The sequence below is a fragment of the Permianibacter fluminis genome, from assembly GCF_013179735.1.
Lineage (GTDB): Bacteria > Pseudomonadota > Gammaproteobacteria > Enterobacterales > Permianibacteraceae > Permianibacter > Permianibacter fluminis.
In genome coordinates this window covers 978,281-1,033,484 of the sequence record NZ_JABMEG010000001.1, presented here as the reverse complement: position 1 = coordinate 1,033,484, position 55,204 = coordinate 978,281, and the positions used below count along the sequence as shown (strand labels likewise).

Genomic DNA, 55,204 nt, shown 5'->3' with positions numbered 1-55,204 from the left:
GTCAGGCTCAGCCGGATTTCGACTTTGTCACCACCGAGGGCATTGAAATTCATTGCTGTCAGGTCAGCTGCATCTACCGCAGAGGCCAACAACGCCAGCAGCGCGCCCACGGGCGTCATTGCGAACATGTAATTCTGATTCCGCTTCATGATCATGACTCCTGCGCGCCCCTTTACTCGCCCAGATTCAAATAAGTTTCCCGCTTGACCCAGCAACCGGTGCCGTCGGGAATGCGTTCTTCCAAAGTCACCCGGTCTTCAGCGACCTTGAGGACTTTGCCGTGATTGATGCCGAGATAACTGCCGACGCCAACCCGGTACACTACGCCGGCATTGGCGCCAGCCGAGCCACGGATGATGGCTTCAAACTTGTTGGGCGTGCCGAGCACACCAACCATGCGCAGCGTCTCCAGCGTGTAGCGCTCCAGATCTTCCTTGCGCCGGTTCGGGTCCGGCAAGGCATCTTCCGGGCAACCTTCGACAATTTCGGCAAGCTGGGCGATCTGACCAATCTGGAAGGCCGCAAATGGGCTGCGCATGTCAGCCGCACCATAGCGAAACTCTTCCTGCGGCTTCAGCTCGGGCATCGGCGGAATCGCTCCCGGCGGTTTCGCCTTGACCGACTGCACCCACTGTTTCAAATCACTGTTACTGTCGCCACCGCACCCGGCCAGCACCAGCGCCGCCATGACGACAAGCGAGAAAGCACGCTTCATTTGCCTTCCTCCGCTTCATAGCGATAGGTCTTGGCGACCACGCTCAGTGTCAAGCTGTCCGAGCTTTCGATATCACCTGGTTTGGCCGATGTTTTCAACGTAAAGTCATGAATCGTAACGATACGCGGTAGCGCTGATACCTTGCTGATGAACTCGCCAATCTGGTGATAGCCGCCTTTTACTGAAATCTCGATCGGCGTCTCGATATAAAACTCACGCTTTACATCCGCATTTTTTTCCAATTTTTCCGATGACAATCCCGAACCAGAAGCGGCATAGGAAATTTCATCAACCAGTCCCGGCACTTCGGTGCTCTTCGGCAATTGCCGCAACAGGTCCTTGAACGCCTCCTGCATTTGCTGCATCTGTTGCCGGTACGCACCCAAGTTGGCGGCCTTGCGCTGCTTCTCTTCAAACTCAGAACGCTTGGTAGCTTCCTGTTTGCGCGCGGCGTCCAGCTGGTCCCACTGGTCAGAAGTGAACAAGTACAAAGCCAAACCAACGACCACCAGACAGGCAATCGTAATCAAAAAGCCTTTGGCCAGAGTCGGAGCATTACCGAGGTTGTTGAAATCAATTTTTTGTAGGTCGCGAAAGTCCAGCTTCATTTCGAGCCTCCTTTCTTATTGTCTTTCTTGGCGTCCTTTTTCTTGCTGTCTTTTTTATCCTTGGCGTCTTTCTTGCCTTTTGCTTTCGGATCTTCCTTTGGCTCTGGCGGCTTGACGCCTTTCTGGATCGCGTACATCAGGAAGTCGCTGGACGGGGTCGCCGATTTCTTATCGGCGGCGATGTTGTCCAGATCCGGATTGCCGATCCACTGCGAGCTTTCGATATTGCGCATGAACGCCGCAACGCGCGGGCTCGACTCAGTTTTGCCCTTGACCGTCAGCTTGTTGTCTTTACGGACCAGCTCGGTCAGGAAAATCCCTTCTGGCAACAAACGCGGCAGTTCGTCAAACAGATGCACATTCAGGGGCCGGCTTTGCTGCAGCTCCTGGATGATGCCCATGCGCTGTTCGAGATCGGCACGCTGCTTTTCCAGCAGGTTAATCTCTTCGATTTCCTTGTCGACCACCTTGATTTCACTTTCAAGGTAGGTGTTGCGCAATTCCTGATCACTGATCATGCCGGCATAGGTCAGGTGAACGACCCCCATCAGCAAGGCAGTCAGGATCATCGACAGCACCAACATGCTGTAGAACTGACGGGCACGTTCCCGCCGTTCTTCGGCACGCCAGGGTAAGAGGTTTATCTTGGCCATCAGTCAAAGCTCCGCAGGGCCAGACCACAGCTGATCATCAGCGCTGGCGCATCCGATGCCAGTTGTTGCGCATTGACGCGCGAGGAAATCGACATGTCGGCAAACGGGTTGGCCAGACTGGTCGAGGTACCGAGCCGCTCCTGCACCAGCTCATCGAGACCTTCGATGGCGGCGCAACCACCAGCCAGCACAATATGGTCGACTTCACCGTATTGGCTGGCGGCATAGAAGAACTGCAGCGACCGGCTGATCTGCTGGATGATCGATTCTTTGAACGGCGCCAGTACTTCGCCCTCGTAATCGTCCGGCAGGCCGCCTTGCTTCTTGGCCATGCCAGCTTCTTCGAACGACAGACCGTAGCGACGCTGGATTTCTTCAGTCAGCTGGGTGCCGCCGAACACCTGTTCGCGGGTGTAGATGGTCTTGAAATTGCGCATGACCGACAGCGCCGTCATCGTGGCGCCCATGTCGACCACGGCAATGACCCGATCTTCACCGCGATTCGGCAGTTGATTGGCAATGAGCTGGAAAGCCCGCTCCATCGAAAACGACTCGACATCGACGACTTTGGCCCGCAGCCCGGCGATTTCCAGCGCTTCGACCCGGGTATCGACGTTTTCCGACCGCGAAGCCGCGACCAGCACGTCGAGCTTGTCCGGGGCTTTCTCGGATTCGCCCAGAACCGAGAAGTCGAGCGCAACTTCCTCAAGCGGGTACGGGATATATTGGTCGGCGTCGAGCTGGATCTGGCTTTCGATGTCGTCTTCCGACAGGCCCTTGTCCAGCTGGATGATCTTGGTGATGACCGCAGAGCCAGCGACCGCAACGGCCACATGTTTGCAGCTGGAGCCGGCGCGCGCGACCACCCGGCGGATGGCCTCGCCAACCGCAGCGGTGTCTTTGATGTCCCGCTCGACCACGGCATCGGGCGGCAAGGGCTCGACGGCATAGCTCTCAACCCGGTAGCGATTGCCAACCCGGCCGAGCTCGAGCAGCTTGCAGGACGTGGAACTGATATCCAGTCCTATCAAGGGGACTTTCTTCTTCCCGAAGAGCTGCGCCAGCATAGTTTTTCCTTTTCAGGGTGCGCGTTTACGAAAACTATATACGTTTTAACATGAAATAATAGACCTAACTATGCGCTAAATCACCTTTTTTTGGTTTTTCTGTCCGGTAAAACCCGGGGAACCGATATACTGTGTTGCCCGTCCCAGTCAGGCACTAAATAGCCGGTTTTTCGTCCATGCCCCTACCATCCCTGCCCCCTTTGCCCCGTTGGCTGCGTCTTGGCCTGTCGCTGATCGCGCTGGCCGTTTGCCTGCCCGTGCTGGCGGTTCTGGCGGTCTACCTGCAGGTAGCACCGCAGTTGCCGCAGGCCGCCGAGCTGCGCGAAATGCGCCTGACCACGCCGATGCAGGTCTATACCCGCGACGGCAAGCTGATGGCAGTGTTCGGCGACAAGCGCCGGATCCCGGTGCGTTATGAGCAGATTCCGCCGCTGGTGGTAAACGCCTTTATTGCAGTCGAGGATCAGCGATTTTTCCAGCACGGCGGCGTCGATATGTGGGGCTTGCTGCGGATCGCGGTCAGCAACCTGACCAACGATCGGGCCGAAGGGGCGTCCACCATCACCATGCAGGTGGCCCGCAATTATTTCCTCAGTCGCGAACGGACGTTGGCGCGCAAGTTCACAGAAATCTTCCTTGCCCTGCGAATCGAAGACGAATTCGACAAGCAGGCCATCATGGAGATGTACCTCAACAAGATTCACTTCAGCCACAAGGCCTATGGCGTGGCGGCAGCGGCTCAGGTTTATTACGGCAAAACGCTGGATCAGTTGGAGCTGCATGAAATCGCCGTGCTAGCCGGCATTCCGAAGGGCGAGTCCGACTACAACCCCATTAGCAACCCGAAAAAGGCCACCGCACGACGCAACCACGTGCTGAACCGGATGCGGGCCGAGAACTTCATCAACGAAGAACAGCTGCAGCAGGCGCTGGCAGTGCCGGTGGTCTCGAGTTACCACGGACCGAGAGTGGAGCTGGAAGCGCCGTATCTGGCCGAGATGGTCCGCCAGAGTGTGGTCCAGCAACTCGGCGAGCAGAAGGCCTACGAAGATGGCGTCAAGGTCTGGACCACGGCGCCGGCCGACGTCCAGCTGGCGGCCAATGCGGCGTTGCTGAACGGCTTGCGCGACTATGACCGCCGCCATGGCTATCGCGGTCCTGAGCAACATTGGCCGGCCGCCGAGCTGGCCGAACGCGACACCGTGCTGACCCGACTGGCCAAACTGCCGGTGCTGGCCAACGAGCCGGTGGCGGTCGTCACCCAGCTAACCGAACAAGACGCCAAAATGCTGCTGGCAGACGGCAGTGAAGCCAGCCTCGCCTTGGCCGACATGGCTTGGGCGCGGCAGTACATCGATGAGAACCGGATGGGGCCGGCGCTGAAGTCGGTCAAGGATGTGCTCGATGTCGGCGATGTCATTCGCATCGAACAATTGCCTGCCAGCGAGGACAAGCCCGCGCGCTGGGCGCTCGGTCAGGTCCCGAAAGTGGGTGGCGCACTGATCGCGCTGGCGCCGAAAACCGGCGCCGTGCTGGCGCTGGTTGGCGGCCTCGACTTTGAAATCAGCCAGTTCAATCGGGTCACTCAGGCCCGGCGGCAACCGGGCTCGAACCTGAAGCCATTTGTCTATTCGGCCGCGCTCGACAACGGTTTCTCACCCGCTACCATCATCAACGACGCACCGATCATCAACGAAGACAACGGCGAAGACGAAACTTGGCGACCGGAAAACGATGCTGGCCGTTATCTCGGTCCGATCCGGCTGCGCGTCGCGCTGACTCGGTCGACCAACTCGGTCTCGATTCGGTTGTTCCAGGCGCTGGGCCCTGACACGGTCATTGCGCATCTGAAGAAATTTGGTTTCCCGGAAGCGCAGCTGCCGCCGTACCCGGCGCTGGCACTCGGTGGCGCCTCGGAAATCACGCCGTGGGAATTGGTGCGCGGTTACGCCATTTTGGCCAACGGCGGCCTGCGCGTGGAACCGTGGTTCATCAGCCGGGTGGAAGATGGCGCCGGCAATACCTTACGCGAGGTGCTGCCACCGGCCGGTGAGCGTGTGCTTGATGTCCGCAATGCCTACCTGATGACCGACATCATGAAAGACGTCATCCATCGCGGTACCGCCTTGCCGACCCTGGTCGCCAACAAATCACCGCTGCTGTTGAGGACTGATCTGGCCGGCAAGACCGGCACCACCAACGAGTCACGCGAAGCCTGGTTCTCCGGCTACAACCCGGACATCGTCGCCAGCGCCTATGTCGGTTTTGATGATCACAGCAAAGCACTGGGCCGCATCGAATACGGTGGCAAGGCCGCGCTGCCGATTTGGCAGCAATTCATGGAAACGGTGCTGGTCAATCTGCCGATTGCCGCCGACTTGCCGCCGCCCGGTATTGTCGCCGCGCGTATCGATGCCGAAACCGGTCTGCTCGCCGCCAGTACCAGCAAAACCGCGGTCCAGGAACTGTTCATGGCCGAACACGCACCAACCGAAACCGCGCCGGCCAATGCCGATGAAAACCCGGACGTGTTCAACAATCCGAACGAGCCCGATCAGCCAGCAAGCACCGGTGACGAAGCACTGTTCTGAGCTGTCATTGCATTCGGTACCGTCAACGCGCGACCGTGTTTGACACCAACAAAAAGGCCCGCAGTGCGGGCCTTTTTGTTTCAGCATCGTGATATCGCCGTCGTCAGCTCAGCATCACTCGCCGCGCCATCACGGCTGCGGCGGATAGTGTTCCGGATACGGCAACTGGGCGACACCAGTGCGCACCGCCGCCGCGGCAACCGCTGGCGCAACCCGATCACGCAGGCGCGAATCCATCGGTTTCGGAATGATGTATTCCGGACCGAACTTCAATGATTTCAGATCCGGATAGGCAGCCAGCACTTCCGCCGGCACCGGCTCTTTCGCGATCGAGGCGATGGCATCCACCGCGGCGATCAACATTTCCTGATTGATGCGACGGGCGCGGACATCGAGCGCGCCACGGAAAATGTACGGGAAGCCGAGCACGTTATTGACCTGGTTCGGATAATCCGAACGGCCGGTCGCCATCATCACATCCGGACGTGCCGCCTTGGCGACATCCGGACGAATTTCCGGATCCGGATTCGACAACGCAAACACCAGCGGATTTGGCGCCATTTTTTTAATCATGTCACCGGTCACCAGATCCGGACCCGAGACGCCGATAAAAACGTCGGCATCGGTCAGCGCATCTTCCAGCGTGCGCTTGTCGGTGTTGTTGGCGAACATGAATTTGTAGGCGTTCAAATCTTTGCGGCCGGCGTGAACCACGCCTTGCCGATCGACCATGAAAATGTTCTCGCGGCGGGCGCCCATGCTGACCAACAGGCGCATCGAGGCAATGCCGGCTGCGCCGGCGCCGAGGCAGACGATTTTCACTTCTTCGATTTTTTTCTTGCCGATTTCCAGCGCATTGCGCAGTCCGGCGGCGATCACCACCGCAGTGCCGTGCTGATCGTCATGGAACACCGGAATATCAAGCCGCTCGATCAGCGCTTCTTCCACTTCAAAACACTGCGGCGCTTTGATGTCTTCCAGATTGATGCCACCAAAGGTCGGCGAAATGCGGACCACGGTTTCGATAAGAGTCTGGGCGCTTTCGGCATTGATTTCGATATCGAACACGTCGATGTCGGCAAACTTCTTGAACAGAACCGCCTTGCCTTCCATGACTGGTTTGCCCGCCAGCGCACCGACATCACCGAGGCCGAGCACAGCCGAACCGTCAGTGATCACGGCAACCAGATTGCCTTTGGCGGTGTAGCGATAGGCAGCGGCCGGATCCTTGGCAATTTCGCGTACCGGCTCGGCAACACCCGGGGTGTAGGCGAGCGACAAATCGTTTACGTTTTCGGTCGGTTTGGTGATCGCGATGGCGAGTTTGCCTGGCCGTGGCTCCTCGTGATAACGCAGGGCCGCGCGCCGCTTCTCTTCTTGCATGATTATGTAAGTCCTTGAAAAAAAAGAGAGGATAAAATTTTTTTAGTGGGCCAAGTGTAACGTTTTTACGGCGTCGGCACAGTAATGGACCAACCAGTTATAAGCGACGGTCATGAACAGCAATGCGCCGAAGTCGGCCGCTGCATTCAGCGGGACAAGACCACATCCAGTGCTTGCGGATGACGCAGATCGAGATGGGCTTTGCCATCACGCCAATTGAGCATGCCGCGTACCGCGAGCGACTCGCCGATCGCCGGCAGCTGCCATTGACCGGCAAACCGCGGCGCATTTTCAGCCCGGACATGCACCAGCACGCGCCGGTCCAGTTCCACGGTAATGGCACCGCCGCGCTTGTGGTAAGCCGTCACCCGACCTTGCAGCAAGTGATACGCCGCGGCGCCCGCACGCAGCGACGCCACCGGCTGCACCTGAAATTCCGGCAGCGCCCAGATGCCGCGTTTGGCCGTTCGCGCCGTGGCTTCATAGCGCTGATAGCAGCGCCACAGGCTGTCGTTGGGCGGAAAGATATAGACGTGCGCCAAGCCTTGTTCGAGCTGGGTCTGGCCGACATCGAGCCCATCGGCGCGGATCAGCTGCGCCAGCGTGCGGCCGTGGACATCGTATTTCTCGTGGTCGGTCAGCAGGCTGACCTGGCTGTGCTTCGGCAGCAGCCACTGCAGTTTTTTCTTGGCTTCGAGCGCCAGCGCGGTGCTGCGTTCGGGATGGTCGCGATCGAGCTCGAGGGCGCCGAAGGCCAGCAGACGAACCCGGCGACCGTCCTGCAGCCGCACGGTATCGCCGTCGCTGACGGCGGCAATGGTGACCAACTCTGGCACACCCGGCAGCCGGCACAGCGGTTCCGGCGCGGCGGCGTCGACCCGCGCTGCCGCAAGCAGCAGCCCGCAGAAAATCCGCGCAAGCCATAGCGATTTCCGAGCCCATCCGGTGCCAGGCGGAAAAAGAAAAAAGGCGCTTTTCAGCGCCTTTTTGTTCCGAAACATCAGCATTACTTGGTCGGACGGGCCGCGCCAAAACGCTTGCGGAAACGGTCAACACGACCACCGCTGTCAACAATCTTGTGCTTGCCGGTGTAGAACGGGTGGCAGGCCGAGCAGACGTCGAGGTTCAGATCGCGACCAGCGGTCGAACGGACTTTGATCACGTTGCCGCAGGAGCAGGTGGCGGTGATTTCCGCGTACTTCGGGTGAATGCCTTCTTGCATGATGTTTCTCCGCATGCCGCCGCCCAACCTGCCGGGATCTGCCATCAGATCCCAGGCGCCCTTGCTGCTGGATCAGGTAAACCTGACCGGGCTGGGTACCGCACGCCTGTAAAAGGGAGGCGGATCATACCCGCGCGCCGGTAACGCTGCAACGATCGAAATTTGACCAGATTTCAGGTGGCCACGTCGTCCGCCCGCGGCAGGAACACCTCGGCCAGCATGCAGCGGGCGCTGCCGCCGCCGACCGCCTCGATGGTCGGAATCGCCACCGGCAACAAGCGGCCATGCCGGCCGAGGCGCTCGCGCTGGGCTGCGCTGAGGTGATCGAACGCCGTCTGCGACAGCACCAGCAAGCGCTCACCGGCGCGGCTTTGCAGCTGCAGCAGGTTGGCGCAAAAGCCCTGCTCGGTCTGGTCCAAGCTGAGCTCGACAAGCTCGCGACCCGATTCGGTCAGCGCCGCCAACACCGCCGCCCGTTCGGCCCGGTTGGGCAGCGCCTCCGGGCAAATCAGCGCAAAACGCTCGCCAATGCTGAGCATGACATTGCTGTGGTAGAACGGCCGGCCGCTGCTGGCGCGGGTATCGAACAGCACCGGCTGGTAACCCAGCTCAGCGGCATGAACCTGCACCAGCTCGCTGTCGCAGCGCTCGGAGCGCGCGGCAAACAGCCGCCGGCTGAGGTGATCAAACACCAGCGCACCGGTGCCCTCCAGCGCCTGACCCGGCGCCGCCGCCAGCTGCGTCGTGCGCTGCACCCGAAAGCCGGCTTCCTGCAGCAAGGCGGTCAGCGCTTGCGGCCGCACTTCTGCCTGTCGGTTGGCGGTCCGCATGGGATACAGCTGCAGCCGACCGTCCGGCCAGGTCGAGAACCAGTTATTGGGGAAGACCGCATCCGGCAGCGGCGGCGTGTCCAGGCCTTTGCCAAGCAGCAGCACCTGCACGCCGGCAGCGCGCAAGCTCGCGACCATTGCGGCCGCTTCCGCCAGCGCCCGCTCACGCACCGCCGCGGCGTTGCGATCCCGATGCTGGAAATCGTTGTCGCGGGCAGTCTGCTCGTTAAAAGCAAAATCATCAGGCGGTACCATGACCACCGTATCAGTTATATGCGGGCGCATGACTTTCCAGAGCGGAATTGGCTGGATGAAACCGGGTGGTGGCCATGGTAAAGCCGGCGTGCCGCGGAAAAAATAGCGCGCCGAAATAACTGGGACGAGCGCTTCAAGTACCAATGTACTAGACTTGGCGCTGGTCTCCCTCCGCCCGGTGGACTGATTTCGCCATGGACCTGTTGTGCAGGCGGTGGCGGCCATTGTGGCTGCTGCTGCCCTTGTCATTGTCGCTGCCACCATTGGCGTTCGTCGCCAGTGCCGCCGAGCCATTGGCCGCCGATGATCTGTTCGCACTTGATCTGGACAGCCTGCGCAACGTCAAAATCGTCACCGCCGCCCGGCGCGAACAAAGCCTCGACGAAGCGCCCGGCTCCCTCACCGTGTTCACCCGGGAAGAAATCCAGTCACTCGGCGTTCGCACGCTCGACGAGTTACTCAACTTTGTTCCGGGCATGCGCACCTACAACTTCGTCGGCCCGGACACCTCCGGCAAAACCGTCATCGAAACCCGCGGCGTTTACGAACCCTACGGCCACATGATCCTGCTACTGCTCGACGGCCAGCGCTTGTCGGCGGCCTACAACGGCAATTTCACCGGCGCCAATCGCTGGCTGTCACTGACGCCGATCGAACGGGTTGAAATCATTCGCGGTCCCGGCTCGGCGCTGTACGGCGGCAATGCCATGCTGGCGGTGATCAACCTGATCACCGCGCACGACACGCCACGGCAAACCGCGCTGATCGAAACCGGCGATTTCGATCACGTCCGCACCGCCGTGCAAACTGGCGCCGGCGCGCTCAGCGAACCACATTGGCGGGCGTGGCTGGAATGGCAGCGCGATCACGGCGACGACTACGACGACGCGTTTGATCCGCTCGGCAGCCAAAGCGGCACCCGCGATCCGCATCGCGGCCGCGACGCGCTGTTGTCCGCCGGCAATGACGCGGTGGAATTGCAATTGCGCCATCACTGGCGTCGCAGCGACGATTTTTATCTGCTGGGCCACATGGCCAACGGCATCAATTACAGCGAAACCGAACAGAACAACGCTCGCTTGTCCTGGCAGCTGCACAGCGGCAATCAGGACTGGACCTTGGCGGCCGCCTGGCTGCAAGCAAGCTGGGACGGTTTGACCGAATTGGCACCGCAAGGCGTGCCGCCGTTTTTTGCCGCAGATTTTATCGGCGGTCCGGCGCTGAAACATGAAGAATGGCAATTCGCCGCCGACGCCATCTGGTCAATCGACGCCGACAACATCGTCAATTACGGGCTGGCCTATGAAGACGCCAGCATTCCGCGCTCCGCCGCTTACGGCAATTACGATACCCGCAGCTTCGTTTATCTCGGCGACGTCGTCTTGCAGGACGACGATGCTCATCGCATTGTCAGCGACACCGATCGGCAATTGCGCGGCGGCTACGTGCAGTGGGATCACCGCTTCGATGCCGATTGGCGCGGCGTGCTCGGCGTGCGGGTCGACGATTACCATCCGGGCGAGCGTGCGGTGACGCCGCGGGCGACGCTGCTCTGGCGGCGTGATCGGCACAACCAGTTGGAGTTGCAATACGCCGAAGCCTATCGGCCGCCGTCGCAAGCCGATCAATTTATCCAGGAAACACCGGTCGTCGCCGCCAGCACCGTGATCGAACCCATGGAATCGCAAACGCTGGAAGCAAGCTGGCAGTATCGTGAAGAAAACTGGGACAGCAACCTGACGCTGTACGCGCTGAACATTGACAACCTGATCGGCCGCATTCCGCAAAGCGATGGCCGGGTCCGGGTGGGCAACAGCGGTGAACTGCACACCCGCGGCATCGAATGGAATTATTCCCGGCAAATGCGTGACGATTGGCTGCTGCGCCTCAACGTCAGCCACGTTTTCGCCGCCGAAACCCGTGGCGCGCCGCCCGATGTCGCGCTCAGTGAAAATTTCGCCAGCCGAGACGTGCTGAGTTTCAGCAGCCACTGGCAAGTCGAGCAATTGCGAATCGACCTGCTGGGCCAGTGGGCGCGTGCCGTCGCTGCACTTGATGACAATCGGGACTATGGTCAGTGGCATCTGCAGCTGCGCTATCCGCTCGCGGCGCAATGGGAGCTGTATGGCGGCGTCCGCAATATCGGCGATCAGGATGTGCTGGCCGCCGAACCGGGCCGCGGTTTAGGTACTGACAGCAATGGCGAGGTGGTGCGGGAATTGCCACAGCGTGGGCGGCAGTGGTTGATTGGTTTGCGCTGGCGATTTGGCAGCGAATCATCGCCGGCCGCCGAATAATCCGGACTCAGCGCAACAGGTCAGCACCGTCCCATCTTCACTCTGGTAACGCGCTGCTGTGATCTTCGCTACTGCGCTTCGGTCTTTTCGGCACCGCAACGCACACAGCGCAGCAACGTTACCAGCTTGCCCTGTTTGACATCGAAACCGGTGTTCTTGACTGGCTGCCATTTGTGAAAGCCTTCCCGGCACAGCGGGCTGATGCCTTTCTGCCGCGCTTTGCGCGCTTTCTGCAAGGACACCACATTGCTCATCGGCTTGCCTCGGTTACCGCGCGGACGAGCGGCGCTTAACTCGCGGCCATCAAACTGGCCAGCGAGGCTTTGTCCGGCAAGACAAACTGACGCTTGGCTTGTTCGCTGTCGAGGGTGTCGGCGTGGTAGTACTTCAACAGCAGGCCGCGGGCATCGGTCAGCAGATCCGGATTGCCGGCGATGAATGCCTGCCAATTCGCTTGCCGCTGCACGCCTTGCCGCGCTGCCATCACCGCCAGCAATGCGTAGGTGATCGTGGTGTGGAATTTCTCACTGGCGCCGAGCGAACTGGCGTAGCGCTGAATGGCGCTGGCGAAATGGCGCTGCGCCAGAATCACCGACTCCCGCTCCAGAAACAGAAATGCGGCGCGCAGATGGCCGACATGACTGAAAAAGTCTTTCGGCAGGACGGCCGTTTCAAACTGGCGCAAAAATTCGCTGTCGGTCAGCGCCAGCTGGGTGGCAAGTTGCTCTGGGTTCATGGCTCTCGGTCTTTTGTTGTTGTAGTAAATGCTGTTAAGTCGATTCAGGCAAATAAATTAGGGCCAGCGAATTTCAGCACGCGAGACTCAACCCTCACGTTCACCAGCGGCGGCACGGTCAGTTATCGGCACTGACCGTGCGGCCCTGGGCCCATTGCCGCAACGCTTCGATATGTTCCGCCATAACCACTGACAAGGGCTGTGTGGTGGTTAACGCTTCCAGCACGCCTTGCTGCTGCAACGGCTTGCCATCGGCATGGGCCCGGTACAAACCGGCAACCACCGCTTGTTCGATCTCCGCACCAGAGAAGCCATCGCTGGCGGCCGCCAGTTCCGGCAACTGGAACGCTTCTGGATTGCAGCCGCGTTTGCGCAGGTGAATGCGGAAAATGTCTTCGCGGATGGCCGGCGTTGGCAGATCGACAAAGAAGATTTCGTCAAAGCGGCCTTTGCGGATCAGTTCCGGCGGCAGTTGCTCGATGGCATTGGCAGTGGCGACGACAAAGACCGGACTGCGCCGCTCCGCCAACCAGGTCAGCAGCGTGCCGAGCACGCGACGCGAGGTGCCACCGTCGCTGTCGTCGGTCGCCAGCCCTTTTTCCATTTCATCGAACCAGAGCACGCAGGGCGCGACCGCTTCGGCCATCTTCAGTGCCTCGCGCAGATTGCGTTCGGTTTCACCGTGGTATTTGTTGTAAAGCGTGCCAAAATCCACCCGCAGCAGCGGCAGACCAAGCAACCCGGCGCTGGCTTTCGCGGCCAGACTTTTGCCGCCACCCTGGACGCCGACCAGTAGCACGCCTTTCGGCGGTTCCAGACCTTTTGGTGGCTCGCCAGTGAAAAACACTTCCCGCTCGCTGAGCCAACGTTTGAACTGGCGCAGACCGCCGACTTCGGCAAATTTTGCCGTCTCGTATTCGAACGAGACCACGCCGTTCATGTCGAGCAACTCGAATTTGGCGCGGTTGATTTCCGGCAGTTCGTCTTCGCTGATGGCGCCGTCATCGTAAATGACATTGCGAATCAACCGGCGGGCATCGTTGTGGGTCAGGCCGCTGAGCAACCGGGTCAGGCGATCGAGAATGTCGCGATCACTGCGGACTTTCTGGCCGTGCTCACTGCTGTAGCGACGCGCCTCCTCGGCGATCATTTCGCGCAGTTCGGTGCTCGATGGCAAGCTCAATTCCAGCCGCGCCGACAAGCGCTTCAGCTCATCCGGCAAGGCCACGGCATGCGAGACAAAGACCAGCGTGCGACCGAGCTGTTCATGCGCCAGCGCGATTTCCTTGATCAAGCGGATATGGGTCGGATCATCGAGGTAAGGATGAAAATCAAACAGCACGTAACAGCCGGGATGGCGGCTGCTACGGATGTGCTCGAGCAATTGCCGAGGCGAATTGGCCTCGCTGTGGCTGCTGTCGAGCGACAGATCGTGACGGGCCAGACCCGCCACCACGCTCCAGCTGAAAAACGGTTTCGGCTGCTGTTTCAGTGCCTGCCGCAGCAAATCGACCGCGCGTTGCTCCTCGCGCGTTTCCAGCACGATGAGCGGCGTCTGGCAACGCAATAGCAAACTCAGATCATGCAGATCGCGGGATTCGGTCATGGCAGTGGCGGTTACCGGCGCAGCGCGGCGTCAGGGCCATTGGCACCGGACCACCGGGAGCAAAAGAAAAGGGGCCGCTATTCTGCCTGCGGCCCCCTTTTCTCACCAGTGCGGCGATCACCCGTCCGGTTATCACCGCACTTACGTACCGGCACGCCGATCAGCCGCAGCCAATTCGGCGCTAACGCCGCCGGTTTATTTCAGTGCCAGGATGAACTTGATCATCGTCTGTACTTCGGCATCCGGCACCCGGCCCTTGTGCGGCGGCATCGGGATCTGGCCCCAGGTGCCGGCACCACCGTTCAGCACTTTTTGCACCAGCATCGCTTCGGCTTTGGCATCACCGCGGTATTTCTCGGCGACCTTTTTGTAGGCCGGGCCGACCAGTTGGCTGTCGATGGCGTGGCAGGCAACGCAGGCGTGTTTTTTCAGCAGATCTTCGGCCGGGCTGGCAGCGGCGGTACCGGCCAGCAGCACGGATCCGACCAGCGCGGTCAGCGCTGCAGCATTCGATTTCAGTGAAACAAGCTTCATGACGGACTCCAGCGGACAAACCGGTGACGGCAGCGTCGACCGGCAGGTTAGGGATGGGGGGGCAAAAACCTGTGCGCGGCAAGTGTAGCCGTTTGCAGAACGATCGTTTTGGCCTTTGCTGCGGCGAATTGACGCAGGTCAAGCAGGCAAGGGCCCGGCAATTCCGTATCATGCCGGTCTCGCCCCGCTGCCTGAAGCCTGCCTCATGTCCGCCGCCACCGCCGAACGCCAGTTCACGCCGCTCGACCGGCTCTGCGCCAGTGCCGATCACCTGCTGCGCACCCTGCTGGCGCCGGCACCAGCTGCCCGCGCCAATCCGGCCAGCCAGATCACCGATTCCAGCACGCTGACCGACAGTGAACGCCAGCATGCCGCCGGCCTGATGCGGGTCAACCACGTCGGCGAGGTCTGCGCCCAGGCCCTGTATCTCGGTCAGGCGCTGACGGCGCGCGATGCCAATCTGCGCTGCCATTTGCTGGCGGCGGCCAAGGACGAAGCCGACCATCTGGCCTGGTGTGCCGATCGGGTTCGCCAGCTCGACAGCCACCTGTCATGGCTCAATCCGGTCTGGTTTGCCGGCGCCTATGCACTGGGCGCGGCGGCCGGACTGGCCGGCGACGGCTGGAATCTCGGCTTTGTCGTCGAAACCGAACGGCAGGTCGAAGCGCATCTGGATGGGCACCTGTCCGATCCGGACCATAGCCTGCCGGCGGCCGATCACGGCAGCCGCGCCATCGTCGAGCAAATGAAGCGCGACGAAGTGGCCCATGCCGACGCCGCGCTGGCCCTCGGTGCCCGCGAACTGCCAGCCGCCATCAAACTCGCCATGCAAGCCGCTGCCAAAGTGATGACCCGCACCGCCTACCGGATTTGAGCCGAGCCGATCCGCCACGGCAAACAAAACCGGCCGGGACACTCGCGACCCGAACCCGCACGCCGTTGTCGTGAGCCGACCGAGGCTCGGGTATGATGGCCCGCCTGTTGCCAGCCCATTGTTACTACCGGTGCCCTTCGTTCCTGCCACTGCCCACACCGTCATGCCCCGTCGCCATCCGATTGCCTGCGCGCTAGCGCTGGTCCTGTTCGGGGTGGTGCATCCGGCCGTGGCCGATTCCAGCACCGAAGCCGCGACTGAAACTGCGACCGAAACCGGGACCGAACGCAAAGCGCCGGACGCGAACCGCAGCGACAGCGGTTTCATTCAGGCCAGCTGCCCGGTTGGCAAACCGCTGGCCCGGCAAACCGAGGCCAGCCAGGATTTGCTCAGCGAACCGCTGAACGCCAAGGCCGACTGGACGGAAAACCGTTCCGAAAATGAAACGCTGTTGCACGGCAACGTGCAGCTGCAACACGGCAGTCGCTCGTTGCGCGCGGACGACGCCCGGCTCGACAACGGCAGCAGCCAGATGGAAGCGACCGGCAACGTCGTGCTGACCGATCGCAATATCGAAATGCGCGGCAGCTCGCTCAGTGCCGACATGAATCGCGAAAGCGCCACCGTGCGCGACACCGAATACCGGCTGACCGATCGCGGCATGCACGGCTCGGCCAGCGAATTCGCCGTCCGAGAAGACGGCTTCATCACGCTCAAGGACGCCACCTTCACCAGTTGCCCGGAAGGCGATGAAAGCTGGCTGCTAAGCGCCGATGAAATGGCGCTCGATCGCACCGAAGGCTGGGGCGAAGCCTGGAACATGAGCATCGATCTGTTCGGTGTGCCGGCGGTGTATCTGCCGTGGCTGACCTTTCCGATTGACGATCGGCGCCGCTCCGGTTTGCTGATGCCGACCTTCAGCAATGATCAGGAAAACGGCCTCGACATCGCGCTGCCGTATTACCTGAATCTTGCCGAGAACTACGATGCCACGCTGACCCCGCGCTGGATCGAAAATCGCGGTTTCCAACTCGGCTCGGAGTTGCGCTATTTGACCGAGGCCAGCACTGGCAAAATCTATGCGGAAGGGCTGGCGAACGATCGCAATGCCTCGCAGGAAAAGGCCACCGATCGCTGGGCCTATGATGTTGATCACCGGACCCAGATTTCGCCGCACTTGTATGGCCTGATCAAAGCCGCCGGCGTCAGCGACGATGACTATTTCCAGGATCTCGGCCGCAACGTTGCGGTCGCCAATGCCAACACGCTGACCCGCACCGGCGTGCTCGGCTACCGCGATCAATATTGGCAGATGAGCTTGCAGGCCTATCGCGCCCAGGTGCTGCAAACCGCGTCCGCGGACGAGCCGTACCGGAAATTGCCGGAGCTGCGCTTTCTTGGCCAGTTTCCCCGCCTGCTCGGGCCGCTGGCGTTCAGCGTCGAAGGCAGCGCCACCCGGTTTGACCATCCGGACCCGAGCCGCGATCTCGCCGACCGCAGTGATATCGCGCCGCAACTGAAGTTGCCGATGGAAACCATGTGGGGCTACCTGACCCCGGCAGTGAAATACCGCTACAGCAAATACGAATTGACCAATCAGCTGACCGACGACGTCACCACCGTCAAACGCGAGCTGCCGATTTATTCGCTCGACACCGGTTTGTTCTTTGAGCGCGAATTGCAGGCCTTTGATCGGGATCTGGTGCAGACCGTGGAACCGCGCATTTATGGTCTGTATGTGCCGTACAAGGATCAGGATGCGATTCCGCTGTTCGACACCACTGAACCCACGCCGAGCTTCAATCAACTGTTTCGCGACAATCGCTTCGTTGGTACCGATCGGCAAGGTGACACCAGGCAAGTCAGCGTCGGCCTGACCACCCGCTTCCTCAGCGCCGACGGTGGCGATGAATTGCTGCGTTTGTCGCTCGGCCAGGCCCGTTATCAGCATGACCGGGAGGTCACGTTGTTGGCCGGCGAGCCCGCCGACACCAGCGATCGCTCGCCGGTGTTCGGCGAAGCGGCGATTCGGCTGAATCAAAAGCTGGAATTGCGCGGCCTGACCGGCTGGGATGACCAAAAAAACAACACCGTGCGGGGCAGTTTTGCCCTGCACTATGAACCGGACGAGCGCCGCGTGGTCAATATCGAGCACCGTTATCGCGAGTACCGCGATCGCAATGCCGAACAGACCGATTTTTCTTTTGCCTGGCCACTGTCCGGCAACTGGCAGATGGTTGGCCGCTGGCAGCATGATCTGGCGGAAGCGACCGATATCGACAGCTTTCTCGGGTTTGAATACGAATCCTGCTGCTGGGCGGTACGTCTGGTCGGTCGGCGCTACTTGAATGTCGAGCTCGACAATGAAGGCAACATCATTGGTGACGCCAATGAGTACGACAATAGTGTGTATTTCCAGTTTGTGTTCAAAGGTCTCGGCGGCGCCGGCAGCAACAGCCTGCGCAGTTTGCTGACCGAAAGCATTGATGGTTACGAAGACAGGTTGAGTCCACGATGATGAAGTTTCTGAACAAATCCGCCACGGTGTTGGTCGCGGCGCTGACGCTGACCCTGTGCAGCAGCTTGACCGCCCGTGCCGGCGAATCGCTTGACGAGGCGGTTGCGCTGGTCGATGACGACGTCGTGCTGAAGAGCGAACTCGACCGTCGCGTCGCCAGCGTCCGTCAGGATCTGGCCGCCCGAAAGGTCAAACTGCCGAGTGAAACCGTGCTGCGCCAACAAGTGCTGGACCGCCTGATTACCGACAATGTGCAATTGCAGATGGCACGCCGGGCCGGGGTTCGGGTGTCCGATCAGGAACTGGCCCAGATCATCGAAAACATTGCCAAGGAAAACCAGCTGTCGCCGGAACAGTTCCGGCTGAAACTGGCCAGCGAAGGGCTGAGTTATGAACTGTTCCGCGAAGATCTGCGCAACGAAGTGCTGATCAGCCGGGTCCGTCAGGGTGCTGTGGCCCGCCGCGTGTTCATCAGCGAGCAGGAAGTGCAGACGATGATGGAAACGCTGGCCAGCGAAGGCGAAAGCCACACCGAGTACCACCTCGGCCACATCCTGTTGCCGATTGCCGAAAGCGCCAGCACCGAAGAGGTGCGTGAGACAGCAGAGCGCGCCCAGAAGCTGGTGAGCAAGCTGCGTGATGGCGGCGATTTTGCTGAACTCGCCATCGCCAATTCGGCTGGACAGGAAGCGTTGCAAGGCGGCGATTTCGGCTGGAAGACCATCAACCAATTGCCCGGTCTGTTTGCCACCGCCGCCAAGACCTTGAAGCCTGGCGAAGTGTCGGAGCCGCTGCGTTCGGCCTCCGGTTTGCACATCCTGAAATTGTTCGACAGCCGCGGCAACGAGCGCGTGGTCGTGCAGCAAACTCATGCGCGCCACATTCTGGTCAAGCCATCGACGATTCTCAGCGAAGAAGACGCCGAGAAAAAAATTCGTGGTCTGTATGAACAATTAAAAGCTGGTGCCGATTTCGCCGAACTTGCCAAGAAAAATTCCGAAGATCCGGGCTCGGCCAATCAGGGCGGCGATCTGGGCTGGGCCAATCCGGGCATGTTTGTACCGGTATTCGAGAAGACCATGGCCGGCCTGCAACCGAACCAGATTTCGGAACCGTTCCGCAGCGAATTTGGCTGGCACGTGATGCAGGTGCTGGAGCGCCGTGATGACGACCAGACCGAAGAGCGCAAGCGTCAGCAAGCCTACCGGGTGTTGCAGTCGCGCAAATACGACGAAGAAGTCGAGTCCTGGGTGCGCGAAATTCGCGATCAGGCTTTCATCAAGATTATCGAAAAACCCAAGGCCAGCTAAATCGTGAGCCGCGTGCTGGTCACCACCGGCGAGCCGGCCGGCATTGGCCCGGAGCTGCTGGTGCGACTGGCCCAGCGGCAGTGGCCTTGCGCCCTTGCCGCGATCGGTGATGCCGATCTGCTGCAGCAAACCGCCGCGCGTTTGCAGGTGCCGCTGCAACTGCAGCGCACGGACAGCAAAGTCGAATGGCCCGTGCATCAGCCGGGCCATTTGCTGTGCATTCCGGTGCCACTGACAACGGCGGTTGTGCCGGGGCAACTCGCGGTCGCCAATGCCCCGTTTGTAGTCGCGCAATTGCAGCAAGCCGCTGATGCGGCGCTGGCTGGCGACATCGACGCCATCGTCACCAATCCGGTACACAAGGGCATCATCAACGACAGCGGTTTGCCATTTACCGGTCACACCGAATTCTTCGCCGCTTGTGCCGGTGTTGCCGCGGCGCGCCGTGTTACGGGCGCTGTTGCCGGCGCCGATGCAGAACCCGTCCCGGTGTTGATGCTGCTGGCAACCGAAGGCTTGCGGGTTGCGCTGGCGACCACGCATCTGCCGCTGCGCGCCGTCGCCGATGCCATCACCGCCGCGCGACTGCGCCATGTGCTGCAGCTGCTGGCGCGCGAATTGCGCCAGCGCTTTGCCTTGTCGGCGCCACGCATCGCCGTGCTGGGATTGAATCCGCATGCCGGTGAAGGCGGCCATCTGGGCGATGAGGAAATTCGCGTGATCGAGCCCGTCATTCGCGAGTTGCAGGCACAGGGCCTGAACCTGATCGGGCCGCTGTCAGCCGACACGGCCTTTAATGCCGACAAGCTGCCGCAGTTTGATGCCTATCTGGCGATGTATCACGATCAGGGCCTGCCGGTGTTGAAAGCTCGCGGGTTTCACCGCAGCGTCAACATCACGCTGGGCTTGCCGTTTATTAGAACCTCGGTCGATCACGGCACCGCGCTGGATCTGGCTGGCCGCGGGGTCGCGGATGCCGGCAGCCTCTGTTACGCCACCGAAGTGGCGCTCGATTTGATTGCAAAGCGAACCACGCCATGAGTAGTGATAGCCCAACGCCAATGGCGAGCGAGCTGGCCAACAACCACAAAGCGCGCAAACGTTTTGGCCAGAATTTTCTGCATGACCAGAACATCATCGGCAAGATTGTTCAGTCGCTGAATCCAAAACCGGACGATCATCTGATCGAAATCGGCCCCGGTCTTGGCGCACTCAGCAAGCCGGTGTTGCAACGCGCCGGCAAGCTGACCTGCATCGAGCTGGATCGCGATGTCATTCCCATTTTGCAGCACGAGCTGGCCGGGCTTGGCGAGCTCACCATCCTCAATCGCGATGTCCTGAAAGTGGACTTCGCCGAGCTGGCCGCAGGCCGGTCATTGCGGGTATTCGGCAATTTGCCGTACAACATTTCGACGCCACTGATTTTCCATTTGTGCGACTACCTGCCGGCCATCACCGACATGCTGTTCATGCTGCAAAAGGAAGTGGTGGAACGGATGGCGGCCGGGCCGGAAGACGACGCCTACGGCCGGCTGTCAGTGATGCTGCAGTATTACTGCGACGTCAGTTATCTGTTTACCGTACCGCCCGGTGCGTTCCGGCCAGCGCCGAAAGTGCAGTCGGCCATTGTCCGGTTGTTGCCGCACCGGCAACGGGCGCTGCGCCCGGATCAGGAGCCGCGTTTCGCCGAGCTGGTCAGCCTGGCATTCAATGCCCGTCGCAAAACGCTGCGCAATGTCTGGCGCGACGTGGTCAGTGAGGCGCAATTTGCTGAGGCGGCGATTGATCCGATCTTGCGGCCGGAAAATCTCGCGCTCGACGATTATCTGCGGCTGACCCGCTTGCTGTATCCCTGAACCGCTTTCTGCGCGAGCCGCTGCCAGCAATCGTTTCGTTTGACTGGTTTGGCTCTTGGCCGTCAGTCGATGGTCGGTATAACGCTTTCTGTTTCTGCGAGAAAAAATTCCGATGAAAACCGCACGCCTTGTTGTCGTCCTCGGCCTTTGCACGCTCACCGTCGGCGTCATGCCGGCACTCACGACCGCGAAAGAAGCCGCGGTGAGCACACCGCGCCGCATCATCCTGATGATTGGCGACGGCATGGGCTTTGGTCAGGTCAGTGCCTACCGGCAATACGCCGACAACCCGGCGACGCCGGCGCTGGAAAGTACGGTGTTCGATGACTTGCTGATCGGCACCATCGCCACCCGGCCCTCGGGCGACAGCGATCTGATCACCGATTCCGCCGCCGGCGCCACCGCTTACGCTTGCGGCGTGAAATCCTTCAACGGCGCCATTGGCGTCGACGCCGATAACAAGCCTTGCGAAACGGTGCTGGAGCGCGCCGGGCAACGCGGCAAGAGTACGGGCGTGGTTGTCACCTCGCAGCTGACGCACGCCACACCGGCAGCGTTCTACGCCCATGTCAGCAGCCGCAAGAACATTGCCGAGATTGCCGAACAGTTTTTTACCGGCACCGGTGCTCGGAAAGTGGATGTCGCGTTCGGTGGCGGCGCTGACGATTTTTCTGCCAGCCAGCGCCAGCAATTGCAGCAGTCCGGCGTGCAGTTGGTGACAACGCCGGCACAACTGGCGGCACTGAAACAGCCGCCAACGTTCGGCACGTTTGCCGCTGCCGGTTTGCCGATGGCCATCGACCGTGATGCCAACACGCCCAGTCTGGCCAGCATGACCGACAAGGCGCTGGCGCTGCTCGATGCGAATCCGCGCGGTTTTTTCCTGATGGTCGAAGGCTCGCAGATCGATTGGGCCAGTCACGGCAATGACATCGTTGGTGTGCTCAGCGAAATGCAGGACTTTGCCACCGCCATTGCAAGCGCGCGCCGCTATGCCGACCAGCATCCGGATACGCTGCTGGTGATCACGGCCGATCACGAAACCGGCGGCCTGAGCCTCGGCCGCGACAAACAATGGCAGTGGCGGGCGACGTTGCTGCACCAGATTCGCGCCAGTGCGGCCGGCATGGCTGCGCGCGTGCTGGCGGGCGAAGACGCCGTTGCCACCTTGCAGGCTTTGAGCCCGATCATCGCTGATGACGCTGACCGCGCCCGGCTGAACGCCTCCGAGCGCGACGCCGATCGACTGGAAGAAGCCTTTGCCGACATCATTGCCAAGCACAGCCTGACCGGCTGGACCACGCGCGGTCACACCGGCGCCGATGTTCCGCTGTATGCTTTCGGTCCCGGCAGTGCCAGCCTGCGTGGCCACCACGACAACCACTGGCTGGGTCAACGCCTGATGGAGTTTGTTCAGGCCGGCGGACCAGCGCCGTCGGCAGCAAACCGGTCGATGACAGACCGTTCGAAAACAGGCCGGTCGCAAACAGACCATTCAACAACCGCTAAGCCATGACCACCAAGGAGCAAGCCATGATCAATGTCGGTGACAAAATTCCGGAAGCCACGTTGCATGTGATGGGCGAAAAAGGCCCGGAAGCCAAATCCAGTCTGGAATTGTTCGGCAAAGGCAAAGTCGTGCTGTTTGCGGTGCCAGGCGCCTTCACCCCGACCTGCTCGCAGGCACACTTGCCGGGCTATGTTGTCCACGCCGACGCCATCAAGGCCAAAGGCGTCAGCACCATCGCCTGCATGGCAGTCAACGATGCGTTCGTCATGAGTGCCTGGGGCAAAGTCAGTAACGCCGAACACATCCTGATGGTGGCCGACGGCAACGCCGAATTCAGCAAGAAACTCGGTCTCGACGCCGATGCCAGCGGCTTCGGCATGGGCCAACGCTCGCGCCGGTTCGCGCTGATTCTTCAGGACGGCGTGGTCAAACATGTCGCGGTGGAGCAACCGAAGGAATTCAAGGTCAGCTCGGCAGAAGCGATTTTGGCAGCGCTGTAATTTGCCGCTGTGAAAAGTTGCGTCGTCGGCATTGGTCAGTCGGACTGAGCCGCCAGCGCAGTGAGGCGCATCGCTGACGCTGCGTCTATTGCCAGCATCTGCACGAGGACGCATGCAGCCTTGTGCGAGATAGGGAATATCCGTGCTGTACCTCTTTGCTGGAAAGACGCTTTATCAGGTGGAATGGACCTCACAAGAGCGCGAACGGGAAGTCGCCGCGTTTCGGGCACTGTTGCCTGCCTTGTTGCGCACGATTCCGATTGGGCTGCTGCTGGTGGCTCGACCTTGCACCTGCTGACAAAATGGGGCGCGCTGCTGCCACAGGCTCAGATCCTTTGGGGCGCCGCCTTTATAGGCCCTTTTCTGTGGGTCGTGTATTACCCTGTCATTCACTTTTCGAAGCCCGCGATTGCCTTTAAGGAAAAAGGCATTCTCCGCGCCGGCATAAGCTCCCGTTACATCGTCTGGAAACTCGTACAGGGCGCAAAGCTCATTCGCTATACCGACCGCAACGGTGGTGAGCTTGTGCTGAATTTTCGGCTGAATTCTGCCGAGCGCATTGCGCTACCCGGCAAGACTGATTTCGATGTCGTCAAAATGATCTTGCAGGAAAAGCTCGGCGATAAGATTGCATTTTCGGCGCAGAGCGCTCCGGTTCCGACTTCATTTTTACGGCGACTGTTTCCAAACAGGACATGACGGATTCGGTTTTGCGGCGGAATCGAAAGCGATTGGCGGCTTTGTATATTTCACCGGGAAATGCGCTTGCATTGTCAAACTTCCATGTGTCTTTGCGGCAGCTGAGCTCATCGAATAGAGAGTCTCAGAAGAACAGTAACACGCCAGCAATGACAAATCCGGCCAGAAACGTCACATAAGCCCAGCGCAGAAACCGGTATTTCTTCCAGGCCAGATACTGGCCCATGCGATAGATTTCCTGCAGTTGCAGATCGTAGGCGCTGGCCGGGTTGTTGAGCAGCGTGGCCATTTCCTGTCGGTATTGCTCGAAGCTCATATCCTCAAAGTCGGCGAAGAACAGCAGGTTGCGATCGGCGATCGGGCGTTTGTCTTTACCGAACAGCAGTTTCGGCATGACCACATAGCAGGCCAGAATCAGGGTAAGCAGGCACGCCGCCATCAGCGCCATGACCGCGTGTCGCAGGCCCGGATTGTTCAGCTGTGGCAACGACAGCGTCAGCACCACCGATGACATGGTCAGCAGCATGTTGGCTTTCTGATCGGCCATGGTCGACAGCGTCACGTGGTGGGCGCGGGTTTGCCGGATCAGTTGATCGAGGTAGTTGGCGGGCTCGTTGATGGGCATGGCGAAACCTCGGCAGTGACGTGATGACCCAAGCGGCCGGTGCGAATCCCCGGTCTGGCGGCTTGCTGCTGGTGCGGAAATCGGCGCTGACATTCGCGTCGATGTCAGCGTCTGCGTCAGCAGTGGCTTTAACAGCAGCTCTAGCACCAACAGCGCGCCCGGCCGTCCTCGGCCGGGTCATTGCAAGTGCGTTACAGTTTCAGATCGTAGTCGAGAATCAGCGGCGCGTGATCGGAGAACTTCTCGTCTTTGTAAATCTCGGCGCGTTTGATTTTGCTTTTTAGCGCCGGCGAGACGATATGGTAATCAATCCGCCAGCCAACGTTCTTGGCGTAGGCCTGACCGCGGTTGCTCCACCAGGTGTACTGGTCCGGACGTTGATCAACCACGCGAAAGGCGTCGACAAAACCGACATGGTCGAACAGCTCATCCAGCCAGGCCCGCTCGTGCGGCAGAAAGCCGGAATTTTTCTGGTTCGATTTCCAGTTTTTCAGATCGATTTCCTTGTGCGCGATGTTGTAATCGCCAACCACGATGTAGGGCGTTGCTTCCTTGGCCTTTTTCTTCAGGATGGGCATATACAGCTCAAGAAACTCGTCTTTGCAGGCTTGCCGTTCCGGACCGGAGGAACCGGATGGCAAATACAGCGAGGCGATTTTGACGCTGCCGTAATCGGCTTCGATGTAGCGGCCTTCGGTATCGGCCTGGGCAAAGCCGAGTCCGGTCTTGACCGACTTCGGTTTGATCTTGCTGTACAGCGCCACGCCGGAGTAACCGGGCCGCTCGGCCGGGAACAGGTAACGGTGATAGCCGTCGAGATGAAAGTCCGGCTCGTCGAGCTGATGGTCCTGCGCTTTCAGTTCCTGAATGCAGATGACATCGAGCTGGCGTTTGGTCAGCCAGGCAAACAGGCCTTTCTTGGCCGCCGAACGCAGGCCATTGACGTTGATGGAAGCCACGCTGAGCATGGGCAAGGTTCTCCTCTGATGGCCGCGGTTGGCCCACTGCGCCGACCTGTGCAGCTTGACGCGCCAGCCGATATTCGCCGCATCACTACTGGGTCGGATGTGCGCGGCAGGCTATCATAAGCAGCTGTTCTTGCCCGCTAGCCCGCCACGAGAGTTATCCGATGTTGTCATTCCAGCGCGAGTTCATCGAATTTGCCCTGTCCCGCCAGGTCCTGAAATTTGGCGAGTTTGAACTGAAGTCCGGCCGCAAAAGCCCGTATTTTTTCAATGCCGGGCTGTTCCAGCGCGGTCGCGATCTGGCCAAGCTGGGCCAGTTCTATGCGCAGGCCATCCAGACCTCGCACATTGCCGCCGACCTGCTGTTCGGTCCGGCCTACAAAGGCATTCCGCTGGTCTCCGCAACCGCCATTGCACTGGCTGAGCACCACAATGTCGACATGCCGTGGAGCTTCAACCGCAAGGAGGCCAAGGACCACGGCGAAGGCGGCCTGATTGTTGGCGCGCCCTTGCAGGGCAGAGTGCTGATCATTGACGACGTTATCACGGCCGGCACGGCCATCCGTGAGACCATGCAACTGCTGCAGCGCCATGGCGCGACCCCGGCCGGGGTCGTGGTCGCGCTGGACCGCGAGGAACGCGGCCAGGGGGAACTGTCAGCCATTCAGGAGATCGAACGGGAGTATGGCATTCCGGTTGCAGCCATTGTCCGGCTGCGCGATCTGATAAGCTTTTTGCAGGAAGCCCCGGCGTTCCGTGTTCACGCCGCCCATATCGAGGATTATCGTCAACGCTATGGCATCCGTGTCTAAATTTCTGCTGCTGATCGTGGCAGCGTTGCTGATCAGCGCCCCTGCGCTGGACGCCGCCCAAAACAAACCGAAGCCGGGCAAAACCAAAACCTCGTCCACGCCGCCGGGTGTGATGTACCGCTTCGTGGATGAAACGGGCAGTACCGTGGTCAAGGACTACCTGCCACCGGAAATCGTGCCGAAGGGCTACAGCATCCTGAATCTCGCCGGACAAACACTACAAGTGGTGCCGCCGGTACTGAGCAAGGCCGAGCAGGCGGAAGAAAAGCGCCGGAAACTGCAGGAAGCGGCCGATGAGCGGGCACGCAAAGAAGCGATCCGACGCGATGCCGAATTGATCCGCCAGTTTGCCTCGGTCGAAGACATCATGCGCGCGCGCGATACCCAGCTGTCCGCACTCGATGTCCAGATCAGCATCCGTAACGGGCAAACCAATCTGCTGACTACTCAGCTGGAAGAAATGCAGCGCCATGCCGCCGATTACGAGCGTCGCGGTCAGTCGGTGCCGTCGCAATTGTTGAAGGACATTCAGGAATCGCAGCGGCAGATTGACGACAACAAAGGTTTCGTCGATGCCCAGAACGGCGAGAAAAACAAAATCGCCGAGCGCTTCAAGAACGACATCATCCGGTTCAAGGAATTGCAGACCCAGCGGCTGCTGCGCAAACGTGATGAAAGCGGCGTGGAAGGCACTGAAGGCACCACCGCCGTCGTTTTGTGCCGCAACAATGAAGAATGCCGGAAGGCCTGGCAGCTGGCACAGATTTACGCCCGTGACAATGGCACCCGGTCGTTGGAAATCGTCACCGACACCTTGATCCTGACCGGCAAGCCGATGAACGAGCGCGATGTCTCGCTGGCGTTCTCGTTTGTCCCGGAACGCGATCAAGGCGCCCAGCTGGTGCTGGAAGTCAGCTGCGAGAAAAGCGATCAGGGTGCGGCCTTGTGTGCCAGCGAGCGGGTGCGCAATATCGTCGCCGGTTTCGAGAACTATCTGAACAGCCGGCTCAACTGAACCGACTGTCGGGCCGGCGTATTTCGCCAAATAAAAAAAGCCGCGCATCGCGCGGCTTTTTTTATTTGGCCCGTTGTTAACTGTGCGTTTTCTTATCTGTCCGGGCTCAAGCCAGTGCCGCCTTGGGCCGCCGCACGCCATTGGCCATGGCATCCTGCAACAGGCTCCATTGCGCATCCCACTGCGCGGTCGGCGCCTGTTTGAAATTGCTGCGAACAAACTGCCGCACCCGGCCTTCCAGAACCGCCAGCATCAAGTTGGCGGCGGCGTTGACATCGACCACCAGCGGCGCATTGGCATTAAGCACGCCTTCGCGCAGCACTTGCCGCAGCTGCATTTCCAACCGATCAAACAGTTGCGACACCCGGGCGGGCAGGCGCTCGTCTTCACCGATCAAAGCATCGCCGGTCAGCAAGCGCGACATGCCGGGATTGCGCGCGGAAAACGTCAGCACCAGGCTTATGATTTTGCCGCAGCGGGCGATGGCATCCGGCTCTTCATCCAGAATCACCCGAACCCGGGTGAACACCACTTCTTCGATGAAATCGAGCAGGCCTTCGAACATTCTGGCCTTGCTCGGAAACTGCCGATACAACGCCGCTTCGGAAACGCCGAGCGCTGCCGCCAACTGCGCGGTAGTGATCCGCTCGCCGGGACTTTGCTCCAGCATGCGGGCCAGGGTTTCCAGAATCTGCTGTTTGCGCGAACCTTCCGTACGAGTCGTCATGGCATTCTCCTGTCGGGACCGCGCCGTCAAAACGGCAGCTGCACAGCCGGATCAATCGCCAGCATCTGTCCGCGGAACAACTCCTGAATGCGGATCAGCGCCGCGTCGGTATCGGCTTCAAAGCGGATCACCAGACTCGGTGTGGTATTCGATGCCCGGACCAGACCCCAGCCATCGGAAAAGTCGACCCGGATGCCGTCGGTCGTGTTGATCTGACCACCGGCAAACTGGCCCTGCTTGGCCAAGCGATCAACAAAAGCGAATTTGCGCTGTTCGCTGATCGTCATGTTCAATTCTGGCGTTGACACGCCTTCCGGCAAGCTCTTGAAAATATCGGCCGACTTGCGGAAATCCGCGGCCAGAATTTCCAGCAGGCGGGCGCCGGTGTAAATGGCGTCATCAAAACCGAACCAGCGTTCCTTGAAGAAAATGTGGCCGCTTTGTTCACCGGCGAGCAACGCCCCCGTTTCCCGCATTTTGGCTTTGATGAACGAGTGCCCGGTGCGCCACATCAGCGGCCGGCCGCCGTGGCCGGTGATCACGCGCGCCAGATGGCGTGAGCATTTGACGTCGTAAATGATGTCGGTGCCGGGGTGACGTGACAGCACATCCATCGAGTACAGCATCAGCTGACGATCGGCCCAGATGATCTTGCCGGTCGAATCGATCACACCGAGGCGATCACCATCGCCATCGAATGCCAGGCCGATGTCGGCGCCAGTTTCCAGCACGGTGGCAATTAGCTTCTTCAGGTTTTCCGGCTTGGACGGATCCGGATGGTGATTCGGGAAGCGGCCATCGACATCACAGAACAATTCGACAACTTCACAGCCGAGCGCTTTGTATAGCGTCGGTGCCACCGCGCCGGCAATGCCGTTGCCGCAATCGATCACGACTTTCAGCGGCTGGGCGAGCGCAATGTCGCCGGTGATTTGCGCGATGTAATCTTCGTTGATCGACAGGCTTTCGCTGCTGCCGCGACCGGACAGCAGGTTGCCGTTTTCGATGCGCTCACGCAGCCGCTGGATATCGTCACCGGCCAGCGTTTCGCCCGCGATGACAATTTTCAGACCGTTGTATTCGGACGGATTGTGGCTGCCGGTCAGCATCACGCCAGAACGGGTCGACAGGTAATGGGTGGCGAAATACAGCAGCGGGGTCGGTACGGCACCGAGATCGACCACATCGCGGCCGCTTTCCAGCAGGCCTTGCTTCAACGCGGTCAGCAATTCCGGCCCGGACAGGCGACCATCGCGGGCGATGACAATTTTCTGCTCGCCGCGATCAAATGCTTCCGAACCAATGGCGCGACCGATTTGCTTGACCACTTCGGCGGTCAGCGAGTCGCCGACCACGCCGCGAATATCGTAAGCGCGGAAAATTTCCGCATTGAGCCGGATGCGGCCCGCTTCCGGCGCGGCCAGCACCGGCTGGCTGCCGGTTGCTGGCAAGGCGTTGACCGGTGCGGCAGCCGCTGCTGCCGCGTTCGCCGCCGCCTGGGCTTTGCCCGCCCATTCGTGCCGGGCCAGCGTCACCGCCATGTCCTTGAACACGGCCAGATCGTAACGCTCCGGCGCCAGCTTGCCGTCGCTGCTGCGGGCATCGAGCAGGGCTTTCAGCAAACGCGCGGCATCCTGATGCTGAGCCTGATCAAGCGTCCGGATCAGCATGACGCCGGCACCGCCGACGGCAAGCAGCAGCAGCGCCAATGATCCCCAATAGGTGATTTCCAGCGTGCTGTTGGTCGCGCCTTCTTCGGCTGTCGGCCAGTACGCCAGTTTCCACGGCGCACCGGCCAAATCGCGGCTGTACGGCGCCGCGACACCGCTCTTCAAACTGTTGTCACCACGGCTGGCAACGGTTTGGGCGGCATCGGAGAAATCTTGCGACAGTTCAAGGTAACCCGGCGAGCCTTGGGTACCGGCCAGCGCTTGCTGCAGCACTTCCAGCTTCATGCCGGCCAGGACAAAACCGACGATCTCGTTGTTGACCTTGACCGGTTCAATCAGCGCGATGTGCTGGCGCGGCTTGCCCGGCAGCACCAACTCAACCTGCACCGGCTTTTTCTGCCGGGCCTGGCGCAGCAGATCCAGGGTGACGTTGCTGATGGGCAGCGAGCTATTCATATCCAGCTCATGCCAGTCGGCCGCCAGCAAGCGGATGCCGAGCACTTCCGGGAATTGCCGGGCCAGGGTTTGCTCGGTCGCCATCAGGGTCGCCGGATCGGCAGCAGTAAAGGCGGCGGCGATGGTGCTGTCGCCAGCGGCAACCGTTAGTCGCGAACGGATAAAGGTCAGCTGCTGCTCGATGCGGTCGGCAGCATTGCCCAGCAGGGTTTCGGTGTATTGGCCGGCGCGCAGGGTGGCCGGTCCGGACACGGTCAGGAAATACAGCGCCGCCCCGACCGCCATCACGGCCAGCAGCGACAAGCCCAGCCATTTGCCACCGAGTGCCAGCGCACTTTTGGCCACACCGCTGGCCGGGCTGGCGGCAGCGCCTTCTTTCTTGTTCTCGGGACGGGCCTTGACGGCAACGGGTTTCTCGCGTTTTTTCACGCTCAGCGCTTCCTTTTCTCTTTCTAAGTTGTTCCTGGTTCCAGCGAATCTGGCAGACGGCGTCAGTGCTGACCGGAATGGCCGAAGCCACCGCTTCCACGCGCGGTGGCGGTGAAGGTCTCAACCACCCGCAAGCGGGGCTGGACCACCGGCACAATCACCAGCTGGGCAATGCGCTCGCCCGGCTGGACAGTATAGGCATGCTGGCTGCGGTTCCAACAGGAGATGAGCAGCTCGCCCTGGTAGTCGGAATCGATGAGGCCAACCAGATTGCCGAGCACGATGCCATGTTTATGGCCCAGCCCCGAACGCGGCAGGATGGTCGCGGCCAGACCGGGGTCACCAATATAAAGGGCGAGGCCGGTCGGGATCAGCACGCTCTGGCCCGGCTCGACCACAAGCGGCGCGTCGAGGCAGGCGCGCAGATCCATGCCGGCCGAGCCGTCGGTGGCATAGGCCGGCAGCGGAAACTCGCTGCCGACTTTCGGGTTCAGGATTTTCAGTTGGACTTCTTTAACAGACACGTCAGCCATGGCGGCTCAGGTACTCCGAAGCAATCAGCGAAATCAGCGCCCGCGCCAGCAGGCGTTTGTTCTGCGCCGGCAACGCCTGCTGGCGCACACCGGCACCGGCGTCGGTCCGCATCAGGACCGTGACGGCATTGTCGTCGCAGCCAAAGCCCAGCCCGCTCTGCGACACATCATTGGCGCAAATCATATCCAGTTTTTTGCGCTGTAGCTTGCTTTCAGCGTGAGTAAGCACCTGCTCCGTTTCAGCCGCGAAGCCGACGCAGAAAGGCCGGTCCGGGCGTGCCGAGACGTCGGCCAGAATGTCCGGATTCTTGATGAGCTTGAGCTCCAGCTCATCGCTGGTTTTCTTGATTTTCTGCGCGGCCACGCTGGCCAACCGGTAATCGGCCACGGCGGCACAGCCGATAAAAATGGCGCTGTTGCCGATTTCAGCCAGCACCGCGGCATGCATCTCGGCGGCGCTTTCGACGCTGAGACGGCGCACGCCGGGCGGCACCGGCAAACTGACCTGGCCGGACACCAGCACCGTTTCGGCGCCGGCGGCAACGGCCGCTTCGGCCAGGGCATAGCCCATCTTGCCGGAGCTGTGATTGGACAGGTAACGGACCGGGTCGATCGGCTCCCGGGTTGGCCCGGCCGTGATGACTATTTTCTTGCCCAGCAGTGACTTCGGCACGAAGTAAGCGCTGACCATGGCAACCAGTTCCAGCGGTTCGAGCAAGCGGCCGGGGCCGACTTCGCCACAGGCCTGATTGCCGGACGCCGGGCCGAGCAGCAGCACGCCGCGCGTTTTCAGGGTCGCCAGATTGGCCTGGGTCGCCGGGTGCGCGTACATCTGCTGGTTCATGGCTGGCGCCACCAGCATCGGCGCGGCGGTCGCCAGCACCAGCGTGGTCAGCAGATCATCGGCAAGGCCGGCCGCCATCTTGGCAATGACATCGGCACTGGCCGGCGCGATCAGCACCAGATCCGCCCATCGCGCCAGCTCGATATGACCCATCGCGGCTTCAGCTGCCGGATCCAGCAGATCGGTACCAACCGGATTGCCGGACACCGCCTGAAACGTCAGTGGGGTGACGAATTCGCGGGCGCCCTTGGTCATCACGACCCGGACCTCGGCGCCTTCATCTTTCAGCCGGCGAGTCAGCTCGGCCGATTTATAGGCAGCGATGCCGCCGGTGACGCCAAGCAGAATCCGTTTGCCCTGCAGGGACGCCGGCGACACTGTTGTACAAAGCTCGGCCACGCTAAACTCCCGTCCGGTTTCGGTGCCGAAAGTGGGCATCATAGCCGAAACCCGGTCCCAGGAAAGGTGACCGCTCACTGACGTTTAGTCGAATGGGTTCTGCTGGAATGCCGGCTTGGCAAAAGCGCGCAAACCGGCACTGGACAAAGGATTGTCATGGCCATTACCGATCTGCCTCTGGATGCCCGCCCGCGCGAAAAACTGCTCGCCCGCGGCCCCGATGCCCTGACCGATGCCGAATTGCTGGCGGTGCTGCTGCGTGTGGGTGTGCGCGGCAAAAGCGCCATCGAACTCGGCCAGCAATTGCTCGAGCAATGCGGCGGCCTGCCCGGGCTGCTGCAAGCGGACAGCGCGGCCCGGCTGAAGCTGCCGGGACTCGGTCCGGCCAAATCGGCCGGCCTGCTGGCGGCACTAGAGCTGTCCCGGCGCGGCTTGGCGGCCGAACTGCAACGCGGCCCGGCCTTCAGCCAGCCGGCGCAGGTCCGGCGCTATCTGCAGGCCGAGCTTGCCGGCGAGCGCAATGAAGTCTTTCTGGCGTTGTTTCTCGATACCCGGCACCGGCTGATCGCCAGCGAACGGCTGTTTCAGGGCAGCATCGACGGTGCCAGCGTCTACCCTCGGGTGCTGGTGCAAAAGGCCATGCTGCACAACGCCGCCGCCCTGATCGTGGCCCACAACCACCCGTCCGGAGTGGCCGAGCCGTCAGCCGCCGACGAGGCGCTGACCCGAACCCTGAAAGAGGCGCTGGCACTGGTTGATGTCCGGCTGCTCGACCATATCGTGGTCAGCCAAGGCAGCACGGTCAGTCTGGCCGAACGGGGCCTGATGTAGGACGGGTCATGCTGTACAGGCATGGAGTCATGTTGCGGACGCAGGAAGCGCCGGGACGGCGGACCCGCTACGCCGGCCCACCAACCCGCGTAGGGCGGTTCAAGCGCGGCGGAACCGCCATCAGCCCAGCGCTGGCTGATCAGCAAATGATCAATTTCGTGCGGGTGATCAGCTTGCAGGGCCGGGACTGGTCAAGTAAGATCCCGCGCCCTTGTGTCGGCGCCGCATCCGGTTTGACCTGACCCTGGACCGATTTTTGAAGTTTTGGAGGCTTTGCAATGTCCCGCGTTTGCATGGTTACCGGTAAGGCAACAATCACCGGCAACAACATTTCTCACTCGAATCGGCACACCCGTCGCCGTTTCCTGCCCAATCTGCACTGGCACCGTTTCTGGGTCGAGAGCGAAAAGCGCTTCGTGCGCCTGCGCGTCTCGTCCAAGGGCATGCGTATCATCGACAAGAACGGCATCGACGCCGTGCTGGTTGATGTCCGTGCCCAAGGCATCAAGGTTTAAGGAGCCCTGACCATGCGTGACAAGATCAAACTGGTATCGACCGCTGGCACCGGCTATTACTACACGACCGACAAAAACAAGCGCACCACCCCGGAAAAGCTCGCACTGAAAAAGTACGATCCGGTTGTGCGCAAGCATGTCGAGTTCAAGGAAGCCAAGATCAAGTAAGCCGTGGCTGCTTCGGCAGCCAGACTTGCAGCGCCTCCCGCAGAAAAGCCCGCTTTGGCGGGCTTTTTGTTTTGCTTTTGATTTTCCCGCGATCTCGCTTTGTTGCCGGTTAGAGTTCGTTGCGCAGGGTGTTCGCTCAGCGGCCAGAGTAATGGCTGGGTGGCTTTTGCCGCTCCGTGGCTTTCGCCTATTCCCGCAATCACCTCAACGCGGGGATTGCCGGGTTTCGCCCCGGCGGGCGAGGTACTTTCTTGGCGCAAGAAAGTACCCAAAGAACATGTCCCGGCTCCTCGCCGCTAAAACGATAAAGACGTTTTAGCGGTTCTCTGTGCTGCTCGCTCCACCCGGGGCTTTTCCGACAGTACCTCCCTGTACAGTCGGAAAAGGCTTCGGCATCCATGCCTCGCCCCTGCGGGCTGTTAACCCGGTCTCCGCTGCGCTGCTCGACTCGTCGAACGGACCACAGAGTCAAAGGCACGCTACGCGCAACGGCAAAAACCAAGACACATCTTGAAGCCACCATGGGGACGCTGGCACAAAAGCCGGTGGTAGAACTATGCGGTAGCAAATACCGAAACCCGGCAATGCTCGCAGCCGAGACCACTCCGTTCGACTCACCACACTGGCAAAGAAAAACCCTAGCTAGCACCAAACCCGCCAGCGTTCGCTGGCTATACTCGCCCTATCCGGGTGAGATACCCAGAACACCGGGTCCATCTGCCGTCCCCGCTTCGCATTGCCGAAGGAGGACCCTGCCATGCCCGGCAAAAGCATTCACCAGATCCGCAATCTCGCCCTGGTTGGCGCCGCCGGCGCCGGCAAAACCACTCTCGCCGAACAACTGCTGGTGCAAATGAGCGCGGTCGCCAGCGCCGGCAGCATCGAACGCGGCAGCACCGTCTGCGATTTTGAACCGCTCGAAAAAGAGCTCGGCCATTCGCTGGAAGTCGCGCTCTGTCACGGCGAACTGGCCGGGCATGACATCAATATTCTCGATACCCCCGGTTATCCCGATTTTCTCGGCCGCACGCTGTCGGTACTGCCGGCAGTGGAGACTGCCGTGCTGGTCATCAACGCCAGCAACGGCATCGAGCGGCTCAGCGAACGCTTGTTCACGGCCGTGCGCGAACGCGGTCTGGATTGCTTTATCGTGGTCAACAAAATCGACGCCGCCGGCGTCGATTGCGCGTATGTGCTCAGCCAGATTCAGCAGCGACTGGGCAAGGAATGCCTGCCGATCAATCTGCCAGCGGCGCATGCCACGGCGGTGCGCGATTGCTATTTCGAACCGGTGCGCGGCAGCTGCGATTTTGGCGATGTCAGCAGTGCTCATGATGCCATCGTCGATCAAATCGTCGAGCTCGATGAAGCGCTGATGGCGCGCTATCTCGAACAAGGTGAAAGCCTGAACCCCGAGCAATTGCACGGGCCGTTCGAACAGGCATTGCGTGAAGGCCATGTCGTGCCGGTCTGCTTTGTTTCCAGTCGCACCGGTGTCGGTATCAAGGAGCTGTTGCGCGTACTGGTTGAGCTCGCGCCCAACCCGACCGAAGGCAATCCGCCACCGTTCCTGAAAGGCGAGGGCAGTCAGGCCAAACCGATTGCGGTCAGTCACGATGCCGACAAGCATGTGCTGGCGCACGTATTCAAAGTGGCGATAGATCCGTATGTTGGCCGTATCGCTTATGCCCGCGTGCATCAGGGCAGCTTGCAGGTCGGTCAGCAATTATTTGCCGGCGATGCTCGCAAGGCGTTCAAGCTCGGCCATTTGCTGTCGGTACAGGGAAAGCAGCAAAAAGAAATCAACAAGGCCGGCCCCGGCGACATTGTCGCGATCAGCAAGATCGATGAACTGCATTACGGTGCTGTCATTCACGATTCACATGATGAAGATCACCACCACCTGAAAGCCATCGCCTTGCCCACGCCGCTGCACGGTCTGGCGCTGAAGCCGGTCAAACACGGCGATGAACCGAAGCTGTCCGATGCCTTGCACAAACTTGCCGCCGAAGATCCCAGCCTGCACATCGAACATCGCGCCAGCCTCAATGAAACGGTGCTGATGGGCCTCGGTGAACTGCATCTGAAAATCGCGCTGCGGAAAATGAAAGAGCGCTCGAACATCGAGGTGGAAACCCATATTCCGTCGGTCGCCTACCGCGAAACCATTACGCTGGCCGCTGAAGGTCATGCCCGACACAAAAAGCAAACCGGTGGCGCCGGCCAGTTTGGCGAAGTGCATCTGCGCGTCAAACCACTGGAGCGCGGTGCCGGTTTTGAATTTGTTGACGATGTCGTTGGCGGCGCCATTCCCGGCCAGTTCATTCCTGCGGTGGAGAAGGGCGTGCGTGAGGTGTTGCAATCCGGCGCCATCGCCGGCCATCCGCTGCAGGACATTCAGGTCAGCGTGTACGACGGCAAATACCACACGGTGGATTCGAAAGAAGTGGCGTTCATCACCGCCGGCAAGAAAGCCATGCTCGACGCCATCGACAAAGCCAAGCCCGTGGTATTGGAACCCATCGTCCGGCTGACCATCGATGTCAGCGGCCCCTGTGTCGGCGATATCACCGGTGAATTGACCGGCCGGCGCGGCCTGATCACCGGCACCGACAGCGGCCACGGCGGCCGTGCCCTGATCAGCTCGCTGCTACCGATTGCCGAACTGCCGGCGTTTCAATTGCGACTGAAATCGATCAGTGGCGGTGATGGCACGTTCAGCATGGAACTGAGCCACTACGAAACGGTGCCGCCGGCGATACAGAAAGAGTTGGCCGGTAAATACCAGCGTAAGGAGGATGAGGACTGATTAATCCAATGCATTGACCGGAATGCATTAGCAACGGTCAATGCCATTATCACTTCAACGCAACGCGTTATGGCATTCCGATACACGCATCGCTCACAATCCAACGGTCGGTAACCCACTCCAGCTCGGCGCTGAAAAAAACTTCGCTGTCTCCGACGAAGGTTAGCCTTAAGCGCCCAGTTGGATCCAAATTGGCAGAAATGAGCTTCGGGACTAGTGTTGGCAGACCGAAATCAGCACCATAACTGCGAGTCGCAATTACCAAATAATCGTTCCAAATCCTGCTTTCGTTATCCAAGACCCAAGCAACTGTTTCAGTTTTGACATTTTCATCGACTGAAACGCTTCGGCTAGATGCGGGTGAGTAACAGGTTTTATCGTTTCTCTGTTCGAATAACTCGTTTGGCGTCTGAATCACCTTAATAGCCTCCCACGAAATATCCTGATTTTCTGAAATTTCGCCGAATAACGCTTCAGATATGGCGCCACAGAACCGATCATTTATTCTTAACCGAATCGATTCGTAATCCACCGACACCCATTTTCTCCCCCTATCGTTCCTAACTATGACCATGGATTCGGCCTTGATATTGGCCTTCGGATATGCATGCCATATCATTTTTTCTGCAGCATGAACCTCTGTCTCAGTCAACGCGCGAACTGCTGTCACCCGGATCATGGCCTCGACACGACTGCCAAAGAATGGTGCCAGGAACATCACTATTGTTATTCGCCAGAGCATTAACAACCTCCCACCTTATGATGCGTACCATCGCAGATCGGCTGGTCAGCGCTGTGTTTGCAGCCACAGAAATGCACCACTTCGTTTTCTTCCGCGACAAACTCGACCGGGTTAAAACCGGTACCTTTGTGCGAGCCATCGCAGAACGGTTGATTGCCGCTTCTGCCACAAGCGCACCAGAAGTAGCGTTTGCCGGTTTGTACGGTAATCGGATACGGCCCGCGCTTGGCAATGCGGGGACGGTCGGTGGGCTCAGTCATGTTGGTAGTGCCTTTCATATCCATTTGATCTAGCGGTATCGGCGCTCGCCAGCGCTGACTGGCCTACCATCAACACTGGGGGCCAGATACGGAGGACGCCGCCATGCCGCAGATCGTTGACGATCACAATTTGTTTCGCGAATTTCCGGAGTTTAGCGACCGGATCGAGTTTCTCTGGCAGGAGGACAATGAGTTCGCGTCAGCAGCCGAAGAATATCACGCCCTCGACAAGCAGATTCGTGGTCTGCAGATGAACAGCATTCCCACCTCGGATTTCCATTTCGAAGAACTCAAGAAACGCCGCTGCATGTTGAAGGACAAGCTCTACAACATGATTGCGCTACCTTACAGCAGCCCGTCTTCGTATTACAAATATCGCTAACGTTTCCCGTTTTCAACCGCTTTTCCCGAGCGCTATCGACCCGCCAACTGGCGGGTCGATTCTTTTCAACACCGGTATATCGGCTAGCTCGAGCGCGCTCTGACAGTAGGTCGCAACGCGTCAATAGCTGCCATCAAGTTCGACATGTCGACTTTATTCGGCGATTGCAACCGCGCTATTTCCAGCCAAGCAGACTCCTCAGCACGGCAATGCCTCGCTTCAGTTCGTGGCTATCAGCGGCTGCGTATCCGAGCATGAAGCCGTACTGTTTGTCGGCGCCGACATAATACGGCGACAGCGGCCGCATCATGATGCCGCGGGCATCGGCGGCATTGGCCAGCGCGACATCATCGAATGCGCAGCGCGCCTGTAGCACAAAATGCAAGCCGGCATCGCCGCCCAGCAGTTGCCAGTCGGCACCGAGATACGGCGCCAGCAACTGTTGCAGCAACGCGTTTCGCTCAGCGTATTGCACCCGCATCTTGCGAATGTGCGACGCCAATTTGCCGGTGCTGATGAATTCAGCCAGCGCCGCCTGAGTCGGATAATTGCCGACTCCCTGCAGACGTTCCTGACTGCGCCGGAATGCCGGCACCAGCGCCGTCGGCACCACGATGTAAGCAATACGTAGCGCCGGATACAGTACCTTGCTGAACGTACCGAGATAGAGCACGCGCTCGTGTTCATCGAGCCCTTGCAACGATGCTAGCGGCCGGCCGTTGAACCGGATTTCCGAATCGTAATCGTCTTCCAGAATGTAACTGCCGTGGCGTGCCGCGTAGGCCAGCAGCGCCTGTCGACGTGGCAAACTCATGACCGAGCCCAGCGGATACTGATGCGACGGCGTGATGTAAATCAGTTTCGGCGCTGCCGTTTGCGCCGACACCGCGGGCAGATCATCGGTGCGCAAACCATCCTCATCGACCGCGACCGGCACCATCTGCAAACCGGCGGCGATGGCACTGGCACGGGCTCCGTGATAACCGGGCTCTTCCTGCACCAGCGCGTCGCCAACGTCGGCCAGAATGCGCAGACACAGATCGAGTGAGTTCTGGGTGCTGCTGGTGACGATCACTTGTTCGGCAGTGCAACGCACGGCGCGCGCCACTTGCAAATGATTGGCAATGGCCTCGCGCAATGCCGGCAAGCCGCCACCGGCGCCGTAATCAAACCAATGCCATGGCGCCGCGCGTTGATGCTTGTGCAGCAGCCGCCAAAAATCATCGAAAGGGAAGCCACGCAAATCCGGCATCGCCGGCACAAACGCACCGGCATTGCGCCGTGGTGGCAACTCGCAGGCCTGCAACCAGTCGACGCAGCGACGCGACAACTCGATGTCCGCCGTCGCCGCTTTTTTGTCGGCACTCGGCGCAGCGGTTTCGATAAACCGTTCCGGCAAATGCGCCGCGACAAAACTGCCGGCACCGTGCCGGCTCTCGACATAGCCTTCGGCCTGCAACTGCTCATAGGCCGCCAGCACGGTGTTGCGGGCGACCGCCAGCAGCGGCGCGAGTGCGCGCGTCGAGGGCAGTTGATCGCCGGCTTTCAGCTGGCCGGCCAGAATCGCCTCGCGCAGACCGCGATACAGCTGGCCCTGCAGCGGCAGTTCGTTGGTCCGGTCCAGACGTGCTGCCAGCCATTCTTCCAGTAGCGGCGCCCGCATCAGGCTCTCCTTTGCCCTGCCTCGATCGCGGGCGGGGTGGCTCTATTCATATTCGGCCAGTGGCTCTTTCGATAGAACCACTGGCTGACTATCGTAGGCCGGTCGCCGGTATTCGACAACGGCAGTTTTGCCGACCGTACAGACGCAAGCACTCGCTCATTGGCCTTGTTCCCCAGCGTGGCAGACCGCAACCCATGGAAACCGATCCCCAGATGTACTGGCTCAGCCACGCCATCCGCACCCGCCCGGCCACAGCTGAGGTAAGCGCTGTCCGGTCCGATTCAGTCCATTCCGGCCTCGCCCGGTCCGAACCCGGTACGGAACCGGACCGGGTCCTTACCGTCCTGACCCGCGACCCTCGCCGCATACCGGCCGACCAGCTGCACGCCTTGCTGCAGGGCAGCTATTGGGCGCGCGGCATTCCGTTGCCGACGGTCGAGCGGGCGCTGCAAGGCTCGCAGTGCATGGCGGTGCTGGCTGGCGATCAACTGCTGGCATTCGCCCGCGCCGTCACCGATGGCGCGACCTTCGCCTGGATCTGCGACGTGATTGTCCATCCGGCCTGGCGCGGTCGTGGTTTTGGCAAACAGGTGGTCAGCGCGCTACTGGCCCAACCCGAATTGCAGGGGCTGCGTCGACTGCTTCTGGCTACCGCCGACGCCCACACGCTCTACCAGCAATACGGATTCAGCGCGCTGAAAGCGCCTGAGCGTTGGCTGGAATTGCACAACCCGATGGTCTATCAGCCGGTGGCTACCACATCGACAGCCACTACAGCGCAAAGCGACGCGCCGCTGACCAGCGGCGCTCATTGACACTCTGCACGATGGAAATCTGCGCATGACCACCACACTCGCCCCGCATCCCGCCACCCGCGTTCGCCGCCACCCCGAACGCGCAAGCTACGATCGCGCCGCCATCGACGCCTTGCTTGATGCTCACTGGGTCTGCCAGATCGCATTTGTGCACGACCAGTTGCCGCATGTGATCCCGACCGCGTACTGGCGCGACGGCGATTACGTTTACATTCACGGCAGCAACGGCAGCCGCATGTTGAACATGCTGCAGGACGGTGACAGTTGCACCAACATCACGCTGATCGATGGCATGGTGCTGGCGCGCTCCGCGTTCTCGCACTCGGTCAATTACCGCTCGGTCAATCTGTATGGCCGCTACCAGGCCGTCACCGATGCAGTCCACAAAGCCGAAGCGTTTCAGAAATTTTTCGACGTCATCCTGCCCGGCCGCTGGCCCGAAGTGCGACCACCCAATCACAAAGAAACCGCCGCCACTACCGTGTTGCGCCTGCCGATCGAACAGGCCGTGCTGAAAGCTCGCAGCGGCGGCCCGAAAGATGACCAAGAAGATTTGACCCGGCCCTGCTGGGCCGGTGTGCTGCCGTTTTCTTTTCACAGTGGCGCAGCAATTGCGGAACCGGACGCAGTGGGTGATTTGAATCTGCAGGCGGATCTGCGCTGGCGACAGCGTTGGTGACAGGGTTGCGGTTGCGGTTGCGGTTGCGGTTGCGGTTGCGGTGAAAATGATGGTGGCGTTTGCGAAACTACAGGACTGAAACCGACTTTTTTGATCATCGAAACTAGAGTCCGACAACCATCCTATGGCTGAAAAATCTGCACAAGGTCGTATTAACTTCCCTCTCCCACCGGGAGAGGGGTAGGGGTGAGGGAACTCTCCGCACGCACAGGATCCTCAACGGCCAACCGAATCGCCTCCAACACCGCATCGATATCGCGCAGAACCTTGTTATCCCAGAACCGCAACACCCGAATACCATGCCCAGCCAGAAAGGCCGCGCGTCGGCTGGAGCTATCGTTGACAGTCGCATGTTGGCTGCCATCCAGTTCAATCGCGAGCTTGTGCTGCTCGCAATAGAAATCGAGCACATAAGGTGGCAGGGGATGCTGACGGCGGAATTTGCAATGTGCTACCCGTCTGGCGCGTAGCCGGAACCACAATTGCCGCTCGGCATCCGTGGCCCGCGCACGCAGCGTGCGAGTAAACGCCAGCATTTCCGGATCGAGTTTGGCTTTGCGGTCCATGCAACCAGCTCTCTCAATAGTTTGGCGCGGCGGCGGGAGCCCCTCATCCCAACCCTTCTCCCGGCGGGAGAAGGGCTAGAAACACGCACTGCAGCTCGGGGTCGGAACTGAAACTGAAACTAAACCGCCTCCAGCTTCGCATATGCCAACACCAGCCATTTGCTGCCGGCGTTCGGAAAATTCACTTGCACCCGCATCTGGCTGCCATCACCTTCATAGCCGAGCACGGTGCCGCGGCCGAAAGTACCGTGCTGGACATCGCGACCGACCGGGAACGGGTAGGCCGACGCGCCGGCAGATGGCCGGCTGTACACTTCCTGCACCATGCGGCCACCGAGCCGTACTTCGCGCTTCAGCGCAGCGGGAATTTCGTCAACAAAACGCGACCAGTCGGAATAGCTTTCGCGACCATACAGCCGACGCTTTTCGGCGCGGGTCAGCAACAATTGCGACATCGCACGGGTGATGCCGACATAACAAAGTCGACGCTCCTCGGCGAGTCGGCCCGGTTCCTCCAGCGACATCGAATGCGGGAACAGGCCTTCTTCCATGCCGGCCAGAAACACCAGCGGAAACTCCAGGCCCTTGGCCGAGTGCAGCGTCATCATCTGCACGGCATCGCTGTGCTCACCGGCCTGGGTTTCGCCGGCTTCGAGCGAAGCGTGGGTCAGGAAGGCTGCCAGTGGTGACAGGTTTTCTTCGTCTTCAACCGGTTCAAATTCGCGCGCGGCATTGACCAGTTCTTCCAAGTTTTCCTTGCGGGCCAGGCCTTTCTCGCCGCGTTCGGCGGCATACATTGCCGACAAGCCTGTATCGTTGATGACGGCGCGCATCTGGTCGTGCAGCGGCGCTTCCTTGTAGCCGGCTTCCAGATCAATCACCAACTGAATGAATCCCTGCAGCGCGGTCAGTGCCCGCGCCGGCATGGCCCGCTCTTGCACGACCAGCTGCGCAGCTCGCCACAACGACATCTGATGCAAGCGCGCCCGTTCGCGCAATTGCTCGACGGTTTTGTCACCGATGCCGCGCGGCGGCTGGTTGACTACCCGCTCGAAAGCCGAATCGTCGTCGCGGTTGAAGGTCAGCCGCAGATAGCACAGCGCGTCCTTGATTTCCTGCCGTTCGAAGAAGCGCAAGCCACCATAGATGCGGTACGGAATGCGGCGCTGGATCATTGCTTCTTCCAGTACCCGTGACTGGGCGTTGCTGCGATACAAAATGGCGCAGGTCTGATAATCCTTGCCTTGATCCACCCATTGCTCGATTTTCTCGGCAATGAAGCGCGCTTCTTCCTGTTCATTGAATGCCGAGTACAGCAGCAGCGGCTCGCCCTGTTCGCCTTCGGTCCACAAGTTCTTGCCGAGCCGATCACTGTTGTGATCAATCACCGCGTTCGCCGCGTTCAAAATGTTGGCGGTCGAGCGATAGTTCTGCTCCAGCCGGATGATTGCCGCGCCCGGATAATCGTGCAAAAAGGTGTTCAGGTTTTCTACCTTGGCGCCGCGCCAGCCGTAAATCGACTGATCGTCATCACCGACGGCGGTGACATCGGTATTCGGTCCGGCCAGCAACCGAATGAACTGATACTGGATCTGGTTGGTGTCCTGAAACTCGTCGACCAGAACATGATTGAACCGGGTCTGGTAATGCGCGAGCAACGCCGGATTCTTCTTGAACAGCTCGACCGCGCGCAGTAGTAGCTCGGCAAAATCGATGGTGCCGGCGACCCGGCAAATCTCTTCGTAAGTTTGGTAAATCTTCAATTGAGTCGCCGTGAACAGATCACCCTGATGGCGAATGTCTTCCGGCCGTTCGCCTTCGTCCTTGCGCTGGTTGATCCACCACTGCGCCTGCTTGGCCGGCCATTGCGCTTCATCAAGATTCAGCGAGCGGATGGCGCGCTTGACCAGCCGCTGCTGATCGTCGCTGTCAAGTACCTGAAAGTTCTCCGCCAGCCCGGCTTGATGCCAGTGCGCGCGCAGCAGGCGATGACTGAGGCCGTGGAAGGTGCCGATCCACATGCCCGCGGTCGGGCCGCCGAGCAGGGACTCGATGCGGTGACGCATTTCGGCCGCCGCTTTGTTGGTAAAGGTCACCGCCAGCATCGCGTGCGGCGACAAACCAATCTCGGTCGCGAGCCAGGCAATCCGGTGCACCAGCACCCGGGTCTTGCCGGAGCCGGCACCGGCCAGCACCAGCAGGGCCTTTTTCTGCGAGGTGACCGCCTCGCGCTGGGCATCATTCAAATTTTCAAGCAGATTCATTGTCATCGTTACCGGTTCGGCGCGTGTTCTCCGCGTGTGCAGTCAGGGTTCTGACATGTTCAGAGTTCTGAAACATTCAGACTCTGACACGCGGTGCCGGCGGCCGCAGCCGTCGGACTTCTGTCGCTGCTGTAGCCGCTGCAGCATTCTGTAGTAGATTCAGCGCGGGCGGGCGCATTGTACCGGAGCGCCCGCCACAACGGACGAGATGAGGCCAGATGCCAGCTCCTGTCAATTCCACACCCGTCAATTCCGCAGCGGTCAATGCAACGACGGCCGACTTTGTGCTTGTCAGCGCGCGCGCGCCGACTGGTTCGCCCGCTGCGCTGCGCCATGGCGTCCTGCTCGACAGCGATACCCTGCACCCGGCCGATCTGGATCTGTCGGCGCTGCAGGCCAGCCTGCCGCGCTGGCAGTTGTTCACACAGACGTCGCCGGCGCAGCTCGCCGAGCGGCTTGCCGACGCCGATGTGGTGGTTAGCAACAAGGTCCGGCTCGACGCCGCGGCACTGGCCGCGGCACCGCACCTGCGACTGATCGCCGTTGCCGCCACCGGCACCAACAATGTCGATCTGGCGGCCGCCGCCACGCGCGGCATCACCGTTTGCAATTGCCAGAATTACGGCAGCGAAAGTGTCGCCCAGCACACGCTGAATTTGATGTTGATGCTGGCAACGCAGGCGCATCGGTACAGCCACGATGTTGAGACCGGCGTCTGGAGCAATCAGCCGCAATTTTGTCTGCTGAACCGCCCGATCGTAACGCTGGCTGGCAAAACCCTGCTGCTGGTCGGCCATGGCCATATTGGCCAGCGCGTTGCCGAGTTGGCACGCGCTTTCGGTATGCGGGTCCAGATCGCACAATTGCCGTGGCGACCGGCCGAGCCTGGTCGCGTGCCATTTGAAACCGCGCTTGCCAGCGCCGATATCGTTTCGCTGCATTGTCCGCAAACCGAGGAGACGACCCAGCTCATCAACGCCGAACGATTGGCCCGCATGAAGACGGGCAGCTGGCTCATCAATGTCGCCCGTGGCGGCTTGATCGACGAGCAGGCACTGCTGCATGCGCTACAACACGGCCCATTGGCCGCTGCGGCGCTGGATGTGCTCAGCATCGAGCCGCCGCCCGCGAGTCATCCCTTGCTTGCCGCCAAATTGGATAATTTGCTACTGACGCCGCACACCGCGTGGGCCGCTCAATCGGCACGGCAAACCCTGCTCGACCAAGTCACTGAAAACATTTTGGCGTTTCAACGCGGCGCGCCGACGCGGGTGATTCGTGGTTGAGCAAGGAATATGGCGCCCGTGACATCAACGCTGCTGATCGCGCTGTTGCTGCAGCCCGTGCTGGCCAGTGGTGAGAATGGTGAGAGCGGTGAAAACGACATGCTGCAATTGCCAGAGCCGGAACTGCGTCGCGCGTTGCGCTCGGCCTTCACACCGCAAGCCACCACCCTCGATCGCAGTGATGCCGCGCTGACGCTGCCGATGGATGAGCATGCCTCCAGCGGTGGCTACACCTTTGCCGGAATCTTTGAAACCGAAGTCGGTTACGCTCAACTCGCGGAACTGAGTCGCGACGCCGGCGATGTTCAAGCGCGCTCGGAATTGACCTCGTACTTCGCCCGCGCCGGCATCGGTGCCGACGTCATCGAAAACCTGCGAGCGTCGGTGCTGATCGGTGCTGGCGTGTTCTACAGCGCCGTCACTGATTTCACCAGCGACGGCGCGCCGCTATCGGAAGCCAGACCACAAGAATTGAGTTTCAGTGGCTGGGTGGGTTTTGGCTTGCGCTACCGAATCAATCCGCAGACAGAGCTGCGCTTCAGCTGGGAACTCTACGATGATGTGCTACTGCCACAGACCGGCTTTGCCGGAGATATTTCGCAGTGGCGAATGGTGCTGGAGAATCGATGGTGAAAAAGAGGATTGAACTCCAGCATTTTTGCAGTATGGCAACGACCGATTACCAGCATTACTTACTCAGTGCAAAATATTTCTCGCTTTACGTAACCACCGTCGGCTTGTTTTTCAAAGCGTTCATATGTGCCGCCGCACTGGTTATTTGAAAGTGGCTCATGACAAACAAGAAAATCACCACCATTGTTCACATACCAACGTAGCCGAGGTGAGTCACTCCAAGACTGGAGATCTCGATGCACATCATCGCTTGTCTCGACCCATCCAGCGACTCGTAAATCAAACCTGCAATAGCCGGTCCCGGATGATGCACATCCTGTCAAGACAAGAGCTGCTGATAACATGCTGAGAACTTTCATTGCCCCCTCCAAAAGAAGGATCTGTTGAATAGGGTTAAGTGGGTGGGCATAAATTTCGTCGCTTCAGCCTTTCTTTTTCGCGCGAGGATGAGCCCCATCATAAACCTTAGCCAGATGCTGAAAATCCAGATGGGTGTAGATTTGCGTGGTGCTGAGATTGGCGTGACCGAGCAGCTCCTGCACGGCGCGCAAATCACCGGAACCTTCCAAAAAATGACTGGCGCAGGAGTGACGCAGCTTGTGCGGATGCACGCGCGAGCGGATACCGAGTTTTTTGCCCCACTGTGCGAGACGCTGACCGATTTGGCCGTTTGACAATCGGCTGCCGCGCTGGCTGACGAACAGCGCCAGTTCGTCGGCCGCCGCCAGATCCGCACGCACCTGCAACCAGTCCGCAATCGCTTCGCGGGCCTTGCTGCCGACCGGCACTTCCCGCAACTTGCTGCCTTTGCCCAGCACTCTCAGCAAATAATTGTCAGAGCGCAATGAGCCGAGGTGTAGTGAATCGGCGCGTAGTGAATCGGTACGCGGCAGGTCCGCGACATTGACGGCTGACAATTCCGACAGCCGCAGGCCGCTGCCGTAAAACAGTTCGGCAATGGCGCGATCACGTTTGGCCAGAACATCGTCGCCGGCAATGCCATCGACCAGTGCCTGCGCTTCATCAACGTCCAGCGTCGCTGGCAGCCGTTTGCCGGCTTTTGGCGCGCGGATGCCGGCAGCCGGATTGTCGGCTTGCCAACCTTCCTTGACCAGAAAGCGGAAAAACGCCCGCAGCGCCGACAGCTGCAATTGCAGACTTTTTGCCGACAACCCGGCCTTGTGCCGATGACCGACATAAGCGCGGACGTGAAACGGTTGCCAGTCGGCGAACCGTGACAGTTTTTGCTGGCGGGAGAATTCGCAGGCCGCGTGCAGCACGCGGCCGTAACTGTCGAGAGTGTTGGCGGATTTGCCGCCGGCGCCGGTCAGCGCGCGCAGGAACGCGCTGACGGCGGTGGCGAGTTCGTCATCAGAGGATGACGTTGTGGCTGTCGTGCTGTTCTTGTTCACGGCCGTGTCGGCGCAGTAGCGCATCAAACAGGTTGCTGATCAATTGCAGAAACACCGTACCCATCTGCGGCACGAACCGATCATTGCTGCGGCTGGCGATGGCTATAAGCCCGCGTTCCGCGTGCGGACCGAGGGGCAGCAACGCCACCGATTGCAGATCCGGCTTCAGCTCGCCAAACAGGAATTCCCGCACCGGTTTTTCCAGCAGGCCGCAGACCGGCTCACCGTCCGGAAATTCGCAGCCGATGGAACCGAGCAGAATCTCGTGCTCGACATCACGAGCGCCGGCCGGCAGCGGCAGCTGATGATCACAGAGTAGTGCGGCAAAGGCATCGCATTGGAAATCGGCCAGCAGTTGCACGCGCAAGGTATGCAGCAACTGCGCTGGCGTTTCCGAGTTGATCAAGGCCAGCGCGAGACTCAGGCACTGGTTCAGCAGGCGTTCGTTTTCCCGGGCATTGCGCAGCATGTCGATCATCTGGCTTTGCAGTTCGCGGTTGCGATCGCGCAGCGCCTTGACCTGACGCTCGACCAGCGAGATGGTGCCGGCCTCATGTGGAATGTTGAGCTGCATCAGCAAATCGCGATGCTGAATGAAGAAATCCGGATGCTCGCCCAGATACTGTGCGACGTACGCGGCACCGGTCAGTCCGGCATCCTGTGGTTTGTTGTGATCGATGTGGGTCGAGTCGGTCATGATGTCCCTGCTGTGTGTTCCCTGGTTCTCGTTGTTGTCTGTCTTGCAGTTTTTATTCAGCGGTTTTTATTTCGCGGTACTTATTTTGCAGTACCTGTTCAACGGTCTTGATTGAGCGGTCACAGTTGTTTGTGCAAAACCCAGTTGCGGCTCGGCTTGCCGGGCTCCATCAGAGTTCGATCTGGCCTTCGTACACCAGCACGGCCGGGCCGGTCAGTTGCACCGGCTGGCCTTCACCCGGCCAGCGCACGGTCAGCGTGCCGCCCGGCAATTGCACCTGCACCTGCTCATCGAGCAGGCCACGCTGGCGCCCAGCAACCACTGCGGCGCAGGCACCGGAACCGCAGGCTTCGGTTTCACCGACGCCACGCTCGTACACCCGCAGGCGTACTGTCGCGCGATCGATGATCTGCAGGAATCCGACATTGGTCTGCTGCGGAAACACCGGGCTCTCGCAAATCGCCTGACCGATTTCTGCCACCGCCGCGAGCGCCACGTCGCGCACGTCCAGTACCGCGTGCGGATTGCCCACCGACAGCGCCGTGAACGAGGTCTCGACGCCGTCGAGCAACATCTTGTGTTGCGGACCGGGACCGACAAATTGCATCGGGATCTGCTCAGGCTCGAACGTCGGCACCGCGATGTCGACGGTAACCAAACCTTCTTCCTCGATTTGCATGTTCATCTCGCCAGCAATGGTGCTGACCCGAATCCGGTTTTTCCAGGTCAGCCCGAGATGACGGACAAATCGGGCAAAGCAGCGGGCACCGTTGCCGCACTGGCCCACTTCGGAACCATCGGCATTGAAAATGCGATAGTGAAAATCGACTTCCGGCGAGTAGGGCGGCTCGACCAGCAGCAGCTGATCAAAACCGACGCCACGCTTGCGATCCGCGAGACGTTGAATGGCGGTTGGCGAAAACGCCACCGGCTGGGAAATACCATCCACGATCATGAAATCGTTGCCGAGTGCCTGCATCTTGGCGAAATTAAGCAGCATGCTGGTCGCCTTTTTCGGCGGTCGGCGCCACCGTGTTCGATTCAGTCGGCGCTGACGCTGGCATTTGTGCTGGCACTGGCGTTGATGTCGGTGCTGGCGTTGATGTCGGTGCGGGTGCGGCAGCGCTTGCCGCCGGCTCAGCGGCGGTGGCGGGCGCATTGGTTTGCGCCGGTGGCCGCGGCAGGTACAACGCGCCTTTCTGGCCACAGCCAGCCAGCCCGGAAACCACAAGGACAATGAGCAAACAAGACAGACGGTGCATGGTCGGCATCCGGACCCGGAGATAGCCGCAGTATACTCACCTGACGCCGGCAACGGCCACCGGCGCTGTGGCACAATGCCGCCGCTTCCACTGACCTGCTCAGACCCCGCTGCCATGACCGAAAGCGAATTCAACCGACAAGTCGACGCCAGCTTGCGTGCCATCGAAGATGCCATCGATGCCAGCGGCGCCGATATCGATTATGACCAGCAGGGCGGTGTGCTGACGCTGCTGTTTGCCAGCGGCGCCAAACTGATTTTCAGCCGCCAGCCGCCGCTCCGACAGTTATGGTTGGCGGCGCCCAGTGGCGGTTTCCATTTTGACTGGCGCGACAGCCGCTGGCAGCTCGCCAGCGGTGAAACGCTGAGCCAGTTTCTCAGCCGTGAGGCATCGCGGCTTGCCGGCGAAAGCCTGGAGTTTGCTCTCTGATGTTGTCCTGCATTGAAAAAGAACCCGCTGCACCGGCACAGGCCTCGGTCATTTGGCTGCACGGCCTCGGCGCCGACGGTCATGATTTCGAGCCGATTGTCGGTGAGCTGCGCTTGCCAGCCGATTTGCCGATTCGGTTTATTTTTCCGCACGCGCCGGTGCAACCGGTCACCATCAACGGTGGCTATGCGATGCGCGCCTGGTACGACATTCTGGAAGCCAATCTCGGCCGGCGAGTGGATGAAGCGGGCGTGCGCCAGTCAGCGGTGCAGGTTGCCGAACTGATCGAACGGGAAGTGAGTCGCGGCATTCCAGCGCACAAGATCGTACTGGCCGGCTTCTCGCAAGGTGGCGCCATCACCTTGTTCCTCGGTTTGCGCTACCCGCAGCGGCTGGCCGGATTGCTGGCGCTTTCCACCTATTTGCCGTGTCCGGAAACGCTGGCCAGCGAACGCTCGGCCGCCATGCGCGATGCACCGATCTTCATGGCCCACGGCAGCTTTGATCCGGTAGTACCGCTGGCACTGGCGCGCGACACCGAGCGCCGGCTGCACGAACTGGACTATGCCGCGGATTTTCGCGAATACCCGATGCCACACAGCGTTTGTGGGCCGGAGCTGCAGGATATCCGCGGCTTTTTGCTGCAGGTTCTGCAAAGCACGCCGTGATTCGAATCTAGTCGCGGAACACTCCCCGCGAACGACAACCTAAGCCGATGCCTGCATCACCGGATCGCAGGCGCCACGCAACAGGAACACCATGGCCAAGAAACGCAAGAAGGGCAGCTGGCTGCCTTGGGTATTGATCGTCGGAGTCGCCGGCAGCGCCGGTTATCTGTTCTGGCAGAAAATGGACCGGGCGAAGACTGTCGCCGCCAACGGCGTGATCGAGCGCTGCTACGAATTGCGCGCCGGCGAAACCATCAAATACTCATTCAAGGGCGAGGATTTGGTGGCGTTTGACATCCGCCGCGGCGGCGACGGCATGTTCTCACCACAAGTGGTCCCGTTTGATCAGGGCGACTTCACGGCCGACAGCAGCGGCGAATACTGTCTGCGCTTTGTCAACGCACTGCCGCGGCCACAGAAGATCAGCTACTCGGTGCAGCGACAGGCAGGGAAATAGACAGACGTACCAACACGCACCGATGCGCCGGCAGCACACTTTGACCGCTGCCCAGCTCACCCCTTATGATCAAACGCTAAGTCTTGTAGGGAATGCCCGCGTGGGCCGGTTCGCATGCTGATAACAAAAGAAGGTAAGGTTCCCGTTTGCTGGTGGTCTGACGCGGTCAATTTTGGCGACTTGGTGGCGCCGTGGCTCGTCCAAAAAATCTCCGGCCGTGAAGTGGTTTACTCAAACAAATACGAACATTGCTATGTCGTTATCGGCTCAGTGCTGGGACAGGTGCGCCAGCATGCCACCGTTTGGGGAACCGGTTCGTTTGGCACAGAATTGTTCGGCAATTTTCGCGGCAAGAGTGTGCAAAAATTTTCCGACAAGGCTCGTTACTGCGCCGTGCGCGGCCCCTTGACACGCAACAAACTGCAAATGGCCGGAATTGCTTGCCCGCGCATTTACGGTGACCCCGCGCTGTTGGTTCCGGATTATTATTCGCCGCAAATCGAGAAGACCCACGAAGTCGGTATCGTTCTGCGCTGGTCCGAAAATGACTGGTTTGACGCGCTGAACATTCAGGGCGTAAAGAAGATCTTCCTGAAAACCGATAACGTTGAAGGCACGATTGACGCCATGCTGTCCTGCAAGCGGCTGATCTCCTCATCATTGCACGGTCTGATTCTGGCTGATGCCTACGGCATTCCGAATGTCTGGCTGGACTCACGGACACCCAAGGGGTTTGAATTCAAGTTCTGGGACTATTTGATTTCTGTCAACAAGACTCGACAACCCGTGCAAATGGATTTCAATACCGAGCAATGGTCACTGCAGCGCATGCTGGATGAATTGCCCTTTGACGATCGGAAGATACAAATTGACTTGCAGGCGCTGCGTGACGCCTGCCCCTTTGTACCGGGTCGAGAGCCAGACGTCGTTGTCCCGAGCAACAAAGAGAAGAAGCGCCGCTTTTTCCTGCTCTGACAGCCAGGACTGATCGCCGAGCATCGCTAGGTTAGCGAGGCTCGGCACGGCCTTAGGCGCTGCTAGCCGTGCGGCCAGCATTTCCCGTTTGCCCGGCGGTCAAGCGCAACATCATTTTCTGGTGCGGCACATCGGCATTGCGATAAACGCTGCCGACTGGCTCGAATTGCTGGCTGCGGAAATAATCGACCGAGAACATCGGTGCCGAGCAGCTGACCGCCGTTGCCTGGTGATCACGGGCAATGGCAATCAGCTCATTCAGGATGGCGGTACCTATCGATTGCTCGCGCCAGTTTCGCAGCACGGCGATGCGGCTGATATTCCAATCGGCATCGATGCGACCGGTGCCAATCGGTTCATCCGTTTCGCTCAGTGCCAGCACGTGCCGGCACGCGTGATCGATGCCATCGAGCGTGGCGTAATAGGCCAGCCGCACTTCGTCAAAGAACACCTGCTTGCGCAGGGCCGCACACACTTCTCCATGCTGCTGCCAGTCAACCCGGCGAATGTGATAACCACCGCTCATCTGCATGCCCTCCCTTGGTAGCACTGTTGACGTCCCAGCATGGCTGACGATGCGGCCACCGCATTGCGGCCGCGTCAGCAGCGCTGACGATTGTCCTCAACTGTATCCCGCAGGCGGGAATTTGCCAGTCTTTGTTCACGCACGGGCAGGATTCCAATCTGGCAGTGCAGCAATTTTCTGGTGTGTCTGTAAAAAACCGTGACAACTCGGCCACTCGCAGCGCCATTTCGCGACCGCGCAGCCGGGGCCCGCACCGCCACCGTCAATTGACTTGACCGGCTACCGTAACCGCACTACAAGGTGTAACAGCCACTCGGCAGCAGCGCGTGTTCATGCTGACTGCGCTGGCTTGTGGTACCCATGCCGAACAGGGAGTCGATCATGCAATGCCCGAAGTGCAGTGCCAAAATGGAAAAAGTCTTCGTCAAGTTCGGCATCGTCGAGCGCTGCAGCAAATGCGCAGGCCTGTGGTTTGACGCGCTGGAAGATGAAGACACCGCCGCCTTCGCCGAGCATATCGATACCGGCAATGCCAAAATCGGCGCGGAATATAACAAGATCGACAAAATCAATTGTCCGGTTTGCCCGAGCAGCCCGTTGCTGCGCATGGTCGAACCGAGTCAGCCGCATATCTGGTTTGAAGCCTGCCCCACCTGTTACGGCCGTTTTTATGACGCTGGCGAATTTCGCGATGTCAGCGAATTCAGTTTTGGCGATATCGTCAAGCGGTTCACCGCCAAGCCAAGGCCATAAGAAGTGGATATGAAAGCAATCGCTTGATACTGCATAACGCCTCGAACGAGGCGTTATGTTTTTCTACTAAGCACCACGGCGATTGATGCGTTTGTGCCAGTATGGAGTCTGTAATGCGAACCTTACTGTTTTTGATCGCCGGCATCTGTCTGCTGGCCGCCACTCTGATTTTGGCCAAGCTATTTTCCAGTAATTATCCTGGCGCTGGCAGGTGGTTACCGATTATCGCAGCGGCACTCTGGTTTGCCATCGCGGCAATCAATATGTGGACCGGAATCGCTAATGCCGGCTACTCCTTCAAAGAAGAGTTACCGATTTTTCTGCTCATTGCCATTGTCCCGGTGGCAATGGCCGCACTGGCACGCTGGAAATTTTTCCCAGCTTCAGGCTTGTAGTCGGTCCTGCTGCATTCTGAATCTGGAAATCAGAATCACGATCGGCAAACCGATGCACAGCATGTGTATGGTCAGTCCGGTGGCCAGCACCTGCGCACTGTAATGGATCGTATTCGGAAACGCCGACAGCGGTAGCACCACAGCATTCATCACCGCATACACGGTGATGCCATACAACGGGCCAAACAGCAGCGGCTTGCGACTCAGGCCATCGACGAACACCGTGCCGAGATAAAACACCGCCGCAACGCCTTGCATGATCAGGTAGTGCAGCAGCAAACCCAGCATCGCGGTTGCGAGGCCACCGTCGTAGGCATCCTTGCCAAGCCAACCGCTGGCAACAGACTGCAACAAGCGGAGCGGCTCGACCCCGCGCAGCGCGCTCACGCCAATGGCAGCAGTGATGTCCAACGTGCCGGCCAGCAGCCCGGCCAGTACGATCACGACAAGCCATGATTGAAATGTCAGCTCATTTTCCTTCATATCATTCTTGCCATTCTTCTCTGTACACTGCTAAGCCATTGCTGGAGTTGAACTTTCTTTGGAATATTCAACACTAATGTGCTAGCGCAGCAGCCTCATTTTTGGCACGCATAATTTGCTCTGATGTCATCTGGCTTTTCAGTCGTTCGATGTGTCCGGGAGGGTCGGCAAGGATCCATTTGCACAGTTCATCTTGACAGGTGTGCGCCATTTTTTGTGCGGCCAAGAGCCATTTCAATCCCTCCGTGGTATCGTCAAAATATCGATTTGCATAGAGACTACCCAAATTATATTGAGACTGCATGTATCCTCGCTCGGCTGCTCGGAGATATCTGCTTCGCGCGTGTTCGTAGTCCTTCTTGAGACCTGACTGTCCATATTCAAAGCAGACGCCGGCATTGTGGCAACCAACAGTGTCTCCTAGCTCACATGCCTTTTCAAACCAACTGCCAGCATTCCCAAACTCGTCTCCCGCGATTGCACCACCATTAATGAGAAGTCCTAACTTCAACGCCGCAGCTGCATCGCCTTGCTCAGCACCTAGTCGATACAGCTCCGCGGCTTGGTATACATGATTTGAATGCAAAGCAGCGTCACCAGGAGTTGTGCTACAAGAGGCTTGGAGCAACACAAGCGCTACAATTGCTATCGCATGCTTTTTCAATTTAGTAGCCTCATAGCCACAACTTCCAAGTTTTCAGCAAAATCACATCGATAAGGCTCTCGGCTATTTAAGTGGCCTTATCACTTCGCCACCCTTCATGACAAAGCTGACGTGTTCCAGCAAGCTCACATCCTTGCTTGGATCACCGGCCACCGCCACCAGATCGGCAAACCGGCCTTTTTCGATGACGCCAACATCGGTGTGACCCAGTGCCTCCGCAGCAGTGATCGTCGCGGCCTGAATCGCCTGAACGGGCGTCATGCCATAGCGAACCATGACGGCGAATTGTTTGCCATTGTCACCGTGCGGATAGACACCGGCATCGGTGCCGTAAACCATTTTGGCGCCGGCCTTGAACGCCTTGCGGAAATTTTCCCGCTGCAAGTCACCGATCTCGCGGTCCTTGCGCAGATTTTCTTCCAGCACGCCGTTCTTCTTGCCTTCGCTTTGGGTGTAGTCGGTGTTGTAGATATCCATCGACAGATAGGCACCGTATTTCTTGGCCAGCTTGATGCCTTCGTCATCGATCAGACTGGCGTGTTCGATGGTATCGACGCCAGCCAGAATGGCATCGCGAATGCCGCTGGCTCCATGCGCGTGCGCCGCCACTTTCATGCTGGCCATATGCGCT

At 59.9% G+C, this 55,204-nt stretch carries 59 protein-coding genes (2 of these 59 cut by a window edge); 27 read left to right on the top strand and 32 right to left on the bottom strand.

Going from position 1 to position 55,204, the window contains the following annotated elements:
* The 5 genes in view from pilQ to HPT27_RS04580 are tightly spaced (at most 23 nt apart) and all read right to left on the bottom strand, a layout consistent with a single transcriptional unit that may run on beyond the window.
* Positions 1-149, bottom strand: the start of a protein-coding gene (pilQ, locus tag HPT27_RS04600; RefSeq protein ID WP_172239585.1) for a type IV pilus secretin PilQ. Its footprint begins 1,915 nt before the window's first position; only the first 149 of its 2,064 coding nucleotides appear in the window; its start codon is at positions 147-149; its stop codon lies off the left edge, out of view.
* A 23-nt stretch (positions 150-172) separates the two neighbouring features.
* Entirely contained in the window at positions 173-715 is a 543-nt protein-coding gene (locus HPT27_RS04595) for a pilus assembly protein PilP (protein WP_172239582.1), read from the bottom strand.
* On the bottom strand, positions 712-1,323 hold the full coding sequence (locus HPT27_RS04590; RefSeq protein WP_172239579.1) for a type IV pilus inner membrane component PilO: 612 nt from the start codon (positions 1,321-1,323) through the stop codon (positions 712-714). Before HPT27_RS04590 ends, HPT27_RS04595 begins: the two co-directional genes overlap by 4 nt.
* Positions 1,320-1,976: a PilN domain-containing protein gene (locus HPT27_RS04585; protein ID WP_172239576.1), complete on the bottom strand. Its 657-nt coding sequence runs from the start codon at positions 1,974-1,976 to the stop codon at positions 1,320-1,322. Before HPT27_RS04585 ends, HPT27_RS04590 begins: the two co-directional genes overlap by 4 nt.
* A complete protein-coding gene (locus HPT27_RS04580) occupies positions 1,976-3,040 on the bottom strand; it encodes a pilus assembly protein PilM (RefSeq protein WP_172245093.1) in 1,065 nt (354 codons plus the stop codon). The genes HPT27_RS04585 and HPT27_RS04580 overlap by 1 nt, the downstream gene beginning before the upstream one ends.
* A 179-nt stretch (positions 3,041-3,219) precedes the next feature.
* Here HPT27_RS04580 and HPT27_RS04575 point away from each other — a divergent pair, with 179 nt between their 5' ends.
* Entirely contained in the window at positions 3,220-5,634 is a 2,415-nt protein-coding gene (locus HPT27_RS04575) for a penicillin-binding protein 1A (RefSeq protein WP_172239573.1), read from the top strand.
* Between the two features lie 129 nt (positions 5,635-5,763).
* On the opposite strand, the gene HPT27_RS04570 is transcribed toward HPT27_RS04575, so the two are convergent.
* The 4 genes from HPT27_RS04570 to HPT27_RS04555 form a co-directional block, all read right to left on the bottom strand.
* Positions 5,764-7,017 (bottom strand): malic enzyme-like NAD(P)-binding protein, encoded by a 1,254-nt coding sequence (locus HPT27_RS04570; RefSeq protein ID WP_172239570.1) that lies wholly within the window; start codon positions 7,015-7,017, stop codon positions 5,764-5,766.
* 146 nt (positions 7,018-7,163) lie between these two features.
* Positions 7,164-8,018: a thermonuclease family protein gene (locus tag HPT27_RS04565; protein ID WP_172239567.1), complete on the bottom strand. Its 855-nt coding sequence runs from the start codon at positions 8,016-8,018 to the stop codon at positions 7,164-7,166.
* 5 nt (positions 8,019-8,023) lie between these two features.
* On the bottom strand, positions 8,024-8,239 hold the full coding sequence (gene rpmE / locus HPT27_RS04560) for a 50S ribosomal protein L31 (RefSeq protein ID WP_172239564.1): 216 nt from the start codon (positions 8,237-8,239) through the stop codon (positions 8,024-8,026).
* Between the two features lie 173 nt (positions 8,240-8,412).
* Positions 8,413-9,354, bottom strand: coding sequence for an arginine deiminase-related protein (locus tag HPT27_RS04555; protein ID WP_172239561.1), 942 nt, complete (start codon positions 9,352-9,354; stop codon positions 8,413-8,415).
* A 164-nt stretch (positions 9,355-9,518) separates the two neighbouring features.
* Between HPT27_RS04555 and HPT27_RS04550 the strand changes: the two genes are divergently transcribed.
* Positions 9,519-11,621, top strand: a complete 2,103-nt coding sequence (locus HPT27_RS04550; RefSeq protein WP_172239558.1) for a TonB-dependent receptor plug domain-containing protein — start codon at positions 9,519-9,521, stop codon at positions 11,619-11,621.
* Between the two features lie 68 nt (positions 11,622-11,689).
* Here HPT27_RS04550 and HPT27_RS04545 read toward each other — a convergent pair whose 3' ends face one another.
* The 4 genes from HPT27_RS04545 to HPT27_RS04530 form a co-directional block, all read right to left on the bottom strand.
* Positions 11,690-11,875 (bottom strand): hypothetical protein, encoded by a 186-nt coding sequence (locus HPT27_RS04545; RefSeq protein WP_172239555.1) that lies wholly within the window; start codon positions 11,873-11,875, stop codon positions 11,690-11,692.
* 35 nt (positions 11,876-11,910) lie between these two features.
* Positions 11,911-12,357: a hypothetical protein gene (locus HPT27_RS04540; protein WP_172239552.1), complete on the bottom strand. Its 447-nt coding sequence runs from the start codon at positions 12,355-12,357 to the stop codon at positions 11,911-11,913.
* Between the two features lie 118 nt (positions 12,358-12,475).
* On the bottom strand, positions 12,476-13,963 hold the full coding sequence (locus tag HPT27_RS04535; protein ID WP_172239549.1) for an AAA family ATPase: 1,488 nt from the start codon (positions 13,961-13,963) through the stop codon (positions 12,476-12,478).
* Between the two features lie 195 nt (positions 13,964-14,158).
* Entirely contained in the window at positions 14,159-14,497 is a 339-nt protein-coding gene (locus HPT27_RS04530) for a c-type cytochrome (RefSeq protein ID WP_172239546.1), read from the bottom strand.
* A gap of 205 nt (positions 14,498-14,702) precedes the next feature.
* Here HPT27_RS04530 and coq7 point away from each other — a divergent pair, with 205 nt between their 5' ends.
* From coq7 to HPT27_RS04490, 8 genes are all read left to right on the top strand, one after another.
* The gene (coq7, locus tag HPT27_RS04525) at positions 14,703-15,371 is read left to right on the top strand and encodes a 2-polyprenyl-3-methyl-6-methoxy-1,4-benzoquinone monooxygenase (protein ID WP_172239543.1); all 669 of its coding nucleotides are present in this window, start codon (positions 14,703-14,705) and stop codon (positions 15,369-15,371) included.
* Positions 15,372-15,534: 163 nt separating this feature from the next.
* A complete protein-coding gene (locus tag HPT27_RS04520; protein WP_172239540.1) occupies positions 15,535-17,889 on the top strand; it encodes an LPS-assembly protein LptD in 2,355 nt (784 codons plus the stop codon).
* Positions 17,886-19,199: a peptidylprolyl isomerase SurA gene (gene surA, locus HPT27_RS04515; RefSeq protein ID WP_172239537.1), complete on the top strand. Its 1,314-nt coding sequence runs from the start codon at positions 17,886-17,888 to the stop codon at positions 19,197-19,199. Before HPT27_RS04520 ends, surA begins: the two co-directional genes overlap by 4 nt.
* Positions 19,200-20,240 carry a 4-hydroxythreonine-4-phosphate dehydrogenase PdxA gene (gene pdxA / locus HPT27_RS04510; protein ID WP_172245091.1) on the top strand — a complete coding sequence of 347 codons (1,041 nt, stop codon included), beginning with the start codon at positions 19,200-19,202 and terminating at the stop codon, positions 20,238-20,240.
* The gene (gene rsmA, locus HPT27_RS04505) at positions 20,237-21,055 is read left to right on the top strand and encodes a 16S rRNA (adenine(1518)-N(6)/adenine(1519)-N(6))-dimethyltransferase RsmA (protein ID WP_407950901.1); all 819 of its coding nucleotides are present in this window, start codon (positions 20,237-20,239) and stop codon (positions 21,053-21,055) included. The genes pdxA and rsmA overlap by 4 nt, the downstream gene beginning before the upstream one ends.
* Positions 21,056-21,167: 112 nt before the next feature.
* Complete coding sequence (locus HPT27_RS04500) at positions 21,168-22,571, top strand: alkaline phosphatase (protein ID WP_172239534.1); 1,404 nt, start codon at positions 21,168-21,170, stop codon at positions 22,569-22,571.
* 17 nt (positions 22,572-22,588) lie between these two features.
* Positions 22,589-23,065, top strand: coding sequence for a peroxiredoxin (locus tag HPT27_RS04495; RefSeq protein WP_172239531.1), 477 nt, complete (start codon positions 22,589-22,591; stop codon positions 23,063-23,065).
* 285 nt (positions 23,066-23,350) lie between these two features.
* A complete protein-coding gene (locus HPT27_RS04490) occupies positions 23,351-23,764 on the top strand; it encodes a hypothetical protein (protein ID WP_172239528.1) in 414 nt (137 codons plus the stop codon).
* 124 nt (positions 23,765-23,888) lie between these two features.
* Here HPT27_RS04490 and HPT27_RS04485 read toward each other — a convergent pair whose 3' ends face one another.
* Complete coding sequence (locus tag HPT27_RS04485; protein ID WP_172239525.1) at positions 23,889-24,389, bottom strand: Pycsar system effector family protein; 501 nt, start codon at positions 24,387-24,389, stop codon at positions 23,889-23,891.
* Positions 24,390-24,580: 191 nt separating this feature from the next.
* Positions 24,581-25,357, bottom strand: coding sequence for an exodeoxyribonuclease III (locus HPT27_RS04480; protein ID WP_172239522.1), 777 nt, complete (start codon positions 25,355-25,357; stop codon positions 24,581-24,583).
* Positions 25,358-25,518: 161 nt separating this feature from the next.
* Between HPT27_RS04480 and pyrE the strand changes: the two genes are divergently transcribed.
* Both pyrE and HPT27_RS04470 read left to right on the top strand, forming a co-directional pair.
* Positions 25,519-26,166 (top strand): orotate phosphoribosyltransferase, encoded by a 648-nt coding sequence (gene pyrE, locus HPT27_RS04475; RefSeq protein ID WP_172239519.1) that lies wholly within the window; start codon positions 25,519-25,521, stop codon positions 26,164-26,166.
* A complete protein-coding gene (locus HPT27_RS04470) occupies positions 26,150-27,181 on the top strand; it encodes a hypothetical protein (RefSeq protein ID WP_172239516.1) in 1,032 nt (343 codons plus the stop codon). Before pyrE ends, HPT27_RS04470 begins: the two co-directional genes overlap by 17 nt.
* A 106-nt stretch (positions 27,182-27,287) precedes the next feature.
* Here the strand turns inward: HPT27_RS04470 and slmA are convergent, their stop codons facing one another.
* The 4 genes from slmA to coaBC all read right to left on the bottom strand — a co-directional run bounded on the left by slmA (position 27,288) and on the right by coaBC (position 32,239).
* Entirely contained in the window at positions 27,288-27,908 is a 621-nt protein-coding gene (gene slmA, locus HPT27_RS04465) for a nucleoid occlusion factor SlmA (RefSeq protein WP_172239513.1), read from the bottom strand.
* Between the two features lie 26 nt (positions 27,909-27,934).
* A complete protein-coding gene (locus HPT27_RS19580; protein WP_328820183.1) occupies positions 27,935-30,463 on the bottom strand; it encodes a phosphomannomutase/phosphoglucomutase in 2,529 nt (842 codons plus the stop codon).
* Between the two features lie 62 nt (positions 30,464-30,525).
* Positions 30,526-30,996 (bottom strand): dUTP diphosphatase, encoded by a 471-nt coding sequence (gene dut / locus HPT27_RS04455; protein WP_172239510.1) that lies wholly within the window; start codon positions 30,994-30,996, stop codon positions 30,526-30,528.
* Positions 30,989-32,239: a bifunctional phosphopantothenoylcysteine decarboxylase/phosphopantothenate--cysteine ligase CoaBC gene (coaBC, locus tag HPT27_RS04450; RefSeq protein WP_328820181.1), complete on the bottom strand. Its 1,251-nt coding sequence runs from the start codon at positions 32,237-32,239 to the stop codon at positions 30,989-30,991. Before coaBC ends, dut begins: the two co-directional genes overlap by 8 nt.
* A gap of 156 nt (positions 32,240-32,395) precedes the next feature.
* On the opposite strand from coaBC, the gene radC reads away from it, so the two are divergent.
* The 4 genes from radC (at position 32,396) to fusA (ending at position 36,562) form a co-directional block, all read left to right on the top strand.
* Positions 32,396-33,070, top strand: a complete 675-nt coding sequence (gene radC / locus HPT27_RS04445) for a RadC family protein (protein WP_172239507.1) — start codon at positions 32,396-32,398, stop codon at positions 33,068-33,070.
* A 278-nt stretch (positions 33,071-33,348) separates the two neighbouring features.
* Positions 33,349-33,585 carry a 50S ribosomal protein L28 gene (gene rpmB, locus HPT27_RS04440; RefSeq protein WP_172239504.1) on the top strand — a complete coding sequence of 79 codons (237 nt, stop codon included), beginning with the start codon at positions 33,349-33,351 and terminating at the stop codon, positions 33,583-33,585.
* A gap of 12 nt (positions 33,586-33,597) precedes the next feature.
* A complete protein-coding gene (gene rpmG / locus HPT27_RS04435; protein ID WP_172239501.1) occupies positions 33,598-33,753 on the top strand; it encodes a 50S ribosomal protein L33 in 156 nt (51 codons plus the stop codon).
* A gap of 757 nt (positions 33,754-34,510) precedes the next feature.
* Positions 34,511-36,562, top strand: a complete 2,052-nt coding sequence (fusA, locus tag HPT27_RS04430) for an elongation factor G (RefSeq protein ID WP_172239498.1) — start codon at positions 34,511-34,513, stop codon at positions 36,560-36,562.
* A 67-nt stretch (positions 36,563-36,629) separates the two neighbouring features.
* Here the strand turns inward: fusA and HPT27_RS04425 are convergent, their stop codons facing one another.
* Both HPT27_RS04425 and HPT27_RS04420 read right to left on the bottom strand, forming a co-directional pair.
* Complete coding sequence (locus HPT27_RS04425; protein WP_172239495.1) at positions 36,630-37,304, bottom strand: hypothetical protein; 675 nt, start codon at positions 37,302-37,304, stop codon at positions 36,630-36,632.
* Entirely contained in the window at positions 37,304-37,564 is a 261-nt protein-coding gene (locus HPT27_RS04420) for a CDGSH iron-sulfur domain-containing protein (RefSeq protein WP_172239492.1), read from the bottom strand. Before HPT27_RS04420 ends, HPT27_RS04425 begins: the two co-directional genes overlap by 1 nt.
* 103 nt (positions 37,565-37,667) lie before the next feature.
* Here HPT27_RS04420 and HPT27_RS04415 point away from each other — a divergent pair, with 103 nt between their 5' ends.
* Positions 37,668-37,946: a YdcH family protein gene (locus tag HPT27_RS04415; protein WP_172239489.1), complete on the top strand. Its 279-nt coding sequence runs from the start codon at positions 37,668-37,670 to the stop codon at positions 37,944-37,946.
* A gap of 175 nt (positions 37,947-38,121) precedes the next feature.
* Here HPT27_RS04415 and pdxR read toward each other — a convergent pair whose 3' ends face one another.
* Entirely contained in the window at positions 38,122-39,609 is a 1,488-nt protein-coding gene (gene pdxR / locus HPT27_RS04410) for a MocR-like pyridoxine biosynthesis transcription factor PdxR (RefSeq protein WP_172239486.1), read from the bottom strand.
* 194 nt (positions 39,610-39,803) lie between these two features.
* Here pdxR and HPT27_RS04405 point away from each other — a divergent pair, with 194 nt between their 5' ends.
* Both HPT27_RS04405 and HPT27_RS04400 read left to right on the top strand, forming a co-directional pair.
* Complete coding sequence (locus tag HPT27_RS04405) at positions 39,804-40,424, top strand: GNAT family N-acetyltransferase (RefSeq protein WP_211197849.1); 621 nt, start codon at positions 39,804-39,806, stop codon at positions 40,422-40,424.
* 25 nt (positions 40,425-40,449) lie between these two features.
* Positions 40,450-41,103, top strand: a complete 654-nt coding sequence (locus tag HPT27_RS04400; protein ID WP_172239483.1) for a pyridoxamine 5'-phosphate oxidase family protein — start codon at positions 40,450-40,452, stop codon at positions 41,101-41,103.
* A gap of 152 nt (positions 41,104-41,255) precedes the next feature.
* On the opposite strand, the gene HPT27_RS04395 is transcribed toward HPT27_RS04400, so the two are convergent.
* Both HPT27_RS04395 and uvrD read right to left on the bottom strand, forming a co-directional pair.
* On the bottom strand, positions 41,256-41,669 hold the full coding sequence (locus HPT27_RS04395; protein WP_172239480.1) for an endonuclease domain-containing protein: 414 nt from the start codon (positions 41,667-41,669) through the stop codon (positions 41,256-41,258).
* A gap of 119 nt (positions 41,670-41,788) precedes the next feature.
* Positions 41,789-43,933 (bottom strand): DNA helicase II, encoded by a 2,145-nt coding sequence (gene uvrD, locus HPT27_RS04390; RefSeq protein WP_407950890.1) that lies wholly within the window; start codon positions 43,931-43,933, stop codon positions 41,789-41,791.
* 218 nt (positions 43,934-44,151) lie between these two features.
* Between uvrD and HPT27_RS04385 the strand changes: the two genes are divergently transcribed.
* Positions 44,152-45,219 carry a D-2-hydroxyacid dehydrogenase gene (locus HPT27_RS04385; protein WP_172239474.1) on the top strand — a complete coding sequence of 356 codons (1,068 nt, stop codon included), beginning with the start codon at positions 44,152-44,154 and terminating at the stop codon, positions 45,217-45,219.
* 18 nt (positions 45,220-45,237) lie between these two features.
* Complete coding sequence (locus HPT27_RS04380) at positions 45,238-45,852, top strand: hypothetical protein (protein ID WP_172239471.1); 615 nt, start codon at positions 45,238-45,240, stop codon at positions 45,850-45,852.
* A 422-nt stretch (positions 45,853-46,274) separates the two neighbouring features.
* Here the strand turns inward: HPT27_RS04380 and HPT27_RS04375 are convergent, their stop codons facing one another.
* The 4 genes from HPT27_RS04375 to lptM all read right to left on the bottom strand — a co-directional run bounded on the left by HPT27_RS04375 (position 46,275) and on the right by lptM (position 49,223).
* Positions 46,275-47,264 carry a tyrosine recombinase XerC gene (locus HPT27_RS04375; protein ID WP_328820173.1) on the bottom strand — a complete coding sequence of 330 codons (990 nt, stop codon included), beginning with the start codon at positions 47,262-47,264 and terminating at the stop codon, positions 46,275-46,277.
* On the bottom strand, positions 47,224-47,961 hold the full coding sequence (locus HPT27_RS04370; RefSeq protein ID WP_172239465.1) for a DUF484 family protein: 738 nt from the start codon (positions 47,959-47,961) through the stop codon (positions 47,224-47,226). The genes HPT27_RS04375 and HPT27_RS04370 overlap by 41 nt, the downstream gene beginning before the upstream one ends.
* 169 nt (positions 47,962-48,130) lie before the next feature.
* Complete coding sequence (gene dapF / locus HPT27_RS04365) at positions 48,131-48,961, bottom strand: diaminopimelate epimerase (protein WP_211197848.1); 831 nt, start codon at positions 48,959-48,961, stop codon at positions 48,131-48,133.
* On the bottom strand, positions 48,951-49,223 hold the full coding sequence (gene lptM / locus HPT27_RS04360) for an LPS translocon maturation chaperone LptM (RefSeq protein ID WP_172239462.1): 273 nt from the start codon (positions 49,221-49,223) through the stop codon (positions 48,951-48,953). Before lptM ends, dapF begins: the two co-directional genes overlap by 11 nt.
* Positions 49,224-49,337: 114 nt before the next feature.
* Between lptM and cyaY the strand changes: the two genes are divergently transcribed.
* The 4 genes from cyaY to HPT27_RS04340 all read left to right on the top strand — a co-directional run bounded on the left by cyaY (position 49,338) and on the right by HPT27_RS04340 (position 51,752).
* Complete coding sequence (cyaY, locus tag HPT27_RS04355; protein ID WP_172239459.1) at positions 49,338-49,652, top strand: iron donor protein CyaY; 315 nt, start codon at positions 49,338-49,340, stop codon at positions 49,650-49,652.
* A complete protein-coding gene (locus HPT27_RS04350) occupies positions 49,652-50,320 on the top strand; it encodes an alpha/beta hydrolase (protein WP_172239457.1) in 669 nt (222 codons plus the stop codon). Before cyaY ends, HPT27_RS04350 begins: the two co-directional genes overlap by 1 nt.
* 91 nt (positions 50,321-50,411) lie before the next feature.
* Entirely contained in the window at positions 50,412-50,777 is a 366-nt protein-coding gene (locus HPT27_RS04345; RefSeq protein WP_172239455.1) for a hypothetical protein, read from the top strand.
* Between the two features lie 114 nt (positions 50,778-50,891).
* Positions 50,892-51,752 carry a polysaccharide pyruvyl transferase family protein gene (locus HPT27_RS04340; RefSeq protein ID WP_172239453.1) on the top strand — a complete coding sequence of 287 codons (861 nt, stop codon included), beginning with the start codon at positions 50,892-50,894 and terminating at the stop codon, positions 51,750-51,752.
* Between the two features lie 52 nt (positions 51,753-51,804).
* Here the strand turns inward: HPT27_RS04340 and HPT27_RS04335 are convergent, their stop codons facing one another.
* Positions 51,805-52,278: a GNAT family N-acetyltransferase gene (locus tag HPT27_RS04335; RefSeq protein WP_172239451.1), complete on the bottom strand. Its 474-nt coding sequence runs from the start codon at positions 52,276-52,278 to the stop codon at positions 51,805-51,807.
* Positions 52,279-52,659: 381 nt separating this feature from the next.
* On the opposite strand from HPT27_RS04335, the gene HPT27_RS04330 reads away from it, so the two are divergent.
* Positions 52,660-53,031, top strand: coding sequence for a zf-TFIIB domain-containing protein (locus tag HPT27_RS04330; RefSeq protein WP_172239449.1), 372 nt, complete (start codon positions 52,660-52,662; stop codon positions 53,029-53,031).
* A 113-nt stretch (positions 53,032-53,144) separates the two neighbouring features.
* A complete protein-coding gene (locus tag HPT27_RS04325; RefSeq protein ID WP_172239447.1) occupies positions 53,145-53,426 on the top strand; it encodes a hypothetical protein in 282 nt (93 codons plus the stop codon).
* Here HPT27_RS04325 and HPT27_RS04320 read toward each other — a convergent pair.
* The 3 genes from HPT27_RS04320 to HPT27_RS04310 form a co-directional block, all read right to left on the bottom strand.
* Entirely contained in the window at positions 53,415-53,909 is a 495-nt protein-coding gene (locus HPT27_RS04320; protein WP_172239445.1) for a DUF1440 domain-containing protein, read from the bottom strand. The genes HPT27_RS04325 and HPT27_RS04320 overlap by 12 nt on opposite strands.
* Before the next feature lie 73 nt (positions 53,910-53,982).
* Entirely contained in the window at positions 53,983-54,573 is a 591-nt protein-coding gene (locus HPT27_RS04315; RefSeq protein WP_172239443.1) for a tetratricopeptide repeat protein, read from the bottom strand.
* Between the two features lie 63 nt (positions 54,574-54,636).
* Positions 54,637-55,204, bottom strand: the final stretch of a protein-coding gene (locus tag HPT27_RS04310; protein ID WP_172239441.1) for a Xaa-Pro dipeptidase. Its footprint extends 740 nt past the window's final position; only the last 568 of its 1,308 coding nucleotides appear in the window; its start codon lies beyond the right edge, outside the window; the stop codon is at positions 54,637-54,639.

What these genes read in the sequence shown, in the direction of transcription:
- HPT27_RS04595 (WP_172239582.1), bottom strand. Translation starts at nt 715, where the DNA reads ATGAAGCGTGCTTTCTCGCTTGTCGTCATGGCGGCGCTGGTGCTGGCC.
- HPT27_RS04590 (WP_172239579.1), bottom strand. Translation starts at nt 1,323, where the DNA reads ATGAAGCTGGACTTTCGCGACCTACAAAAAATTGATTTCAACAACCTC.
- HPT27_RS04585 (WP_172239576.1), bottom strand. Translation starts at nt 1,976, where the DNA reads ATGGCCAAGATAAACCTCTTACCCTGGCGTGCCGAAGAACGGCGGGAA.
- HPT27_RS04575 (WP_172239573.1), top strand. Translation starts at nt 3,220, where the DNA reads ATGCCCCTACCATCCCTGCCCCCTTTGCCCCGTTGGCTGCGTCTTGGC.
- HPT27_RS04570 (WP_172239570.1), bottom strand. Translation starts at nt 7,017, where the DNA reads ATGCAAGAAGAGAAGCGGCGCGCGGCCCTGCGTTATCACGAGGAGCCA.
- HPT27_RS04565 (WP_172239567.1), bottom strand. Translation starts at nt 8,018, where the DNA reads ATGTTTCGGAACAAAAAGGCGCTGAAAAGCGCCTTTTTTCTTTTTCCG.
- rpmE (WP_172239564.1), bottom strand. Translation starts at nt 8,239, where the DNA reads ATGCAAGAAGGCATTCACCCGAAGTACGCGGAAATCACCGCCACCTGC.
- HPT27_RS04555 (WP_172239561.1), bottom strand. Translation starts at nt 9,354, where the DNA reads ATGCGCCCGCATATAACTGATACGGTGGTCATGGTACCGCCTGATGAT.
- HPT27_RS04550 (WP_172239558.1), top strand. Translation starts at nt 9,519, where the DNA reads ATGGACCTGTTGTGCAGGCGGTGGCGGCCATTGTGGCTGCTGCTGCCC.
- HPT27_RS04545 (WP_172239555.1), bottom strand. Translation starts at nt 11,875, where the DNA reads ATGAGCAATGTGGTGTCCTTGCAGAAAGCGCGCAAAGCGCGGCAGAAA.
- HPT27_RS04540 (WP_172239552.1), bottom strand. Translation starts at nt 12,357, where the DNA reads ATGAACCCAGAGCAACTTGCCACCCAGCTGGCGCTGACCGACAGCGAA.
- HPT27_RS04535 (WP_172239549.1), bottom strand. Translation starts at nt 13,963, where the DNA reads ATGACCGAATCCCGCGATCTGCATGATCTGAGTTTGCTATTGCGTTGC.
- HPT27_RS04530 (WP_172239546.1), bottom strand. Translation starts at nt 14,497, where the DNA reads ATGAAGCTTGTTTCACTGAAATCGAATGCTGCAGCGCTGACCGCGCTG.
- coq7 (WP_172239543.1), top strand. Translation starts at nt 14,703, where the DNA reads ATGTCCGCCGCCACCGCCGAACGCCAGTTCACGCCGCTCGACCGGCTC.
- HPT27_RS04520 (WP_172239540.1), top strand. Translation starts at nt 15,535, where the DNA reads ATGCCCCGTCGCCATCCGATTGCCTGCGCGCTAGCGCTGGTCCTGTTC.
- surA (WP_172239537.1), top strand. Translation starts at nt 17,886, where the DNA reads ATGATGAAGTTTCTGAACAAATCCGCCACGGTGTTGGTCGCGGCGCTG.
- rsmA (WP_407950901.1), top strand. Translation starts at nt 20,237, where the DNA reads ATGAGTAGTGATAGCCCAACGCCAATGGCGAGCGAGCTGGCCAACAAC.
- HPT27_RS04500 (WP_172239534.1), top strand. Translation starts at nt 21,168, where the DNA reads ATGAAAACCGCACGCCTTGTTGTCGTCCTCGGCCTTTGCACGCTCACC.
- HPT27_RS04495 (WP_172239531.1), top strand. Translation starts at nt 22,589, where the DNA reads ATGATCAATGTCGGTGACAAAATTCCGGAAGCCACGTTGCATGTGATG.
- HPT27_RS04485 (WP_172239525.1), bottom strand. Translation starts at nt 24,389, where the DNA reads ATGCCCATCAACGAGCCCGCCAACTACCTCGATCAACTGATCCGGCAA.
- HPT27_RS04480 (WP_172239522.1), bottom strand. Translation starts at nt 25,357, where the DNA reads ATGCTCAGCGTGGCTTCCATCAACGTCAATGGCCTGCGTTCGGCGGCC.
- pyrE (WP_172239519.1), top strand. Translation starts at nt 25,519, where the DNA reads ATGTTGTCATTCCAGCGCGAGTTCATCGAATTTGCCCTGTCCCGCCAG.
- HPT27_RS04470 (WP_172239516.1), top strand. Translation starts at nt 26,150, where the DNA reads ATGGCATCCGTGTCTAAATTTCTGCTGCTGATCGTGGCAGCGTTGCTG.
- slmA (WP_172239513.1), bottom strand. Translation starts at nt 27,908, where the DNA reads ATGACGACTCGTACGGAAGGTTCGCGCAAACAGCAGATTCTGGAAACC.
- dut (WP_172239510.1), bottom strand. Translation starts at nt 30,996, where the DNA reads ATGGCTGACGTGTCTGTTAAAGAAGTCCAACTGAAAATCCTGAACCCG.
- radC (WP_172239507.1), top strand. Translation starts at nt 32,396, where the DNA reads ATGGCCATTACCGATCTGCCTCTGGATGCCCGCCCGCGCGAAAAACTG.
- rpmB (WP_172239504.1), top strand. Translation starts at nt 33,349, where the DNA reads ATGTCCCGCGTTTGCATGGTTACCGGTAAGGCAACAATCACCGGCAAC.
- rpmG (WP_172239501.1), top strand. Translation starts at nt 33,598, where the DNA reads ATGCGTGACAAGATCAAACTGGTATCGACCGCTGGCACCGGCTATTAC.
- fusA (WP_172239498.1), top strand. Translation starts at nt 34,511, where the DNA reads ATGCCCGGCAAAAGCATTCACCAGATCCGCAATCTCGCCCTGGTTGGC.
- HPT27_RS04425 (WP_172239495.1), bottom strand. Translation starts at nt 37,304, where the DNA reads ATGCTCTGGCGAATAACAATAGTGATGTTCCTGGCACCATTCTTTGGC.
- HPT27_RS04420 (WP_172239492.1), bottom strand. Translation starts at nt 37,564, where the DNA reads ATGACTGAGCCCACCGACCGTCCCCGCATTGCCAAGCGCGGGCCGTAT.
- HPT27_RS04415 (WP_172239489.1), top strand. Translation starts at nt 37,668, where the DNA reads ATGCCGCAGATCGTTGACGATCACAATTTGTTTCGCGAATTTCCGGAG.
- pdxR (WP_172239486.1), bottom strand. Translation starts at nt 39,609, where the DNA reads ATGCGGGCGCCGCTACTGGAAGAATGGCTGGCAGCACGTCTGGACCGG.
- HPT27_RS04405 (WP_211197849.1), top strand. Translation starts at nt 39,804, where the DNA reads ATGGAAACCGATCCCCAGATGTACTGGCTCAGCCACGCCATCCGCACC.
- HPT27_RS04400 (WP_172239483.1), top strand. Translation starts at nt 40,450, where the DNA reads ATGACCACCACACTCGCCCCGCATCCCGCCACCCGCGTTCGCCGCCAC.
- HPT27_RS04395 (WP_172239480.1), bottom strand. Translation starts at nt 41,669, where the DNA reads ATGGACCGCAAAGCCAAACTCGATCCGGAAATGCTGGCGTTTACTCGC.
- uvrD (WP_407950890.1), bottom strand. Translation starts at nt 43,933, where the DNA reads ATGAATCTGCTTGAAAATTTGAATGATGCCCAGCGCGAGGCGGTCACC.
- HPT27_RS04385 (WP_172239474.1), top strand. Translation starts at nt 44,152, where the DNA reads ATGCCAGCTCCTGTCAATTCCACACCCGTCAATTCCGCAGCGGTCAAT.
- HPT27_RS04370 (WP_172239465.1), bottom strand. Translation starts at nt 47,961, where the DNA reads ATGACCGACTCGACCCACATCGATCACAACAAACCACAGGATGCCGGA.
- dapF (WP_211197848.1), bottom strand. Translation starts at nt 48,961, where the DNA reads ATGCTGCTTAATTTCGCCAAGATGCAGGCACTCGGCAACGATTTCATG.
- lptM (WP_172239462.1), bottom strand. Translation starts at nt 49,223, where the DNA reads ATGCACCGTCTGTCTTGTTTGCTCATTGTCCTTGTGGTTTCCGGGCTG.
- cyaY (WP_172239459.1), top strand. Translation starts at nt 49,338, where the DNA reads ATGACCGAAAGCGAATTCAACCGACAAGTCGACGCCAGCTTGCGTGCC.
- HPT27_RS04350 (WP_172239457.1), top strand. Translation starts at nt 49,652, where the DNA reads ATGTTGTCCTGCATTGAAAAAGAACCCGCTGCACCGGCACAGGCCTCG.
- HPT27_RS04345 (WP_172239455.1), top strand. Translation starts at nt 50,412, where the DNA reads ATGGCCAAGAAACGCAAGAAGGGCAGCTGGCTGCCTTGGGTATTGATC.
- HPT27_RS04340 (WP_172239453.1), top strand. Translation starts at nt 50,892, where the DNA reads ATGCTGATAACAAAAGAAGGTAAGGTTCCCGTTTGCTGGTGGTCTGAC.
- HPT27_RS04335 (WP_172239451.1), bottom strand. Translation starts at nt 52,278, where the DNA reads ATGAGCGGTGGTTATCACATTCGCCGGGTTGACTGGCAGCAGCATGGA.
- HPT27_RS04330 (WP_172239449.1), top strand. Translation starts at nt 52,660, where the DNA reads ATGCAATGCCCGAAGTGCAGTGCCAAAATGGAAAAAGTCTTCGTCAAG.
- HPT27_RS04325 (WP_172239447.1), top strand. Translation starts at nt 53,145, where the DNA reads ATGCGAACCTTACTGTTTTTGATCGCCGGCATCTGTCTGCTGGCCGCC.
- HPT27_RS04320 (WP_172239445.1), bottom strand. Translation starts at nt 53,909, where the DNA reads ATGAAGGAAAATGAGCTGACATTTCAATCATGGCTTGTCGTGATCGTA.